Source organism: Nostoc sp. DedQUE05, from assembly GCF_034530955.1.
GTDB lineage: Bacteria > Cyanobacteriota > Cyanobacteriia > Cyanobacteriales > Nostocaceae > Nostoc.
Genome location: NZ_JAVRCB010000012.1, coordinates 124,764 through 182,434, shown reverse-complemented (window position 1 = coordinate 182,434; position 57,671 = coordinate 124,764). Strand labels below are relative to the sequence as shown.

General features: G+C 41.7%; 50 protein-coding genes (1 of these 50 only partly in view). 22 read left to right on the top strand and 28 right to left on the bottom strand.

Annotated features, from left to right (window positions below; translation table 11 throughout):
• From RMZ42_RS11495 to RMZ42_RS11485, 3 genes are all read right to left on the bottom strand, one after another.
• Window positions 1–60 carry the 5' portion of a hypothetical protein gene (locus tag RMZ42_RS11495; RefSeq protein WP_322671552.1) on the bottom strand. 714 nt of this gene lie to the left of the window's left edge, so the window shows 60 of its 774 coding nt (coding positions 1–60); its start codon is at window positions 58–60; its stop codon lies off the left edge, out of view.
• Between the two features lie 51 nt (window positions 61–111).
• The gene (locus tag RMZ42_RS11490) at window positions 112–1,503 is read right to left on the bottom strand and encodes a cytochrome P450 (RefSeq protein WP_322671551.1); all 1,392 of its coding nucleotides are present in this window, start codon (window positions 1,501–1,503) and stop codon (window positions 112–114) included.
• An 83-nt stretch (window positions 1,504–1,586) separates the two neighbouring features.
• Window positions 1,587–1,781, bottom strand: coding sequence for a hypothetical protein (locus RMZ42_RS11485; protein ID WP_322671550.1), 195 nt, complete (start codon window positions 1,779–1,781; stop codon window positions 1,587–1,589).
• Between RMZ42_RS11485 and RMZ42_RS11480 the strand changes: the two genes are divergently transcribed.
• From RMZ42_RS11480 to RMZ42_RS11470, 3 genes are read left to right on the top strand one after another with little or no spacing between them, the layout of a single operon-like run.
• On the top strand, window positions 1,768–2,400 hold the full coding sequence (locus RMZ42_RS11480; RefSeq protein ID WP_322671549.1) for a ParA family protein: 633 nt from the start codon (window positions 1,768–1,770) through the stop codon (window positions 2,398–2,400). The two genes, RMZ42_RS11485 and RMZ42_RS11480, sit on opposite strands and share 14 nt — an antisense overlap.
• Before the next feature lie 2 nt (window positions 2,401–2,402).
• Window positions 2,403–3,044: a hypothetical protein gene (locus RMZ42_RS11475; RefSeq protein ID WP_322671548.1), complete on the top strand. Its 642-nt coding sequence runs from the start codon at window positions 2,403–2,405 to the stop codon at window positions 3,042–3,044.
• A 28-nt stretch (window positions 3,045–3,072) separates the two neighbouring features.
• Complete coding sequence (locus RMZ42_RS11470; RefSeq protein ID WP_322671547.1) at window positions 3,073–3,462, top strand: tautomerase family protein; 390 nt, start codon at window positions 3,073–3,075, stop codon at window positions 3,460–3,462.
• 360 nt (window positions 3,463–3,822) lie between these two features.
• Here the strand turns inward: RMZ42_RS11470 and RMZ42_RS11465 are convergent, their stop codons facing one another.
• Window positions 3,823–4,716: an alpha/beta hydrolase gene (locus RMZ42_RS11465; protein ID WP_322671546.1), complete on the bottom strand. Its 894-nt coding sequence runs from the start codon at window positions 4,714–4,716 to the stop codon at window positions 3,823–3,825.
• A 377-nt stretch (window positions 4,717–5,093) separates the two neighbouring features.
• On the opposite strand from RMZ42_RS11465, the gene RMZ42_RS11460 reads away from it, so the two are divergent.
• The 6 genes from RMZ42_RS11460 to RMZ42_RS11435 all read left to right on the top strand — a co-directional run bounded on the left by RMZ42_RS11460 (window position 5,094) and on the right by RMZ42_RS11435 (window position 12,692).
• Window positions 5,094–5,405, top strand: coding sequence for a BMC domain-containing protein (locus RMZ42_RS11460; protein ID WP_322671545.1), 312 nt, complete (start codon window positions 5,094–5,096; stop codon window positions 5,403–5,405).
• Between the two features lie 81 nt (window positions 5,406–5,486).
• The gene (locus RMZ42_RS11455; RefSeq protein WP_012409276.1) at window positions 5,487–5,834 is read left to right on the top strand and encodes a carbon dioxide-concentrating mechanism protein CcmK; all 348 of its coding nucleotides are present in this window, start codon (window positions 5,487–5,489) and stop codon (window positions 5,832–5,834) included.
• A 1,111-nt stretch (window positions 5,835–6,945) separates the two neighbouring features.
• Window positions 6,946–8,133 carry a HetZ-related protein 2 gene (locus RMZ42_RS11450; RefSeq protein WP_322671544.1) on the top strand — a complete coding sequence of 396 codons (1,188 nt, stop codon included), beginning with the start codon at window positions 6,946–6,948 and terminating at the stop codon, window positions 8,131–8,133.
• 268 nt (window positions 8,134–8,401) lie between these two features.
• Window positions 8,402–9,670: a pilus assembly protein PilB gene (locus tag RMZ42_RS11445; protein WP_322671543.1), complete on the top strand. Its 1,269-nt coding sequence runs from the start codon at window positions 8,402–8,404 to the stop codon at window positions 9,668–9,670.
• A 189-nt stretch (window positions 9,671–9,859) separates the two neighbouring features.
• Window positions 9,860–10,543 carry a Crp/Fnr family transcriptional regulator gene (locus tag RMZ42_RS11440; protein ID WP_322671542.1) on the top strand — a complete coding sequence of 228 codons (684 nt, stop codon included), beginning with the start codon at window positions 9,860–9,862 and terminating at the stop codon, window positions 10,541–10,543.
• 109 nt (window positions 10,544–10,652) lie between these two features.
• Window positions 10,653–12,692: a hypothetical protein gene (locus RMZ42_RS11435; RefSeq protein ID WP_322671541.1), complete on the top strand. Its 2,040-nt coding sequence runs from the start codon at window positions 10,653–10,655 to the stop codon at window positions 12,690–12,692.
• A gap of 22 nt (window positions 12,693–12,714) precedes the next feature.
• On the opposite strand, the gene RMZ42_RS11430 is transcribed toward RMZ42_RS11435, so the two are convergent.
• Both RMZ42_RS11430 and RMZ42_RS11425 read right to left on the bottom strand, forming a co-directional pair.
• Window positions 12,715–13,437: a DUF2201 family putative metallopeptidase gene (locus tag RMZ42_RS11430; RefSeq protein WP_322671540.1), complete on the bottom strand. Its 723-nt coding sequence runs from the start codon at window positions 13,435–13,437 to the stop codon at window positions 12,715–12,717.
• Window positions 13,434–14,435, bottom strand: coding sequence for a MoxR family ATPase (locus RMZ42_RS11425; protein ID WP_322671539.1), 1,002 nt, complete (start codon window positions 14,433–14,435; stop codon window positions 13,434–13,436). Before RMZ42_RS11425 ends, RMZ42_RS11430 begins: the two co-directional genes overlap by 4 nt.
• A gap of 426 nt (window positions 14,436–14,861) precedes the next feature.
• Here RMZ42_RS11425 and RMZ42_RS11420 point away from each other — a divergent pair, with 426 nt between their 5' ends.
• Complete coding sequence (locus RMZ42_RS11420) at window positions 14,862–16,643, top strand: M61 family metallopeptidase (RefSeq protein WP_322671538.1); 1,782 nt, start codon at window positions 14,862–14,864, stop codon at window positions 16,641–16,643.
• A gap of 158 nt (window positions 16,644–16,801) precedes the next feature.
• On the opposite strand, the gene pyk is transcribed toward RMZ42_RS11420, so the two are convergent.
• Complete coding sequence (pyk, locus tag RMZ42_RS11415) at window positions 16,802–18,571, bottom strand: pyruvate kinase (RefSeq protein ID WP_322671537.1); 1,770 nt, start codon at window positions 18,569–18,571, stop codon at window positions 16,802–16,804.
• Between the two features lie 372 nt (window positions 18,572–18,943).
• Between pyk and crtR the strand changes: the two genes are divergently transcribed.
• The gene (gene crtR, locus RMZ42_RS11410) at window positions 18,944–19,843 is read left to right on the top strand and encodes a beta-carotene hydroxylase (RefSeq protein WP_322671536.1); all 900 of its coding nucleotides are present in this window, start codon (window positions 18,944–18,946) and stop codon (window positions 19,841–19,843) included.
• A 171-nt stretch (window positions 19,844–20,014) separates the two neighbouring features.
• On the opposite strand, the gene RMZ42_RS11405 is transcribed toward crtR, so the two are convergent.
• The 10 genes from RMZ42_RS11405 to RMZ42_RS11360 all read right to left on the bottom strand — a co-directional run bounded on the left by RMZ42_RS11405 (window position 20,015) and on the right by RMZ42_RS11360 (window position 30,965).
• Window positions 20,015–21,196, bottom strand: a complete 1,182-nt coding sequence (locus tag RMZ42_RS11405) for a serpin family protein (protein WP_322671535.1) — start codon at window positions 21,194–21,196, stop codon at window positions 20,015–20,017.
• A 100-nt stretch (window positions 21,197–21,296) separates the two neighbouring features.
• Window positions 21,297–21,848 (bottom strand): opioid growth factor receptor-related protein, encoded by a 552-nt coding sequence (locus tag RMZ42_RS11400; RefSeq protein ID WP_322671534.1) that lies wholly within the window; start codon window positions 21,846–21,848, stop codon window positions 21,297–21,299.
• A 231-nt stretch (window positions 21,849–22,079) separates the two neighbouring features.
• On the bottom strand, window positions 22,080–22,325 hold the full coding sequence (locus RMZ42_RS11395) for a DUF433 domain-containing protein (RefSeq protein ID WP_322671533.1): 246 nt from the start codon (window positions 22,323–22,325) through the stop codon (window positions 22,080–22,082).
• Window positions 22,326–22,522: 197 nt separating this feature from the next.
• Window positions 22,523–22,948, bottom strand: coding sequence for a hypothetical protein (locus tag RMZ42_RS11390; protein WP_322671532.1), 426 nt, complete (start codon window positions 22,946–22,948; stop codon window positions 22,523–22,525).
• Window positions 22,949–23,412: 464 nt separating this feature from the next.
• Window positions 23,413–24,906, bottom strand: a complete 1,494-nt coding sequence (locus RMZ42_RS11385; RefSeq protein WP_322671531.1) for a catalase — start codon at window positions 24,904–24,906, stop codon at window positions 23,413–23,415.
• A gap of 203 nt (window positions 24,907–25,109) precedes the next feature.
• Window positions 25,110–26,483: an alkaline phosphatase family protein gene (locus RMZ42_RS11380; protein WP_322671530.1), complete on the bottom strand. Its 1,374-nt coding sequence runs from the start codon at window positions 26,481–26,483 to the stop codon at window positions 25,110–25,112.
• A gap of 121 nt (window positions 26,484–26,604) precedes the next feature.
• Window positions 26,605–27,831 carry a metabolite traffic protein EboE gene (eboE, locus tag RMZ42_RS11375; protein WP_322671529.1) on the bottom strand — a complete coding sequence of 409 codons (1,227 nt, stop codon included), beginning with the start codon at window positions 27,829–27,831 and terminating at the stop codon, window positions 26,605–26,607.
• Between the two features lie 143 nt (window positions 27,832–27,974).
• Window positions 27,975–28,907, bottom strand: coding sequence for a UbiA-like protein EboC (gene eboC, locus RMZ42_RS11370; protein ID WP_416211808.1), 933 nt, complete (start codon window positions 28,905–28,907; stop codon window positions 27,975–27,977).
• Between the two features lie 92 nt (window positions 28,908–28,999).
• A complete protein-coding gene (locus RMZ42_RS11365; protein WP_322671528.1) occupies window positions 29,000–29,962 on the bottom strand; it encodes a TatD family hydrolase in 963 nt (320 codons plus the stop codon).
• Between the two features lie 139 nt (window positions 29,963–30,101).
• Window positions 30,102–30,965 carry an EboA family metabolite traffic protein gene (locus RMZ42_RS11360; protein WP_322671527.1) on the bottom strand — a complete coding sequence of 288 codons (864 nt, stop codon included), beginning with the start codon at window positions 30,963–30,965 and terminating at the stop codon, window positions 30,102–30,104.
• 474 nt (window positions 30,966–31,439) lie between these two features.
• Here RMZ42_RS11360 and RMZ42_RS11355 point away from each other — a divergent pair, with 474 nt between their 5' ends.
• On the top strand, window positions 31,440–32,642 hold the full coding sequence (locus RMZ42_RS11355; RefSeq protein ID WP_322671526.1) for a 3-dehydroquinate synthase: 1,203 nt from the start codon (window positions 31,440–31,442) through the stop codon (window positions 32,640–32,642).
• Window positions 32,643–32,773: 131 nt separating this feature from the next.
• Here RMZ42_RS11355 and RMZ42_RS11350 read toward each other — a convergent pair whose 3' ends face one another.
• On the bottom strand, window positions 32,774–33,079 hold the full coding sequence (locus RMZ42_RS11350; protein WP_322671525.1) for a HigA family addiction module antitoxin: 306 nt from the start codon (window positions 33,077–33,079) through the stop codon (window positions 32,774–32,776).
• A gap of 13 nt (window positions 33,080–33,092) precedes the next feature.
• Entirely contained in the window at window positions 33,093–33,386 is a 294-nt protein-coding gene (locus RMZ42_RS11345) for a type II toxin-antitoxin system RelE/ParE family toxin (protein WP_322671524.1), read from the bottom strand.
• Window positions 33,387–33,488: 102 nt separating this feature from the next.
• Between RMZ42_RS11345 and RMZ42_RS11340 the strand changes: the two genes are divergently transcribed.
• The gene (locus RMZ42_RS11340; RefSeq protein WP_416211810.1) at window positions 33,489–33,692 is read left to right on the top strand and encodes a type II toxin-antitoxin system Phd/YefM family antitoxin; all 204 of its coding nucleotides are present in this window, start codon (window positions 33,489–33,491) and stop codon (window positions 33,690–33,692) included.
• A gap of 198 nt (window positions 33,693–33,890) precedes the next feature.
• The gene (locus RMZ42_RS11335; RefSeq protein ID WP_322671560.1) at window positions 33,891–34,139 is read left to right on the top strand and encodes a Txe/YoeB family addiction module toxin; all 249 of its coding nucleotides are present in this window, start codon (window positions 33,891–33,893) and stop codon (window positions 34,137–34,139) included.
• Between the two features lies 1 nt (window position 34,140).
• Here RMZ42_RS11335 and RMZ42_RS11330 read toward each other — a convergent pair whose 3' ends face one another.
• Window positions 34,141–34,839: a YdcF family protein gene (locus RMZ42_RS11330; protein ID WP_322671522.1), complete on the bottom strand. Its 699-nt coding sequence runs from the start codon at window positions 34,837–34,839 to the stop codon at window positions 34,141–34,143.
• A gap of 312 nt (window positions 34,840–35,151) precedes the next feature.
• On the opposite strand from RMZ42_RS11330, the gene ctpB reads away from it, so the two are divergent.
• From ctpB to RMZ42_RS11310, 4 genes are all read left to right on the top strand, one after another.
• On the top strand, window positions 35,152–36,492 hold the full coding sequence (gene ctpB / locus RMZ42_RS11325) for a carboxyl-terminal processing protease CtpB (protein WP_322671521.1): 1,341 nt from the start codon (window positions 35,152–35,154) through the stop codon (window positions 36,490–36,492).
• Window positions 36,493–36,640: 148 nt separating this feature from the next.
• Window positions 36,641–37,630 (top strand): glycosyltransferase, encoded by a 990-nt coding sequence (locus RMZ42_RS11320; RefSeq protein WP_322671520.1) that lies wholly within the window; start codon window positions 36,641–36,643, stop codon window positions 37,628–37,630.
• Between the two features lie 657 nt (window positions 37,631–38,287).
• Complete coding sequence (locus tag RMZ42_RS11315) at window positions 38,288–40,174, top strand: putative bifunctional diguanylate cyclase/phosphodiesterase (protein WP_322671519.1); 1,887 nt, start codon at window positions 38,288–38,290, stop codon at window positions 40,172–40,174.
• 362 nt (window positions 40,175–40,536) lie between these two features.
• Window positions 40,537–41,232 carry a response regulator transcription factor gene (locus RMZ42_RS11310; protein ID WP_322671518.1) on the top strand — a complete coding sequence of 232 codons (696 nt, stop codon included), beginning with the start codon at window positions 40,537–40,539 and terminating at the stop codon, window positions 41,230–41,232.
• Between the two features lie 583 nt (window positions 41,233–41,815).
• Here the strand turns inward: RMZ42_RS11310 and RMZ42_RS11305 are convergent.
• The gene (locus RMZ42_RS11305) at window positions 41,816–42,100 is read right to left on the bottom strand and encodes an Npun_R1517 family heterocyst differentiation transcriptional regulator (RefSeq protein ID WP_094350942.1); all 285 of its coding nucleotides are present in this window, start codon (window positions 42,098–42,100) and stop codon (window positions 41,816–41,818) included.
• Between the two features lie 866 nt (window positions 42,101–42,966).
• On the opposite strand from RMZ42_RS11305, the gene RMZ42_RS11300 reads away from it, so the two are divergent.
• From RMZ42_RS11300 to RMZ42_RS11285, 4 genes are all read left to right on the top strand, one after another.
• The gene (locus RMZ42_RS11300) at window positions 42,967–43,326 is read left to right on the top strand and encodes an NAD(P)H-quinone oxidoreductase subunit M (RefSeq protein ID WP_322671517.1); all 360 of its coding nucleotides are present in this window, start codon (window positions 42,967–42,969) and stop codon (window positions 43,324–43,326) included.
• A 648-nt stretch (window positions 43,327–43,974) separates the two neighbouring features.
• Window positions 43,975–46,236, top strand: coding sequence for a protein phosphatase 2C domain-containing protein (locus RMZ42_RS11295; protein ID WP_322671516.1), 2,262 nt, complete (start codon window positions 43,975–43,977; stop codon window positions 46,234–46,236).
• Between the two features lie 351 nt (window positions 46,237–46,587).
• Window positions 46,588–48,162: a CHAT domain-containing protein gene (locus RMZ42_RS11290; RefSeq protein WP_322671515.1), complete on the top strand. Its 1,575-nt coding sequence runs from the start codon at window positions 46,588–46,590 to the stop codon at window positions 48,160–48,162.
• 146 nt (window positions 48,163–48,308) lie between these two features.
• On the top strand, window positions 48,309–48,956 hold the full coding sequence (locus RMZ42_RS11285; protein ID WP_322671514.1) for a hypothetical protein: 648 nt from the start codon (window positions 48,309–48,311) through the stop codon (window positions 48,954–48,956).
• Between the two features lie 317 nt (window positions 48,957–49,273).
• On the opposite strand, the gene RMZ42_RS11280 is transcribed toward RMZ42_RS11285, so the two are convergent.
• The 7 genes from RMZ42_RS11280 to RMZ42_RS11250 all read right to left on the bottom strand — a co-directional run bounded on the left by RMZ42_RS11280 (window position 49,274) and on the right by RMZ42_RS11250 (window position 57,465).
• On the bottom strand, window positions 49,274–50,656 hold the full coding sequence (locus RMZ42_RS11280) for a PrsW family glutamic-type intramembrane protease (protein ID WP_322671513.1): 1,383 nt from the start codon (window positions 50,654–50,656) through the stop codon (window positions 49,274–49,276).
• A 123-nt stretch (window positions 50,657–50,779) separates the two neighbouring features.
• A complete protein-coding gene (locus tag RMZ42_RS11275; protein WP_322671512.1) occupies window positions 50,780–50,905 on the bottom strand; it encodes a hypothetical protein in 126 nt (41 codons plus the stop codon).
• 187 nt (window positions 50,906–51,092) lie between these two features.
• Window positions 51,093–51,695, bottom strand: coding sequence for a DJ-1/PfpI family protein (locus RMZ42_RS11270; protein WP_322671511.1), 603 nt, complete (start codon window positions 51,693–51,695; stop codon window positions 51,093–51,095).
• 217 nt (window positions 51,696–51,912) lie between these two features.
• The gene (locus tag RMZ42_RS11265) at window positions 51,913–52,365 is read right to left on the bottom strand and encodes a nitrate reductase associated protein (protein ID WP_322671510.1); all 453 of its coding nucleotides are present in this window, start codon (window positions 52,363–52,365) and stop codon (window positions 51,913–51,915) included.
• Window positions 52,366–52,507: 142 nt separating this feature from the next.
• On the bottom strand, window positions 52,508–52,966 hold the full coding sequence (locus RMZ42_RS11260) for a phosphate-starvation-inducible PsiE family protein (protein ID WP_322671509.1): 459 nt from the start codon (window positions 52,964–52,966) through the stop codon (window positions 52,508–52,510).
• 405 nt (window positions 52,967–53,371) lie between these two features.
• Window positions 53,372–55,624, bottom strand: a complete 2,253-nt coding sequence (locus tag RMZ42_RS11255) for a nitrate reductase (protein ID WP_322671508.1) — start codon at window positions 55,622–55,624, stop codon at window positions 53,372–53,374.
• Between the two features lie 338 nt (window positions 55,625–55,962).
• The gene (locus tag RMZ42_RS11250) at window positions 55,963–57,465 is read right to left on the bottom strand and encodes a NarK family nitrate/nitrite MFS transporter (RefSeq protein ID WP_322671507.1); all 1,503 of its coding nucleotides are present in this window, start codon (window positions 57,463–57,465) and stop codon (window positions 55,963–55,965) included.
• Window positions 57,466–57,671: the final 206 nt, after the last annotated feature.

The following is a 57,671-nucleotide window of genomic DNA, read 5'->3' as shown; positions in this document are numbered from 1 at the left end:
TCCCCGTGCTGCTAAGTAACTTACACAATAGTCATCCCAGCTATTATTTCGTGTGTCCATATTGTTAGAGAATCAAAGCGATCGCTTTCAATATAGCTTCACTTAAGTAAATCAACTTAAACTAGAGGCAGCAATTGTATTCGCACGCTTAACTTGAGGTGTTGCAACCATCCGCATTCCGGCTGGTGCAGCTAAAGTTAACCCACGGCGCACAGGACGCACGGGACGTTTATTCACTAGCGAAACTTGAAATTCTGATAAAACAGTTGCCAAGACAATTTTCATTTCATACAGAGCAAATGCCATCCCAATACAGCGACGATTACCGCCACCAAAAGGTAAATATTCATAAGGTGAATATTGTCTTCCTAAAAAGCGTTCTGGTTTGAACTGCTTGGATTGTGGGTAAACTTCTTCCCGATGATGCGCTAAATAAATACTGGGGATTATTACCGTTCCCTCTCGCAGTTCGTAGCCCATAATTGTAATTGGGGTCTTCACTATCCGCGGGAAAGCAGTCATGACAATTGGGTAAAGTCTCAATGTCTCTTGGCAAACTGCTGACAAATAGGGCAATTTACCTACACTATTCAAATCGTGGTTAACTCCAATGGTGTTGAGTTCCTGTAACAACTTCTCACGCACCTCTGGTAAACGATCAATCCAGTAAAAAGCCCATGTCAATGCCGAAGCGGTAGTTTCATGTCCTGCAACTAGCAGCGTCATTAACTCGTCGTGTAATTCTTCATCTGACATCCCTTGACCATCGTCATAACGAGCCGCCATCATCAAACTTAGGATATCTTGGCGATTTTGATCGGCTTGCTCCCGACGTTCTCGAAGCAAAGCATAAATTAGTCGATCGATTTTTTGCCGTTGTTGCAGAACCCAACCCCACGGACTCCACACACCGAAATCTTTTTGCATGAACTGGAAAAAGAAGGCGCTGGACATTATGGGCGAAGTGATGAAGTCTAATAAGTCACTTAGCGATCGCCTCAGTTCCTCAAACAGTTCTCCATCATTCAAACCAAATACAACCCGTAAAATAACACGCAAGGTAATTTCTTGCATCGACTCACGGATCTTAAAAGGCTTGCCAATTTGCCATTCATTAGTCACCTGTCGGGTGATTTCCCGAATTTCCTCACCGTAAGCCCGCATTCTTTCGCCATGAAAGGGAGGAGCTAATAATTGCCGTTGCCTCTGGTGGCGATCGCCATCCGCTAACATAAAAGAGCGATCGCCAAGTAAAAATTTTAGTCCGATGTTCCCCCTGCCAACCTCAAAATGCCTAGAATCAGCAGTAAAAATCTGCTCAAGTGCTTGGGGTTGACTAAAATATACTAGATGGTTATCAGAGCGATTACTCTTGATCGTGAAAGTGTCACCGTAGATTTGGGCAAAATCATCCACATATTTCACTGGCTGAGTAATAAACTTGATCATCCTCAGCCAGCGCGGCATTTGAGGCCCATCGGGTAAATTGTAAGTTGTTGTCATAGAATTTTAGGGAGTTAATGGCTTCTGAATTTTATTGTTACGACTTTTCATGTTACTTAGGGTTACAGAAAGCGGTATATTCATCATTGGGGACTAGAAACTGGAAGCTGGGGACTGAAAAAGAAGACAAAGAGGATAATAATAACTCTTGTACAGACAAGGGTTAATCGCGTCTCTACTTCTAACTCAGCACTCAGCACTCCTAACTCAGCACGGGCTAAACGCCCCGCTACCGCTAACAAAAGGCAGCATCGGAAGTAAGCAGTGCCAAAAATCATCGCTATTCTCAACGGTAAAGGAGGAGTCGGTAAAACGACTACCGCAGTCAATCTGGCTGCAAACTTTGCGAAGAAAAAAAAGGTGCTGCTGATTGATGCAGATATTCAAGGTTCTGCCAGTTGGTGGTTTGGGCGCAGTCAGCAGGGAATGGGATTTGATTTATCTCAAGAAACAGATCCCGCACTTTTAGGTGATTTAGCAAAGATAACAGGTTACGATTTAGTAGTGGTGGATACACCTCCCGCGCTACGCTCTGAAGCATTAGTGGCGGTAGTTGCGATCGCAGATTATCTAGTTTTGCCGACACCCCCATCTGCAATGGATTTAGCAATCCTCGTGGAAACAGTCAAGGAAGCCGTCATCCCTGTGGGAACCCCCCATCGGGTATTGCTCACCAAAGTCGATACGCGCAGTCTGGGGGAAGCACAAGAAGCAAAAAACACTCTGACTCGCTTAGGTATTCCTACTTGTAATACCTTTATCCGTGCCTATAAAGCTCATGAACGAGCAGCACTTGAAGGTGTAGCGATTACTCAATGGCGAGGCGGAAATGCACGGGAGGCGGAATTAGACTACCGCCGTGCAGCTGATGAATTACAGCGTGATTGGAGAAAATAATAATGGCTAGGAAACAAAGTCTCTCTGACTTACTACAAGAAGAGGCGCAAAAATTTACACCCCCAGAAGGTGAATCTGCGATCGAGGTTACAGCCGAAAAAATAGCCGAAGAACAGGCTGCATCTGATGAGGAATCGTCAGCACAAACACTTGAGCCAACTTCTACTAAGCGCACAAGTCCCACTAAAGCTGATTTAGAAGCAAATGTCAAAGAGTTGACAAGTAATCTAGAAACAAGCCACAAAAAAGAAGCATCTCTTGAACAAGAAGTCGCTGATTTGCAATCAAAATTATCTAAACAAAAAACATTTGTATCAGAACAAAAATCATTACTAGAACAGCTAACAAAAGAACTTGATGAGACCAAAAAAACAGCACTGCAACTTGCAGAAGCAAATTCCCTGCTTATAGAAGAAATTAATTCTTTAAAACAAAAAGCAGAGCCAAAAGTAGAACAAAAAGTACAAGAGAAATCTAAACTTGTTGTCAAAGAAACTAGCGCGATCAGACCAGTAAAAGACCACTACAATCCACTTAACTACAAAAAATCACATCGGTCATCAGAAACACTCGCTCAAAATCAACCACAAAATCAGCCGAATGAGTATCCTGATAGTTCTAATGAGATGTGGTTACTTGACTAGAGTCAGTTCATCACTCAGTTAAAGGTTAATGGTACAAATCAAAATCTATGGCACTGCTTCATTTATCCGTCATTATCGCAGTGCCATTTCTGACGCAATTCATTCTTGTGTTGTTGAAGCTCTAGTATATCCTCAAGATAAGCGTGTCCATCGGTTCTTTCCTCTAGAAACCGATGATTTCATCTACCCTTTAGGACGTTCAGAGAAATACATCATCATTGAGATTAGTATGTTTGAGGGACGCACTATTGAAACGAAAAAGAAACTAATTAGGTTGTTGTTTTCTTGCTTATCTGAACAAGTTGCAATTGCACCTATAGATATAGAAATCACGATTACAGAAACCCCAAAACACAACTGGGGTATCCGGGGAACAACAGGAGATGAATTAAACCTAAATTACCAAGTGCAAGTATAAATCTTTTGAGCTTGTAAGGCATGTATTGTGATGCCCATACTAATCTGATTTACTCATATAAAAATCTCATGTCTACCTACTAAGTAATAAACTGCTATCTTTTTACAAAACAGGTTTGCGATCATAGCTACAGAGTTTCCTAAAATTCTGTAAAAGTAATACCAATTTGAAAAAAAATGCGACAAATAGATCGTCTGTAGAGAAGCGATTCATCGCGTCTTTCCCCAAGGATGTGTTGCAATCATTAATTGAATTGGTATAACACAATTAAAGATAAAAATAGTAGCTATGACAGAAGCCATTAGCAACAGATGAAAAACTTTCTAAATCGGCGTTAGAGAAAAATTATTGAAAGTTGGGCTATCTTTCAACTCGAAAATCTAAAATATGCTGGGCAGTTATTTGTGGTTGTTCCAAGTGTGGGAGATGACCACAATCTTGAATCCACTTAAGAGTACTGTGTGGAATTGCCCTTTTAAATCTCATGGCATCCTTAATACCCAAAATTTTATCAGAATCGCCCCACAAAATTAGTGTTTGTTGCACAATTTTTGATATGGCTGTGAATCTAAAAGCACTGTAACCACCACTTTTAGTGAAAGAAATCAAAGCTTGATGCCAACTCGGCATTTGTAAATGTAATGCTCCACAATATAACGCATCGATAGAGGCAAGAGTTTGATTTTTGTATCCAATGCGAGAAACGCGATCGCGCACCTTCATATTACTCAAAAACTGAGTTGCTAAATAATCTAATGGGGGAAACATGAATTTGCTCAATGGCGAACCACCCGCTAACCCCGCACTGTCAATTAACACCAGCTTTTTTACCGCTTCTGGGTAAGCCAATGTAAAATCAATCGCTGTGGCACCGCCCATCGAAGCGCCTACTAAAATTACAGGTTGGTTAATTAGGCTTTTCCAGAAATAATAAAGATGGGTTTTAATTGCAATTGGGCTATAGGCAATTCCTGAAAGTCTATCTGTAAACCCAAAACCCAACAAATCCACTGCCCAAGTTTCATTATCTTCAGAAAGTAGTGGCAAAAGCCGCCGAAATTCTAATACAGAACTGTCAAAGCCGTGAATTAATAAAATTGGAGTTCCACCACACCCTTGCTTGACAAATGTTGTGGTAACTGCTTGATTAGTTAAAGGAGTAGCGATCGCAGTTGTTTGAATACTCCGAGCTAGTGCGATCGAAGTAGGTTCTGTAAGTTGCCCAACTGCCGTAGGAAGAAAATTCGGAAACATAAATTTCAGTTTATCGTACTAGTACAACACGGTGGAAATAAACCACCCATTCCAAATCAATGAAATGCTTATGCTGTATTCATTTTTAATTTTTAATTTTTAATTCTGCCTTGCGGTACTAGTTTGCTTCCACCCATAACTAATTTTGTTAAACAATAAAGTTACACAACCTAAGATGCTGAAGTATTATTTGTAATATATATATAAAACATAAGGCAGGGACTATCAAAATATTCTAACTCCCAACAGACATGATTAATCGCGTCTCTACTCCCCCAAAAAATATGGCATCAAAGAAAGTTTCCCAAAATGTCAAAATTGGGACTAAAGCCACGTACAATTAAAATCGCTTATCCCTTAATCCAGGAGCTAATGCCATGCCAATGGCGGTTGGCGTAATTGAAACTTTAGGTTTTCCGAGTGTCTTAGCAGCAGCAGATGCAATGGTCAAAGCTGCCGCAGTTACAATTGTGTATTATGGTCAAGCGGAAAGCGCTCGCTTGTTAGTCGCCGTCCGGGGACAGGTTTCTGAAGTAAATAGAGCTATTGAAGCCGGAATCGTAGCGGGTGAGGAAGTAAAAGCTGGTACAGTAATTACCTACTACATCGTTCCCAATCCCCCAGAAAATGTCGAAACCATATTACCAATCCATTTCACCGAAGAATCAGAACCTTTCCGCATCTTCTAAGCAATTTTGCTATCAAAATCTGTAGCGAAGCTTCGTACAATTAACTTGTAGCCCCCAGTTTGTTCATACAGGAGATTAATAATGTCATTACAGGCAGTTGGAGCACTTGAAACTAAAGGTTTTCCTGCGGTGCTAGCAGCAGCAGATGCTATGGTAAAAGCTGGTCGAGTTACCCTTGTTGGTTATATCAGAGTAGGTAGCGCTCGTTTTACAGTTAATATTCGTGGTGATGTTTCTGAAGTAAAAGCCGCTATGGCTGCCGGTGTTGAAGCCGCAGAAAATGTTTACGGCGGTACACTTGAATCTTGGGTGATTATTCCTCGTCCCCATGAAAACGTTGAAGCTGTTCTACCAATTGCTTATACAGAACAAGTCCAAGGTTATCGAGAATCTGTAGAAAATCCCATTGTTAGATCGAACAATCGATAGATTTAACTTCCTGCGGGGGAATTCAAAACAAAAACTTCCCATAAATGAATTTAAAGAGAAGTTTTTTGTCAGGCTTCTGACTATCAAAACTTTAGAGGATTACATTCCTTCTGTTTTTAGATTTTGCATAAGTTGAATTTTGAAGCAGAAAGAAAGCAACAGTCAGAGTCAATAGTCAAAACCAATATTGACTGTTGACTGTTCATTTTTAGAAATATAAAAGCTTTAAGAATAACTTACCAATATGAAAGGTGTAGTTGTGACTGAAGCTAGTTTAAAAAAGATAAATTTACTTATAAATCCCTGCTATCATTTTATACAACAAATTTCCAAAAATCCTTTGAAGCGCTAATTACCGTATATACACTTAATTAAATCAACAAATTTTACAAAACATAACTTAATACGATTCAGTGAAAGCCCGATCCTCTTTCAAAAGTAGGGAATTCAGCCAATTTTTTCAGAGGGATTAGGGAATCTTCCAAGGCAAAATCTCATCAACACTAAGAGGATGTTTAAAAAGTATTTTTGGTAACATTTAAGTCTCAGAAACCTAACCCCCCTAGCCCCCCTTCCCTACAAGGGAATGCGGGTTTCAAAGCCTCTCTCCGCTTGCCTAACGGCAGGCTAACGCCAACGGGGAGAGGTTTGGAAGTGGGGTTTGTAGTATACTTTGCGACTTTTCAAACAACCTCTAAGTATATTGAGATTAAACTAAATATTATATGACGTAAGGGTTTGTACAGAGTCGAAACTTATACTAGTGGAATAACGTCCAACTTTGAGTTAAATTAGATTCGTTCCTCGGATCTGTTACAAAATGTCAGATTTACCCGATCCATTTTGTGAAAGGTGTATCCTCCACACTTTAAGCAGATTTCTGTTCTCAACTAAAAAAACATAACTTTACAAAAAATTTAAATTGGCAGAATGCCCCAAATGCTTGATACATAGTAGGTTTGGACTTTTTAAAGTAAAAGTAAAACATCAATGTAGAAATTTCTGCATAATTTTAGTGAATCTAGACGTAATAAAAGTAGAATCACTGAGCTATTTTCATGAAACTCATGAAATCTGGGGCAGCTGCCAGTTAAACAATTAGGTGGGACGAATGGGGGTTGTAATGCAAACTTCAAAATTGAGTTTCGAGGAATGCAATCTCATTATGACAATAGATGTGGAAAAACTGGCTCTAGATTGGCAAAAGCGCTTGGCTGTGGAATGTCCAGACCAAAATGAAGCCGCAAGGCAAAGCATTATTCTCTGGCTGCTGGGATCTGACTCAAAACGGTTCGATCTGTATAATCCTAAAGAACTAGATATCGCCAAGCAAGCGATGGAATATCGCTGGAGGATTTTACGTCAACGCTACTTGGGGTTGGGGCGAGAACGTGCTTATCGCAACTTGATAACCCGATTGGGGAGTTTAGTAACATTACGGAATAAAATTCAGACTTGGGTTTCCCTCAGCCGCGATCGCCAGCGTAGTGTAATGGATGTATTACAAGAAGTACTCCAAGAATTACTGCAAAACGACAGCCAGATGCAACAGCAAATGGCTGATATTGCCAAATATACAAGTGATAGACGATTGGGAGATGCTCTGCTATTTGCTAGTTTAGAAGAATATTGTTTGCGGCCAGTAAGGAATCAACCCCTATTAGCTTATCGATTTGTAAATTATTTGCGTCGCACTCAGCGCGGTGGTTTAACCCAAGTGCCAGGGCGTGATTTGGTTCGCCTAGTCTCAGAAGAAGTTCTTACAGACGACAGTGACAATCGAGTTAACTTAGTCGATAGTCAGGCGATCGCAGAATATATTGAAGCACAACAACTAGAGGAACAACAGGGACTGCGCCAGTCAGTACAAAAAGAATTTGAAAATTATTTACAAGAAAATCTTGGCACAGAAGCAGTGGAATGGCTACGGTTGTATCTACAAGGTAAGTCCCAAGAAGAGATCGCCAAAAAACTGAATAAGCAGACTAAAGAAGTCTACCGTTTGCGAGAAAAAATTAGTTACCATGCTGTACGTGTTTTTGCCCTCAAAGGCAATCCAGAACTCGTAGACAACTGGCTCTCAATTTCCTTGCAAGAACATAACTTGGGATTAACCCAAAACCAATGGCAGCAACTTGATGAAAAATTGACTCCTCTAGGGCGGCAAATCTTAGATTTGCGCAGAGCAGGTAATTCAATAGAAGCCATAGCCGAACAGTTAAAACTCAAAACCCATCAAGTGCTAGGCGAATGGACGAAAGTCTATCTTGCAGCCCAAGCTTTAAGAACCCAAGAGTAGCCTGTAGTGGAAAATGGAGCATAGGGAAGTGGGGAGTGGGAAGCAGGGAAAGAGGGGAGAATAATTAATACCCAATGCCCAATGCCCAATGCCCAATGCCCAATGCCCAATCTTCAGTATTATCCCCAGTCCCTAATCTAAAATTCATACTTTACTTACATTTACTTAAGTATATATAATTGGAATTTTAACAATTTAACAAAGTATCTTTATTAACTACCTATTGAATTAGAGGCAAAATATAAGTAAACACCAACGAATCAAATCTATGTTGTCTTCAAAGGGCGAACTAAATGATACCGTAGCAAATGGACAGCAAATGCCAACTGCCGCTCAAACTAGGTGGGAGCAAGAAGGCGATTGCGAACAAATGTTCCACCTAATCGATCATCTTTTGTCCTTTGAAGCTTGCCTCTACCACCAGATTTTACCCTTTAGATTAGAAGACAAAAACCTCTTGCTAGGTATGGTTTATCCAGAAGAGAGCGAAGCCCTAGATTATGTTGGTCGCATTTTGTCTTATATCAATTGCACAATGGTGATTGAGGCGATCGCAGCCGATGCTCACCGCAGAATACTATCAGCCTACCTCAATCATAAGAATATATCCCAGCTAGATGCCCAACAACTGCATCAGCCAACAGTGGACTTTCCCCCAACAAATAGCCCAGCTACGATTACTGACATACCCAGTCCTTCTCTAGATGCCGACTCAGAATCAAATCAACAACCAGTATTGACGGTGTTTCAGACACAAAAGCGCCAAAATTCTGGACAGCGGGTAGACTTGCCTCCTATCCCAGAGCTAGACCAATCATCTCAAACTACGACATTCTTCACCCCTATTTCTAGAACTCAATCGGGAGAGTATTCTGAACCCACATCATCAAACAATTTACCTATTTTTCCCACACAAGCTTCCCAACTACTGAATCCGATTGAGTTGCTAACAACACTGCCACCAAAAAAATTACTAGAAGAATTACTAGGGCGAATTTTTGCTGGGGGAATTGGTCGGCTGTACTTAGAAAGACAAGCTTACGAAGGCAGAATATTGTGGAGTGACAATGGAGTTTTGCAGTCTGTATTAGACAAACTGCCGCTCTCAGTTTTTCAAGGAGTATTGAATGAATTAAAGCGGTTTGCTTCCCTACCTGTAACCACGCTTGCAGAACCAAAACAGGTAGAAAAGGAATACGTGTATCAAAAAAACCGCTTATTATTACGCTTGCGAGTCATGCCGGGAATCTACGGCGAAGAGGCAACACTCCAAGTATTGCGGGGAGCAGCATTAAAATTCTATCAACAACAACAATTGACGCGTATAGGCCGCGATGCTTTAGGAATTTCTCAACAACTAAGCATTAAGTTACATGAACTACAAGAACAACTTTTACTGAATCCTAGCCTTGATTCTCAGCAATTAGAGGCTTTAGTTGCCCTGAATCAATTAGTGAAAAATTTAGACCAACAGATCAAAATACTGGCACTAGATAGCAATCTACCAACAAAGAGTAAATCATCAGTCAGTAGGTGAAAACGCTGATTTCGTTCGCATACATAATTGTTATGTTGTAATGGAATCCTAGACTGATAAAGCTTAGAGATTCATCTCTAAATAAATACAAATTTTGCGATCGTATTCTGAGTAAGATTACGGTTTAGACAAACTTAATAGTAGCAAAGTTAGTTACCCGCTCTTGAATCCTATTGTTGCAAATATTTCATGCTAACTGAGGTTTTTAGTGAACTTTTCCCCTTAATGAGTACAGCCAATCCACAGACATTGGAATGGCTACTTAACGTTGCAATTGAACATGAATATCCATCTGGGCGAGCCGTTGTGATGGAAGATGCCTGGGGTAACGCCGTTTACTTCGTGGTTTCTGGTTGGGTCAAAGTCCGGCGTACCGTCGGGGACGATTCAGTAGCTCTGGCAATTTTTGGTCGTGGCGATTTTTTTGGAGAAATGGCAATTTTGGATGAATCTCCACGCTCAACCGATGTCATTGCCCTTTCATCAGTGAAATTGCTTAGTATCTCCAGAGAGCGGTTTATTCAAATACTGTTTAAAGACCCGCAGTTACATCACCGGATGTTGCAACTGATGGTGCGGCGATTGCGACAAATTAACCTGCGCCTACAAATGCGGTCTTCACCACCAGCAGTCAAACTCGCCCATACCCTAGTGAGTTTAGGCGAAAGTTATGGTCAGGAATCAGACTTAGGAAAAGAAATTTTTAACATTCCCTTTAAAGATTTAGCAGAGGTGACAGAAATCGGCGTTGAAGAAACCACCAAAATCATGGAAAAGCTGCATGAAAAAGGGTGGATCAAAATTGATAGCGCCAACAACATCACTTATCTTGTGAACTTCAAACAGTTGATGAACTTGGCTGGCAAAGTGTAATTGTTTTATTTATTCAGCGATACAAATTTTGGTATTAAGTAAGTCAACCGATAAGATGCTTCGGTTGACTTACTTATTAGAGGTGTAGGTACTTCACGAAATTAGTCCAATGGATGACACCATTCCACCCCTGACAAAAAACGTCACACAGGCACAATTAGTAGCAGCAGAACCTAGTACTGACCCTGAACTGTTGCGCGAATTAGGATTATCTAGCGACCAACAAACCCGTCAGTTGGTTGCAGGTAATCCTAACACCCCAGTTGATGTCCTGTTGCGTTTGGGAGCAGAATTTCCGTCCCAATTGCTAGATAACCCCGTGTTCCCATTACTGCTTTTTGAAAATCTTAATCTAGTTGCAGAAATTCCCTTACCTACCTTACGAAGCATTCTTAGGCTAGAAAATGTTCCTGTGTCTATTCTAGAAAAATTAGCAGATAAGTCAGATTACAAAGTACAACTACTAGCGCTAGTTAACAACGTCCAAACTCAAAAAGTAGTTTTCAATCGGTTAAATCAAATCAACGATTCTTATATTGTCGAATCTGCTCGTTTACACATCAATTTAGCTGGTGAATTAACAGAGGGATACGAGCAAAAAGTTAAAGAGGTAATTCAAGGAGCCATCTCTTGCGATCGCAATGTTTTTGCTTACGATCTTGTTGTCCCCGCTCAAATTTGCTTTATCCCAGAATTTATTGTTGAATGTTGGGTAAGGGAGCCAATCTATGAGCATTATTTGTGTAGGAGGATTGCTTATTCTCCTGCTACCTCTGCCAGTATTCTCAAACATTTAGCCAATCATACTGATGGTTATACACGGAATGGAGTTGCCCAAAATCCCAATACTTCCGCAGAAGCTTTACGAAAATTGGCAAGCAAACAGGAAGCAGGAGAACCTCGAATCTTTCTTGCTCGCAATCTAAATACACCTAGTGATGTTTTGGAGAGTTTGAGCAAAGATCGAGATAAAAAAGTTCGTATTAGCGTCGCTGAAAATCCCAACACACCCCTAACTGTACTTCAATATCTAGGAAACGATACAGAGAGAAATGTTGCTGAGGCTGCTACTAGAGCAATAGGAGAACAACAAGGGGAATATACTGCTGAAACAGTCAGAAAAAACCCGAAAACTCCCCCCCATGTGTTGGAAAAGTTAGCAGAAAAAGACCCCCAGACTGTCTGCCAACACCCAAATACACCGTCCGAACTGCTTTTAGAATTCTCCAAAAGCGTTAACTCACAAGTTCGTGAATGGGTGGCTAAAAACCCCAACGCACCAGTGAATATTTTAGAACAGTTGGCTGATGATGACTCTTCTACAGTTCGGCAGGAGGTTGCCCAAAATCCGAATACACCATTAAGTCTTCTGTTTAAGCTATTTGCTAGAGACGCATCGTTAAGCGATACAATAGCTTATCAAATGTCAAGAGAACAATATCACTCCCCCCAGGTGAAGAGTATCTTAAATATCCTAAATGAAGAAAGTACCAGCCACCTAGAAACCATTTTGCAGAGATTAGTAAGCGAGGGAGGAGAGGCGACTCGTCTGTTTTTAGCTCGTCGCGTTGATTTACCTGCTCATATATTGGCACAACTTACTGAAGCAACAGAGGTTAAGGTGCGTCAGGCTGTAGCTCAAAACGCGAATACACCAACCAGCGCCTTGGAAAAATTAGCCAGAGACGAAGATAGTACAGTTCGGATGCATACCGCTTCAAAAATTAACCTGTCGCCTGAGACTTTAGAAGAACTAGCGGTTGAGAAATCATCTAGTGCAGTGCATGAAAAGGCAATGGTGAATCCCAGTTTACCAAAAGAAGCAGTGGAACGTACTCTTTGCGGGGAATATGCAACAGATTACTTGAAACTGAATCCTGATTTTCTATCTCGTCATCCTGATAGCAAGGCTAGGGTAATCAATTACTATGCCAAGTCCGAGTCTTTTTGGGTTCGTTTTATTGCCCTACTTCAACCCCAGATTTCTCAGGAATTACTACAGGAAAAAAGCCTTTCTATTTACTGGTTGGAACGATTAGCTGTGGCTCAAAATCCACAAGCTGCTCAAAAAATCCTCAATCAGCTGGCAAAAGACGGCAATCAGTTGGTTCGAGCAGCAGCAAAAGCTACATTGCAGGATCTCTCTTAATCCTATATTCGCAGCAGAAGATTTAGGGACTTCCAAATAAAAAAACATCCCAAAACTGAGGCAAAAATGTACGAGCAATAACAGCAGCTTGTTGCAAAGCATTGCGCCAGTGTGTCTCTAATGCTGCTTTTCTCGCTTCTGACAGACTATCGCTGTTTGTGGAAGAAGTTTCAGCAGCCGGACGGGCAAAGTTGTTAGGGTGTGCTGTCTTTCCTGTTTCCTGAGTCTCTCCTGCCTGATTTTTGGTGTCCTTGTTAGTCACATCTGAAAAGGATGAGGCATTAAAAGGGGCTTCATTGAGTAGATCGGGATGCAGTAGTTTTACGGACTCATTAGTATTCTTTAATAGTAATTCATAAATTTCTTCTACACTCAAATGCTCTAGTTTAGGTTCTCGCAATCTTCCCGGAGGCAGTTCAAATACACTCTGTTGGCTAATAATGCCATTGACTACAATATCTGCGGCAATATTCCACAATTCGGCTTCGCGCACACCCCGGCGCAGCACATGAAGCAGTGCAGCGTGTAACACTTCATGCAGTAGCAGCCCGTCCTGTTGAGGTGTGGGTAAAGAAAGCAAATACTCTGGATTAAAAAAGATATCTTTACCGTCAGTGGCAGCTATTGGTATTTGTGGTGAAGGAACAAAACGAGCAAACAAAGCCAAAGTAGCGAAAAATGGCGACTTCATCCGCAAACGCAGCACTGAAGCACTGATAATCCGGGAGCTATTTTCATTATTCATAAACCCATTAGCTGTTGAAAATCTTTTAGAAACTGCTGTAATTTTGGGTCTTTCTGGACTAATTGCGCCAAAACACCCAGATGTCCTTTACTCCGCATAACTCGAAATAAATCCACAGCAAACAACTGCACCCATTCGGCTGTTGCGACTTGACTTAGCCAAATAAAAGCGTTGTAAGCTTGATTTGCGTCAGCAGCACGCACTGTTAAACCAATTGCTGTGGCATACTTGGTACTTGGTTCTTGAGGCCAAGGAATGCGATCGCCTTTACCTTCTAAAATAGGTGTCAGATTCGGTAGTGTTTTGTAAAGCTGAATAAAAGCCTGAAACTCAGTCGCACTAGCAACCCCCACCGCCGGAGTGATATCTAATTCTGCGTGGTGTAGGACGCTTGCCATTTCCCAAGAACGAGGTGAAGGCCAAGCGGGTTGCGGGGGATCGATTTTGTGCAACAATGTAGGACGGAAGGAAAGAAAGGCTATTATTTGCTCGTGTACGCCTGTTTCTAAGGCATAAGCTTTGAAGCTATCAAAATCAGGTTGTGCCTCTAGATGTAAAAACCTGTTTGCTAAAGGCGTAGGCATATCAAATACAGCTGCACGGTCTTCTTTGCGGTTGCCAGCAGCCCAGACAAACCAACCTGATGGTACAACGTAAGAGCCGACTTTTCGATCTAAAATCAACTGTTGAGCGACTCCCTGCATTGCTGGCGGTGCCATATTTAGTTCATCTAAAAACAAGATGCCTTTACCGTCACGAGGGAGGAATTCTGGTGGATACCACTTGGAGATACCATCTTCAGCAACGGGTAAACCGCGCAAATCGGTGGGCGCAAGTTGACTGAGGCGCACATCCACAAAGTCGATATCATACTCTTGAGCTATCTGTCCGACAATGCTGGATTTGCCAATGCCAGGAGGCCCCCAAATCATCGTACTAATTTGCAAGTTTTTACGGATCAGGTTGTCTAAATATGCTTTTAGATCGGAAGGTGTCATGGATTTTCGCTTTTCGGTCAAAGCTCAGAAGATAGAACCTCGGCTTCTAACGAGAAGTAAAGGATACGGGTATTATATTTGAGCATTTCCAGGTATAACCTAGAAACTAGATTTTAAAAGTGTTTTATTACAAATGGGTTTTCTAATCAGAGAATCTCCGCCAGTAAGGATTTTTGGTGCGTTGGCGTAGCTCATTGTAGACATCGCAGACTGCTAAATATGGCTGAAATACTCAAATAGCCTGTAGTAATTATGTACAATGCATAAGTAGTATATTAGTTATGCAAAAGAAATAAAGTGTAATCTTTATTTGAGAACAAGCGGATTTATACGTGGAGTCAAAACTTACAATACTGTCTTTTCTACGAGATGCAGTGCGATCGCACTGCATCTCGTAGCCTATTAACAATTATCTCAGCAAACAAGATGACTGAAGCAACAGCAACTCGTCCCAATACCTACATCGAGGGAACTGGGCCAATGATTCATTACCTGGTGGCTATGCCTCAACCAGAAACCCATCTGTTTGAGGTGACTTTACACCTTGTCGATTATCCCTTACCGATTCTTGATTTAAAATTGCCCGTTTGGACACCAGGTTCCTATTTAGTCCGAGAATACGCCAAGAATTTACAAGATTTTGAGGCTTTTGCAGAGAATAAGCCTTTAACTTGGCGTAAGCTTGGTAAAAATCATTGGCAGATAGACAAAATAGATGTTTCAGAATTAACTGTACGTTACCGCATTTTTGCGAATGAGCTATCGGTACGAACAAATCACTTAGATATCACTCACGGTTATTTTAACGGTGCGGCACTATTTTTTAGAATACCTGGCTGGGATAAGCAACCCATTCGCGTCACTATCGTACCACCACAGCCAAAATGGCAGGTAACTACTGCCTTACCACCCGTTGCTGAGGAAACGAATACTTTCTTGGCTAGCGATTTTGATACTCTGGTGGATACTCCTTTTGAGATTGGTTCCCACCAATTGTATAAATTTGAGGTATTAGGAAAACCTCATGAATTGGCAATCTGGGGACAAGGTAATTACCAAGTTCAGCAAATGATTGCTGATATCCAAAAAATTATTCAAGTAGAAGCACAGATGTTCGGCGGTTTACCATATCAACGATATGTGTTTCTGCTACATTTATTTAGCCAAGCTTTTGGCGGTTTGGAGCATAAAGACTCTTGCTCCTTAATTTACCAGCGTTTTGGATTTCGCGCTCAGGAAAAATACGATCGCTTTATGCAATTGGTAGCACACGAATTTTTTCACTTGTGGAATGTGAAGCGTATTCGCCCAAAAGCATTAGAGGTTTTTGATTACGACCAAGAAAATTACACCCCATCATTATGGTTTTGTGAGGGTACTACTAGTTACTATGACTTGTTGATTCCTTTGCGGGCAGGAATTTTTGATGTTCAGTCGTATTTGAATAACTTGGGTAAGGAAATTACCAGATATGAAACTACACCGGGGCGGAAGGTACAACCCGTTTCCGAGTCGAGTTTTGATGCTTGGATAAAACTTTATCGCCCGGATGCCAATAGCGGTAATTCCCAAATTTCTTACTATTTAAAAGGAGAAATGGTATCGTTGCTGCTAGATTTGCTGATTCGCTCTACTCACAACAATCAGCGCTCCCTTGATGACGTGATGCTGAAAATGTGGCAGCAATTTGGGCAAGATGAAATCGGCTATACCCCAGAACAGTTGCAGGAAGTTATCGAATCTGTTGCCGGAATCGATTTGACTGATTTCTTTAAACGCTACATTGATAGTACTGAGGATTTGCCTTTCAATCAGTATTTAGAACCCTTTGGTTTGCAGTTAGTAGCCGAACAGCAAGAAGAACCTTACCTGGGCGTGAGAATAAATACAGAAAATGGGCGGGAGATCGTTAAGTTTGTAGAAATTGGTTCACCTGCACAAGTAGGGGGAATCGATGCAGGTGATGAGTTGTTAGCAATTGATGGGATTAAGGTAACGGCAGGTGGCTTAAGCGATCGCCTCAAAGATTACCAACCAAACGATACCATTCAAGTAGCAGTTTTCCACCAAGACGAACTGCGTACCTATTCCATCACCCTCGCATTACCACGCCCCATTCGATATCAGGTGAAGCCTGTTGATTATCCTAACTCCACCCAGCAACAAAACTTTGCTGGATGGCTTGGGGCTGCGATCGCAACTGTTTAATTAAGGGGCATGGGGCATGCATGGGGCATGGGGCATAGGGCATTGGCAGAAGAGGCAGAGGGGAAAAACTTACTGAACTTCTCCCCTGCTCCCCTGCTCCCCTGCTCCTCTGCTCCCCTGCTCCCCTGCTCCCCTGCTCCCCTGCTTCTTCGCCACTTCTAAGCCGTTCTCACCGCCCCAGAGTAAATCAAACCCCGTTGCAAATCTAGCGTTATAATCGCTCCATCCCGAATCGCCTGCGTTGCCTGCTTCACGCCGACAATGACTGGTACACCGAGACGCAAGCCAATCACTGCTGCGTGACTTGTAAGACTTTCATCTTCAGTAATAATCCCGGCAGCTTTCCGAATTGCCTCAACAAAATCGGCACTAGTGCGGGGTGCAACCAAAATATCTCCGGGATTAAAGTTACTCACATCCATACCAGTACTAGCTACCCGTGCGCGACCACTTACTGAACCTTGTCCCAGTCCAATTCCGTGACCTAGTACTGCCGTTACCACCTCTACCTTAATCAAATCTGTAGAGCCAGAAATCCCCTGGAGTGTACCAGCGGTCATCACTACTAAATCTCCTTGGGACAGTAACTGAAGTTCCTGAGCCACGTTAATCGCAGCTTGAAATGTCTGACCAGTAGAAGGTAATCCTAGTACCAACAACGGTTTGACTCCCCACACCATCTGTAGCTGCCGCGCCACATTTACATGGGGTGTCACTGCCAAAATTGGTGTGTGAGGACGAAACTTAGAGACATTGCGAGCTGTTGCCCCAGTTTGCGTTAGGGTCATAATTGCTGCTGCACCTAGTTGCTCGGCAATTTGACCAACAGCTTGACTAATCGCATTGGGAATGGAGCGGCGGGAATCTCTCAAAGAACGTAAGTTTAAGTGTTGGGCTTCTTCCTGCTCCATACGTTCGGCAATTCGTGCCATCGTCGCCACTGCTTCTACAGGGAAGCTACCCACAGCGGTTTCATTGGAGAGCATCACCGCGTCTGTGCCGTCTAAAATCGCGTTTGCCACATCCGAAACTTCAGCGCGAGTGGGACGGGGATTGCTCACCATGCTATCTAACATCTGAGTAGCAGTGATGATGGGAATCCCCAAGCGATTTGCTGTCGCAATTAGCCGCTTTTGGAGTACCGGAACATCTTCTGCTGGCAATTCCACCCCTAAGTCGCCTCTGGCAACCATCACGCCATCACACAAAGCCAGAACCGCTTCCATTTGTTCGATGGCTTCATGCTTTTCAATTTTGGCAACCACCGGCACTTGCTTGCCTGTACTAGAAATTAGTTCTTTAATTTCGATCATGTCCTGGGGATTGCGGACAAAGGAAAGTGCCACCCAATCGACACCCTGATCTAGACCAAACATTAGATCCTCTCGGTCTTTGTCGGTCATTGCCTTAATTGACAGGTAAACGCCGGGAAAGTTTACGCCTTTGTTGTTAGAAAGTTTACCAGGTACGGTGACGCGACAATGCAAATCACCTTTGTCCCGGTTTATTTCCTCCACCAGCATTTCTACTCGTCCATCGTCGAGGAGAATTTTTGCTCCAACCGGTACTTCTTCAGCTAAATAATCGTAGGTGACGCAACTAATTTCCTGCGTGCCTACTACTGGACGATTTGTCAAGGTGAAGCGATCGCCTTTTGCCAAAACTATAGATCCGTTATCAAACTTCCCCAAACGAATTTTTGGGCCCTGCAAGTCTTGGAGAATAGCCACTGGCTGATTTAGTTCAAAGGCAGTTTGCCGAATTAAGCGAATACTACGCTGATGGTCGGCATGAGTTCCGTGGGAGAAGTTTAGCCGCAGCGTCGTGGCTCCCGCTTCAATAATCGCCTTGAGTATTTCAGGACTGCTAGTGGCGGGCCCAATAGTAGCGACAATTTTTGTCCGGCGCAGAGAATCTCGTAATTGCATAAGGGCTGAAGTTAGGGAGCTATCTGGGAAGTCATCGTAACTTAAGTGGCATCTCCTTTTCAGTCACTGCTATATCAATTAGATATAAGCAGTTAGATGAGGGTTTATGGGAGAGTGGGGGCTGTGGGATAGACTAGATATAGTACATCAATCTTGTATCTATCCTCCCAACGAAGGAGTTTATTGCATCAACTTCTTGCCGATTGTCATACCCCACTTATCAGTAAAGACTAGGCTTCGTCTGGAATCATAGCGTTATTCATCTGCTGATATGCAAAGCTGTCGATAAATCTTGCTATACAAAAGTTTACAAAACTTTATTTGTCCCTAATATTTATCGTATATTCGTAATGTTTGATTAAGAAGGAGACAATGTTGGAGACGATCGCATCGGAGGCACAAAAGCCACTGACAATCCCGCCAAAGGAATTTTTAGCGCCTCCTGGTGATTTTAATCCCACGCTACTGTTGTTTTTAGTAGCTGTAGCAATGCTGGTGTTATCTAACTTTGGTTACTGGCTTTGGGAATGGCCGCACTGGCTGTGCTTTAGCGTTAATACTATTGCCTTGCATTGTGCTGGAACCGTAATTCATGATGCCTGTCACCAATCTGCCCATCGCAACCGGGTGATAAATGCGATGTTAGGGCATGGCAGCGCTCTGATGCTAGCTTTTGCTTTTCCTGTATTTACGCGAGTGCATTTACAGCATCATGGTCATGTCAATCATCCCAAAGACGACCCAGATCATTATGTCTCTACAGGCGGGCCGTTGTGGTTGATTGCAGTGCGGTTTTTGTATCACGAGGTGTTTTTCTTTCAACGGCGATTGTGGCGTAAGTATGAGTTATTAGAATGGTTCATTAGCCGCTTAATTGTCGGTGTGATTGTTTATATCTCAGTGCAATACCACTTTTTAGGTTACATTTTGAATTTTTGGTTTATACCAGCTTTTGTGGTCGGCATAGCACTAGGATTATTTTTTGACTATTTGCCCCATCGTCCTTTTGCGGAGCGCGATCGCTGGAAAAATGCTCGCGTCTACCCGAACCAAGTTCTCAATATCTTAATTATGGGACAGAATTACCACTTAATTCATCATTTGTGGCCTTCTATTCCTTGGTATAATTACCAACCTGCATACTATGTCATGAAGCCACTCTTAGATGAAAAAGGATGTTATCAAACTTCAGGATTGTTGCAGAAAAAGGACTTTTTTGAGTTTGTTTATGACATCTTTTTAGGAATTCGATTTCATCATCAAAAAGAATAGAGTTATTGCATAAAGCAATGCCTACGGCGGGCTGCACTTACGCAAACAAATGGCTAGCACTGGGAATTTGATATAAAGTACAAAGTATATCGTGAGCAAGGCTAGCCTTCATTGTCAACTGAGTGCGATCGCTAAGATAGATGGTTGATTTAAGGACTTCTAAATAAAAGGTTACAAACTCTTCTCAGGATTGACTATTTTCCCAAGAAACAGGATACTCGCTGTTATCCTCTCACGAATCAGAAAGATGAAGGGACGATCGACTTTAAAAACTGGTACTGGTAAAGGTTGCTCAGACAAGAACAAATCGAACATCCCCATAGCTGTTGCGGCTGCGGCTTCAGTACCCTCATCATTTACATCAACAAAAGCCTGATGGACAACTGCTCCAATGCAGAACCCATTTTCTCTGCCATCCATACCAGAGAAATTAGCTTTATTTTGATCGAACCCATCTCTCATCCCCATCGCAATCAGAGTCTCATTTAATTGAAACTGAGAACTGACTCTGAAACGTGGCAAAAATACACGAACCTCTCTCTCCTGAAGTCCTTCTACCCAATTCGCCAGATTTTCCAGGGTTAGATTGTCTTCAAGTTCCCTCAACCCGTTAATCTGTTTGGGTAACAGAACAAGCATTGATAGATCGTTGCCAACGTAGGGCAACTGAAGAACCTGTAAGTCCTCGGTTTCTTTGTACCCAAATGTCTCCTTCTGCTCCATCATAGGCACTTGAATCTTTTTGGCAGATGTTATCCAAAACGGAGCTGTTTCTGTAAGGGTATTGTCAAATTTATTTTTCCAGTCTCCTTGGAAATAAATGGCATTGACTAAGACCAGACGCGTCAATTCATTGAGAGAATTTGATGGAATCAGATTCTGAATCTTATCCTGAGTTTTTTCTGCAACCCAAGCATTAATAATGTTTTCTGCTGCTTCTGGATCTTTCTGATAATCGACGGCAGTAACTACCACCCCATAAGAATTGTTTACAAGGTTTAAAAACTCTTCAAGCAAAGGGTATCCTGTTTGGGGCCACAGTGAATTGGCAGTTCGCAACAGAATTCCTGACCAATCTTGTACTGCTTTTAATTCCATTTCTAGGCAAGCAAATGTTTGGTGAAGTTGTTCCTGCCCCGATGTGAAATGGAGAACTTGAGCTATCTGCCTTTCTGTATCTTTACGAGCACCAGCGTAAGCCATAGCTAATGCTAAAGATATACTGTATGGGGAAAAGAATAGGTTGTCTTCCCTTGGCTTAAGTCTTTCATACAAATCAAGAGCGAAGGCAGTGTTTCCCTTCACAATACTTTCGATGTCTGGATTAACTTCTTCTATAGGAGAATCTTTCATCTTCGGACTGGTTTAAACTTCTTTTCATACTAGCCTCAAAGTACATCAGGCTATGAGTCTCAGCAAAGCATCTCAATCCCAGCGGCATCTAACGAGATTATTACATTGTCGCATTGGGTTTAACTGCAATTGTCCAATACTGAAATGTTTTACCTCCAATCCGATCGCTATCCTCACGGTAGATTTGCCGCAAGCATTCATAAAACGCTTGGGCTTCATTCTCCAATCCAAATGTTATTAAACACTTTAAAATACGGGTGATGCGAAGATAATTGTGGTTAAAGATATACACCCATTCGCCTTTACGATTCAGATAGTCTTCTGACTGGCTGATAAGTATTTTTCCGTCATTACTCTCGTGGCGTTGCAACCCATAAAACTTAAGCATAACTGTGAAGGAACGCAGCAAATTTTGACGTAGGTGTGGGTTGCTTTGAAATGCTTGAATTACTTCCTCATCAACGATGGGTGCATTAGAATTGAATGCACTTCGCTCAGGCAAAGGGAACAACCACTGAATGTAATCATGGGTACACTCCAATTGTTCAAAATCCCAAGTCCACATCTCTTGAATTGTCCGACCTTCTGAATCGCGTTGCTCACCTAAGTAGAACGGAACAAGCATTGCAGTGAGTTGTTTTTGATGATTCATTGCAAATTCCCTTTACAACTCAATATCTTGATTTTGGGCGCGATCGCCTTACCAATGACCTTAGAATAAAAATTGTATCTTTTCAGTCATAGACTCAGAAGAAAGGTTTAGCGTTTTTATAGCTTCTTCAATATCTACTCTGAAATCTAAGCGTTGAGCCATAAAATTTACATCGCTCTAATACCAATATAATCAGTGAGTTCACGCCTCAAGGGTCGTGGAACACATTCATCAAGCAGAATTAGCATAGGCAGTCAGCATTTCCTTTGCTAATTCGAGAGCGGCGTAGGCGTAGCCCGTCGTAGACATCGCTTGCTCACGGCTGACACTGGAAAAACGATCTAAAAACTCATCTAGTGAGTCACCCGCTTCCAGATAATCAACTAAGGTTTTTATCGGCACACGAGTATCAACAAAAACAGGGGTTCCCCCCAATATATCAGAGTCGCTATGAACAACACGCGATGTAGATGTCATATAGTTAGTATGCGTGCGACAGATAACCTTCCGATCCTAGCTTTGATTCTCTCGTAAATCTCAGCATATATTCCATATTCTTGAAGCCTTATTTAGCGCAGCTTAATAAATAATTAGTATTACAATTAAACATAGGGTATGACAATGTATTATCAAATAAATATGCCATCGAATCTGTTCGCGCTTGTCAAGATTCTCTAGTACTTCCTAGTATTATTTATTTTTGTCCCAAGAATTGATTGCTCTTTATCTTTTATGAGAAATTTAGAGCTATTAATTCTAATAACCTCATACATTTCTGCCACAAACACTGAACCTAAAGTAGCTACCATATCTGCAATAGAAATCTTAAATACTAATGGAACCTTAAAATTAAAAAATGATTTTGGCATAGTTTTAACATTTAAATACAACTTTTTTTGACTAACGTACCATACTCCAGTAAATTTATTACCTGTTAGAAGTTCTTTAGGTTTAGATAAAAGTAATGTTTGAATCCTGGTTTGTTCATAAGTCATATCATCTTTGAATTCAATAGTTATTTTTTCCGAACCAGTATTAAAACGCCATTTACCCAAAAGTAAAATTTCTATTTCTAAATCGGAATGCTTACTAGTATTCATATCTTACCTATCCACAGAATAATTATTTAATTTTTCTCTCAACTTAGGTGAATAGTTGCGTGTAGCAAAAATGCTTTAATTTCCTACTATCCATATCTTTGGATGATTTTGTCTAAAAAATTTTTGAATATCATGAAAGCAAACTCTTACATTATTAAGATACTCTCACTTGGCAAAGTGCATAAGCATAAACTTTCGTAACGAGCGTCTGTTCATCCTCACGCTACAACTGAACTTCTGCATCCGGGTAGGTGACTTGGAGTGCTTCTACTTGTAAGTATCGCCTAATCCTTCCACGCCTGATTCGTTATTAATGCGTATTTAGATGCATCGCTACACGAATTCGTTTTAGGGCGTTGCATAATTGCGGGATGATTTTACTAGTTTTGTGGGATGGGCCGAAAAGCCCGTCCCTTGTATTTCTGGGCGGGCAGGATGCCCACCCCACAAAATTTTGGATAAGGCTACCAATTACCTACAGGTTGAGCAGTTGGAGAAAACATTGAGGGATCGATTGAAATGCCCAATCCTTCAGCTACACGACGACCATAAGAAATATCTGCCCGGAAGAAGTGGCAAAGTTGGCGCATTTGGATATCCTGTCTCGCTTGAGAGAGACTGCCGACGATATTATGAGCAAGACGCTCTTGCTGCTCAGGAGTTAGTAACCGATACAAATTACCTGCTTGGGTGTAATCGTCGTTTCCTTCACGATGACTGTAACGATCGACTGTGACATCGCCCAAATGACTAGGTGGCTCTGCATAAGCTGGATTTTCTTTAGGCGTACCCTCAGCACTATTCGGTTCATAGTTAGGAGCGCTACCGTGGTTGTTCCCCGATGCCATAAAGCCATCTCGCTGATAATGCATCACTGGACATTTGGGCTGGTTGACTGGTAGTTGCTGATAGTTACCACCCAAGCGATACCGTTGAGCATCTGGGTAAGAAAAAATTCGAGCTTGCAGCATTTTATCTGGAGAGAAACTAACGCCAGGAACCACTGCACTAGGGCTAAAAGCAGCTTGCTCTACTTCGGCAAAATAATTCTCAGGGTTACGATTTAGCTCTAATATCCCGACTTCAATTAAAGGATAATCTGAGTGCTTCCAAACTTTGGTCAAGTCAAAAGGATTATCAGGATGTTTGGCCGCTTGCTCCTCGGTCATCACCTGAATACACATCCGCCATTTGGGATAATCTTTGTTAGCGATCGCTTCAAACAAATCGTGAGTTGCATGATCTGGATCTTCACCCTTAATCTTAGCGGATTCTTCCTCTGTCAAGGTTTGATGCCCTTGCAGAGTCTTAAAGTGAAATTTACACCAAACGCGATCGCCATCAGCATTAATTAAACTAAAGGTATGGCTACCAAAGCCGTCCATGTGTCGATAAGTTTTGGGTATTCCCCGGTCTGAAAATAGGATCGTCACCTGGTGAAGCGATTCTGGACTGAGTGACCAAAAATCCCATCTTGCATTATGGTCTTTGCAATTGGTTTGAGGATTGCGCTTTTGGGTATGGATGAAATCAGGAAACTTCAGGGGGTCGCGGATGAAGAAAATCGGGGTATTGTTGCCTGTGATATCCCAGTTGCCCTCTTCAGTGTAAAACTTGATGGCAAAACCTCTAGGGTCACGCTCGGCATCTGCTGAACCTTTTTCTCCCCCGACTGTAGAAAAGCGCAGGAGAACTTCAGTTTTCTTGCCAATTTCAGAAAAAAGTTTGGCTTTACTGTAGCGGGTGATGTCATTGGTGACAGTAAAAGTACCGAAAGCAGCCGCACCTTTAGCGTGGACAACTCTTTCAGGAATACGTTCTCTGTTGAAATGAGCCAGCTTTTCTAAGAGATGAAAATCCTGGATTAATACAGGCCCACGCGATCCAGCCGTGAGTGAGTTCTGATTATCAGCAACAGGAATACCGTCAGCAGTTGTCAAGTTTTGGGGTTCAGTCATGGTTCAAGAAGCTCTCCATGTAAGTTACTCAGATTGCCCACAGTACATTTTAGTCAGTAGATATCTATCTACTGATAGAACAATCTAATTCATAGTCATAACGAGTTTATATATAAAGCATACTCGATATGATTATGAATTACAAGAAGTCTTTTTGTATTTTGGTAAGATGTAGAGACGATATATCGCCTCTATACTACCTTTCAAGTATTTAAATGTTTGAGAATCAACGAGCAAACATCTGTCGCTTCAATTTGATGTTCATTAACTAGGTGAGTTTGATGGGTGATAAATAGAGGCCCTTCAGCAACAGAACTGGTGATATTACCGTGAGAACCACGCACTAGGGAAGCATCGAGAGGGATCACATCCATTAAATAGCGAAAACCCAGTTGTTTTTTAAGTAACTTGAGAGCAATTTTTCCTTGAGGAAATTTTATTTGCGGATCGAGGAAAAGTTCCACAGGATCGTAACCAGGCTTGCGGTGGATATCTACGGTTCTAGCAAAATCAGGCGCTTTTGCATCATCGAGCCAATAATAATAGGTAAACCAAGCGTCAGACTCGGCGATCGCTACCAACTCTCCCGATCTAGGATGATCGAGATAGTACGTTTGTTTACCCTCTTCATCCAATACTTGCGCCACGCCTTCAGTCGCTTCTAGGAGCGATCGCACTTTCGGGATATACGCCGGATCGTTCACATATACATGAGCAACTTGATGATCGGCTACAGCAAAGGCAATGCTAGCCCCAAAATCGAGCAGTTCTCGCCCTAATTCTTCCCGCACAGCAATTAAACCATTTTCCCGTAGTACGCGGTTGATATCCACAGCTTTAGAGACTGGAGTAATGCCATACTCAGAAAGAATAATTACCTGAGTATTGCGTGCTTGATAATATTCAATTAAATCGCCACAAACAGCATCAATTTCTCGCAAATCTGCTTTAATCTCTGTTTGATTGTTACCAAACTTTTGCAGACAGTAATCTAAATGTGGTAAATAAACTAGTGATAATGTCGGGCTGTAACGTTCCTCAATCCATTTTGCTGAATTGGCAATCCATTGACTAGAACTAATGGTAGTTTTTGGGCCCCAAAAATCGAACAGAGGGAAGTTTCCTAAATCAGATTGAATTTGCGATCGCACATCACTAGGATGGGTATAAATATCAGGTAATTTTCTCCCATCTGCGGGATACATCGGGCGCGGCGTAATCGCATAATCTACTGAAGAATACATGTTGTACCACCAAAAAAGGTTGGCACAAGTGAAATTTGGATCGATTGATTTAGCTATTTCCCAAACTTTAGGAGCCTGGACTAGTTTATTAGATTGTCGCCAAAATTTCACTTCACATTCATCGCGGAAGTACCAACCATTAGCGACAATTCCATGTTCATCAGGCAATTTTCCTGTTAAATAAGTAGCCTGAACCGAACAAGTCACAGCAGGTAGCACTTTTTTGATGGGAACCATTTGCCCAATAGCCGCCCAAGAAGATAAAAACGGAGTATTTTCTCCTAGTAAACTAGGCGTTAATCCTACGACATTTAAAACAACTGTTTTCTGCATACATTCAATTCTCTCTTATACCAATTTGAAGAAATAACTAGAGATGCGCTATGGTATATCTCTACAGATTTCAACCAGAAAAACCAGTGAAAATCTTAATTTATTAATTACGAATTACGAATTAGAAATTACGAATTATTTTTAATACCCACTCATATTCACGCTGAATAGAAGTCAGCAAATCTATCTTCATTTCTGATGGCAATACATCCCAAGTGTAAGTCTCAATTTCTAGATGTGAGCAAGCATTATTTGTCTGAAGTAGCTGTAAAACAGTAGCAATATCATCTTGGGTAGATTGCAAAATTTGATAATCATGAATAAAAATTGGGACATGAAAGTGAGTGCGCCATTCTTCAGCTAGAGATTGCTCTAAATTTGGTAATGCAGTTATTAAATCAGGATAGTGGTGGAGTGTACCATCGCTACGACGTTCTATTACCTGGTGAAGATAGGTAGATTCTGCAAAAGGACGTAAGCGTTCAACTATCAAACTACGCTTTTCAACCTCAGCAGGGATTTTTACTTTAATTGCAGCGCTGATTTGAATTTTCCCAATTTTAATTCCTACCGATTGCAAACGTCCAAATACAGAGTTTGGCTGCTCATATTCAACGGAAAAATGGCAGGTGTCATAGCAAATTCGAACGTGTTCTAGCAATTTAGTCTCTGCTAAATCCTGCTCAATATTTAACTTGTCTGATAAATAACTACCACCTATTGGCAATAACCAATTTTGATAGAAGTCAATTACTTCCGAAGTATTTTCAATTAAACCATCAGGCTCAGGTTCTAAATCAATATGAAGGATCTTGCCTGTTTCTTCATGGATGCGAATCATTTCTATAACAACTGATGCTATATTCAAACAACTCTTTTTTATAACTGTCTCAAAAGTTGCTTGGTCTTTTATCCACCAAGGTTTATAGGATAATGGTAGTGTAGAAATTCCGCCATCAAGTCCTTGGGGTAATAGACTAGCTAAAATGTGTGCCAAATTTAATGTATAATTAACCCGTTCTTGTGTAGACCAATCTGGTGCATAAACTTGGTCTTTTACCACCTGTCGATGAAATCCACCATAAGGGAATCCGTTTAAGGTGAAAACATATAAATCTTCTTGAGTCAGCCAATCTTGAAATTGAGCTAAGTTATTATTTTCTAAAAGTTGTTTTGCTGCAACATCTGCTAACCTCAAGCCAATACCAAAAGGTTCTGTAGGCGATAAACGTGATTTGAGTTCGGGAATATACTTCTCTAAATTGGCGCAAACCTCTAGCCAACTTTCACCAGGATGAATATTGCTGCAATAAGTTAAGTGAAAATTATTGTTTTTTGTAACTTTCATTTTATAGCTCTATCCTTTGTACATCTGTTTTTTTTTGGCTTAAACTATTCCACAAAATACTTGCTACATATTCATGGGTAGGGGCGCATAGATGTGCGCCCCTACAGCCGATTAATGGTATTACTGGGTGTATACATTAAAATTTAAGTAACAGCAAATACCTTTGCTAACTTCATAGAAAATGGTAGCAAAATTAGAACAAATAAACCGTAATACAAACCAGCAAAACCAGATGCAACGGTTGCATCTAATACTATTAGAGATAAAACGCCAATTCTCACAGCATTTCTGATATTTTCAGCTATCGGTTCGCGCGCTGCTTTGATAAAGTTAGGCAAGATTCTGATAGCTAAGAAAATAGCGAATGGTAGGGCTGCGATCGCTCTATACTCTTCTAATAATCCTAAAGCTAAAACTGCTGTCAAAACTATTGCAATTAGAAGTAGCGCGAGTACTCCCGTAATCTTCTTTCCTCCGTGAACTTCACCCTGACTAATTGCGGTAATAGCAGCAATATAAAGAACAGGAATCAGTGCTAAATACCAACGTTCACCGATTATTTCTGGTACAGCACTTACGCCTAATAATAAGTTACTGCCACGGCACAAACCCATATTTAAAGGGCCGAAAAAAGGATGATGTTTGGCGAGTGAGTTATAAAGGAGGCATGAAAGAGTAATAAATGTTGCGATCGCAGCACTCAACAACGATACTTGAAAAGCAGCTATAATCCCAATTGCAAACAGTATACTCCCCAAGAAAGTAGCATTTTGACGAGATACGCGACCACTAGGAATTGCTCTATTTGGTCGCTCTTTGGCATCTAATTCGGCATCGAAAACATCGTTAAAAACTATCCCGCCACCGTATAAACCAGTTGTCGCCAATAACAACCAAGCTAATGGAATTAAGATGGCAAAAGTTGCTTCGCCATTAATTAATTTGGTAAAAATAATTCCAGAACCAGAAGCAGCAAAGCCTAGAAGAATATCCGCCCAAGCAGTAACAATATTAGCAGGACGCATCAATTCCAGATAACCCCGCCAGCTTTGAAAATTTAAGCTTGCAACATTCACTTATCTGTCCCCCTGCCTAGTAATTTTTGAAAATAAACTGCATATTAAGATGAAAATATCTCTTGCAATGCCCAATCCCCCCTCACAATTTTCTACTCAATCAACACAAAATCTGAAACTGATTTGATTCCTGGTTCTTGTCCCCGTAGCACAGAATTACCACTGAACAGCTGACGCTGATCGATAGATTGGGGATTGAGCCAATCTGAAGCTTTCATTTGTCCAGTTTGACTGTAAGCAGCTAGGGCATTTTCATAACAAACTGCTCGCACATGTTCTTCAGGAATGCCCCTATCTAACATCAACTGAGCCGTTTTTGGGACTGCTAAAGGATCGCTAATACCCCAATCAGCACTACTATCTACAATGATGCGATCGCATCCATACTTACGGACAACTTCTACCATCCGGGCGTTACCCATCTTCGTCTGTGGGTAAATCGTGAAAGCCGCCCAAAAACCTCGTCCTAATACTTCTTCAACGGTTTCTTCGTTGTTGTGATCGATAACTACTTGTGAAGGATCTAAGCCATATTCAATACAACGATCCATACTCCGACTAGCACCCGCCTTCTTATTACGGTGAGGAGTATGAATTAGTACCAAACTATCGAGTTCTTTGGCTAATTCTAACTGTTGACAAAAGTACTTATCTTCTGCTTCCGTCATATCGTCATAGCCAATTTCACCAATGGCAACAACTCCTTCTTTACAGGCATAAAGTGGTAGCAGTTCCATAACTTCAGCTGCTAGCGCTTCATTGTTAGCTTCTTTCGGATTTAGGCCGATTGTGCAGTAGTGTTGGATGCCAAACTGACTAGCACGAAACCGTTCCCAGCCCACAAGACTACTGAAGTAGTCTTTAAATGAGCCAGCATTAGTTCGGGGTTGTCCTAACCAAAAGGCTGGTTCAATAACGGCAACAATTCCATATTCCCGCATTACTAAGTAATCGTAAGTAGTACGGGAACACATGTGAATGTGAGGATCGATAAACATCATAGTTTTAATAATTGGGGATTGGGGATTGGGGATTGGGAATTGGGCATTGGGCATTGGGCATTGGGCATTGGGAAAGACGAGGCAGGAGGCAGAAGTTCTACAATGTTTGAATTTTGAATTTTGAATTTTGAATTGATTTCTCCCCTGCTCCCTTGCTTCTTCCCCAGTCCCCAGTCCCCAGTCCCCACTCCCTTCATTTGCGGCTAAAACTGCTCCAAGTCAGATTACCTTGTTGAATGGATGACTGTAAATCTGGGTAATGAGAAAGTAATGCTTGCGCTTGCGGTAAAGGAGACTCAGCACAAGCTAAGGCTGCCGCTTCTTGCTCGTGTATATCCCCATTAGCCAGTACTTTTTCCAAATCTGTAATGATGGCGCTATCGGCAAACCGCCCTACAGGTCGCCAAAGTTCTGGCGTAACTGAGCGTTTAGCTGCCCAACGTTCATGGGCATAATCTGCTAACATCCTCGCCAATTCTGGATTAGCACGCCGATCTAGACCCCAAATTAGATGTAAAGGACTGCCGACAAACACAGCCTTCAGTACCATCTGATTCCAAGCAGCATTATCTAAGTAATTTGCTGGATAAGGGTTACGCAGTGCTATAGCTTGAAATACATTACTCATATTGCTGCGAATTCCCTCAGCAGTACGATGGCGATGTAACTCTGGATGTGGTAGTAGCGGCAAACTTTGATAAAGGGCAACTAACTCCCCCATATCGGCAGTGGAGAAGACTCGATCGAGCGATCGCACATAGACCTCAGCATCATCGTGGGGCAAAGCTAAAAGCAAAAGTGTGCGACCCGCTTGATCTACACTCCAATTACCAAGATACCAGCCGGGAATCAGATCCTCTGCTGCTTCCAAGTCCTGGAATGTTAGCTGCAAATCCTGTTTACCTAGATAACGCGGCACAGCACTAAAAGCCGTAAAAAACACTTGTTCAGCAGTGCCACTAGCAATCTGTGCTTGCTTCTGTTCCAACCAAGTAAAAGCTTTCTCTGAAACAGACTTTAACAGCCAGTGATGCAGTAATTTGTTTACTTTACTCATGATAAATTCAGGATAAGTTGCCCAACTTCTTTGTGACAACCAAGTATAAAATATAGCACTAAACTTGATATTTTGGGTTTAAAGCAGTTAGGTAATATACTACTGGGATCATAACTTCACTGAATCTATAAAAATCTCCTGACTTTAAAGAAGATACTGTAAAGATACCATTTTGATTAGATAAATCCTCAAATTATCTTACGGAAAAAAATTAGAATTTTATGTAATAATGATCTCCATTACTAACCTCATATATAAAGGATAGGCATTAATATAAATTGTAAATTCATGTTATTTTAAACTTTATCTATTAGGTGAAATCCTTCAAAAGTATGATTAATTTAGTAAATAGATTCGTTTAGTAGTTCATTTAAATTTTGAATTACGTGATGGATTTATTCTGTTTATATTGCTGTTAATTTTAATTGCAATAGTGTATTTATTTATAGCTACTTAAAAAGTAATAATATTCAAATGGCTATTCAACAAAAAACCGCTCTTAATCTCCAACCAATTAACCAATGTGTCCGCGTTACCTTCAATTATGATGTTCACTTCACTAGAGGTTTGTTTGAGTTAGATAATCCTTTACTTGCGCAAGCGATCGCCGCAGATGGGGAGACAACCCCAAAACAAGTACTAGCAGTGGTAGATGGAGGATTTTTACAGTATCAAGATGGGCTGTTAAAAAAATTATCAGCCTATGCCCAATGTTATGAAGATGTATTAACACTGAGCGGTGAGCCGATAGTAGTTCCAGGTGGAGAAGCAGTCAAGAACGATTCTAGATTTATAGAGCAAATTCATCAGCGGATCAATGCAGCTGGATTATGCCGTCACTCCTACGTTTTAGCAATTGGAGGTGGAGCTGTCCTAGACATGGCAGGATACGCAGCAACAACAGCTCACCGAGGAATTCGGCTACTACGAGTACCGACAACAGTATTAGGGCAAAATGATTCGGGTGTAGGAGTAAAAAATGGAATCAATGCCTTTGGTAAGAAAAACTTTTTGGGTACATTCATGCCACCTTATGCTGTCTTGAATGACTTTGATTTTCTTACTAGCCTCGACGATCGAGATTGGCGATCGGGTATTGCAGAAGCGGTAAAAGTAGCGTTGATTAAAGATGCAGATTTCTTCGATTTCATTATGACTAATGCCGATAAATTGGCTAATCGAGACATGGATATAATGGAAACACTGATCTATCGTTGTTCTCAGTTGCACTTAGAGCATATTGCTGGTAGTGGCGATCCCTTTGAAATGGGTTCATCGCGTCCTTTAGACTTTGGACACTGGGCTGCTCACAAACTGGAGCATTTAACTAATTACAGCTTACGTCACGGTGAAGCTGTTGCGATCGGCATCGCTTTAGATACAACCTATTCATATTTAACAGGGCAACTCTTACAATCAGAGTGGCAAAGGGTTCTAACTACACTCAAAAAATTAGGCTTTACTTTGTACGTATCGGCATTGACAGAGCAATTAGATCGACTAGACCATCCGCATTGTCTATTTAGGGGGCTTACGGAATTCCGCGAACATTTGGGAGGAAAATTGACAATTACCCTTCTACAAGGAATCGGAGAGGGAATAGAAGTTAACCAGGTAGATTTGTCTTTGTATAGAGATGCTATTTTGATGCTGCAAGATTGGGAACTTTTGCATTGATTCTCTATTGGATGCAATCAGCAGAAGCGATGTCTATGAACAAGCCCAGAGGTGGAGAGTAAGATTTTCTTCACCTTTGCCTAATTGTGGTTATTTTATGCAAATATACCGCTTAGTTTTTAAAGCGATCGCTACTTCGTGGTTCCAAATTGCAAAATACTTTTTAGTTCCTCTTCTTCTTCCTTGAGAACGTGGTAAAGTTCCCAATTTTGTTGGAGGTTTAACCAAAACTCTGAGCTATTTCCGAAAAATTTTGATAACCTTATTGCCGTACTAGGTGTAATACCTCGCTTTTGATTTACAAGCTCATTTATTCGCTGATAAGGAACGTGAAGTGCATCTGCAAGTTCTCTTTGGGTGATTCCCATTGGGTCTATAAAATCTTTAAGTAATATTTCACCTGGATGTGATGGAGGTCTATACTTTGGAACTCTCATCTGTTGTTACCTCCTAATGGTAATCGACTATTTCAACTTCTGATGCACCCTGGAGTGTCCATATAAAGCAAATTCGATATTGGTCATTAATCCGAATGCTATGCTGACCTCTACGAGCGCCTTTTAGTACTTTTAACCTGTTACCCGGTGGAACTTTCATGTCATCTAGAGATAACGCTGCATTGATTTGATCTAATTTTCTCCGTGCAACTTCCCAACAGTCTATAGGACATTGCTTACGAGCTTCCTTTGAGTCATTGCCATCAAAAATATCTTCCGTTCCTCGATCTTTAAATGATATTATCATAATTAGCATGATGACACGGTTATCATGCTATCAAAAAAACAAAGTGATTTTTTGTAGGATGAGTAAACTAAATTAAAGTTATCGTGAGTTAAAAAAGTTATGATGTCTTCGCTTCCTGTCAACGACGCTCAAAATAATTTGCAAGAGATCATCGACCAAGTTGCAGAGCAGGGTAAACCTGTGATCATTCGAGGCGATCGTGGTAATGCAATTCTGCTAGCGGAAAAAGATTGGTCTGCAATTCAAGAGACTCTTTACTTATTATCTGTCCCTGGAATGCGAAAATCTATAAAAGAAGGACTATAGCAATCCTAAATCATTCGTGAGAGAGAAAATCGCTGAAAGGCTTTAAAACACCCACTTTTAATCTCAGTGTTTTCTCACGTTTCAATTCGGATTGCTATAGCAACCCCGATCCAAGAATGTGATGGGGAGTTGGATTGGTGAGCCAGCAAGCTTCTGAAGAGCTACTTGCAAACCCAGAAGGAGCGAGTTGGAGGTTGAATTTATACAAAACAAGCGCAAAAAGACGCAAAGAAATTAGCTTCTAGTAACTTAAAGGAAAAGGCCGAGGAATTACTCGCAGTCCTTAAAGAAAATCCTTTTCAAAATCCTCCACCTTATGAAAAGCTGGTTGGTGACTTATCAGGTGCTTATTCTCGTAGGATAAATATACAGCATCGATTGGTATATGAGGTCATTGAATCCGAGCAAGTAGTCAAGATAATTCGGATGTGGACGCATTACGAGTAAGTTACCTCCTCAACCCTCCTTGGTGTTCACAATGAAAACCTCGATGCTCCCAAGCTTGCATATCTACATCAGTAAGTTTTGTCACATTTGAGCATTGCGGTTGAATAATTTGACTTAAAATCGCCCAAAATAAGCTGCGCGTTACATCTAATCCAGTTTTTGTCCAAGATTCCCGATTACCAGGAATACCCGACTCCTGAACAATTTCTGGCTCAACCCAAATACCATGAGCGCCAAAAAGAACCTGTGCCATCCATTTAGCTCTGGGTAAATGACTTGACGAGGTAATCAACATGACTTTATGCACTCCCCAACGGCGCAAAATTGGAATACCATAATAAAAATTTTCAAAGGTAGAATTCGCGCATTTTTCTAACCAAACGTTTTGTAACTCTGCTAATTCTGCCTCAAAAATTAACCGTATACAGGGATCTGGGGAACCATGAGAAATTAAAATTGGGGTTTGCGGGTATTGTTTTGCTAGTTGGGCAACATAAGTTTCTCGACGAATACTGCCACCAAGCACAAAGAACGCATCTACTGGCTGCGAAGACGCAAAAACTAAGGTTATAGTAGTAAAAATCAGCCAAACACCCAGGACAACATACAATCCACCACTGAGTTTTTGTAACAATTGCCACAGATTAGCAGATTTTTTTTTAATAGAAATTAATGATTTGTTGGTAAATTTGCGTTTCATGACTTAAGTAAGAAAAACTGATTTTATTGCTGTATAACAGTACTGCAATTCAGTGAGCAAAGTGCTATCTTATAAAAGTAATCTAGAATGCAAAGATGACGCTAATTAAAGTGTCACACGCTCAGTATAGCCTTCCGGAGTAGACTAACAAACTGAGAAATGATTGTTAATAACTAATGCGGCATTTTTGGCATCATTTAAGGATAAAAATGATGAAGGAACATAGTTGATTCTGGGGTATAAAAACTTAAAAATTTCTGGAAAGCCTGATTGCTAAACTGTCAACAACACAATTATTCCAGCTAAGTATACATGAACCAATCTGCGAAAAGTTACTCACCGCTCCAAGTAGCCTTGATTGGTGGAGCGATCGCCACAACTGCTACCATGTCTGTATTCGGCCCCGCTTGGACTCGTGGTGTCCGTGCTGCTCTAGCCCTCCAAGACAGCCCAAAAGTGATAGTTGACCAAGTTTGGCAACTGGTAAATCATGAATATGTTGATGGCAAATTTAATCAACAAGATTGGCAAGCAACCAGGCAAAGCTTGTTGAGCAAAGACTACTCTTCTAAGGAAGAAGCATACACTGCCATCCGCGAAGCTTTACAAAAGTTAGGAGATCCTTACACTCGGTTCATGGACCCCCAACAATTTGAAGCTCTAACTAGCCAAACATCTGGGGAAGTCTCTGGTATCGGCATTCGGATGGAAGTGAACGAAAAAACTCAGCAGCTCACCGTTGTCGAAGCCATAGAAAACTCTCCGGCGCTGAAAGCTGGAATCAAAGCAGGCGATCAAATTTTGGCAATTGACGGCAAATCCACTCTCAAAATGAAAGTGGATGATGCTTCTAAGCTCATCCGTGGCAAAGCGGGTACTCCGATTAAGCTAAGATTAGGACGCGCAGGCCAAAATGCCTTTGATTTGAAGCTGACAAGGGCAAGTATTGAAGTCCCAACGGTACGCTATACCCTCAGACAAGAAGGGAATCGCCGCGTTGGCTATATCCGTTTGCGGGAATTTAGCGCCCACGCCGCAGACCAAATGCAACGAGCCATCCGCGATTTGAACACTAAGAAAGTTGATTCTTATGTCTTGGATTTGCGGGGAAATCCTGGCGGTTTGTTACAGGCAAGCATTGAAATTGCTCGGATGTGGTATGACAACGGCGGAATTGTCAAGACAATAGACCGTGTAGGCAGCAGCGAAGAAACTAAAGCCAATCGCACTGCTTTGACAAATCGTCCTTTGGCAGTCTTAGTGGATGGCAATTCAGCTAGTGCTAGTGAAATCCTTACAGGGGCACTCAAGGATAATAAACGGGCGGTAGTCGTGGGGGGTCAAACCTTTGGCAAAGCCTTAGTCCAGTCAGTTCATGAACTCGCAGATGGTTCCGGCTTGGCTGTCACCATTGCCCATTACTACACCCCAGCAGGAACGGATATTAACCACAAAGGAATTACACCTGATATCAAGCTAGACTTGACAGAGGCACAAGAGCGTCAATTGGCTTCTAATCCCAATTTAATTGGAACTAAGAGCGATCCCCAATATGCTCGAGCGATCGCAATTCTATCAAATAATAACTTTGCCCAGCCACCAGCAAATCAACCGACTCGACCCATGAGCCGTGCCGATAACCTGAAATTTTAAATTGACGCGAATGATTTGTTACCAGGTGTTTATATAGTAGTATTCCCAAATCCAGATTTTTGGAGTTATGAAAACTGCTTGATATGCCGTTCCAGGATTTTGATTTGGGAATACTAACTACTAATCCCATCTCCAAAATCTCAGATTTATGAATCATCAACCAGTTGATGCAACCACCGCCACCAGCTTTTTACCAATGGTATCGGTGGTTGTTCCTATTTATAACGGTGAGGCAGATTTACCAGAGTTAATCAATTGTCTGTTGTCTCAAACTTACCCAAAAGACCGGGTAGAATACTTGTTGGTGGACAACAACAGTAGCGATCGCACTCTCACCATCCTGAAAACATCTGCCGAAAATTCCCCAATTACAATTCGCCCCTTAAGCGAAACCCAAATTCAAAGCTCTTACGCTGCTCGTAATACCGGGATTCGCGCCGCTACGGGTGAAATTATGGTTTTTACCGATGCAGATTGTCGCCCACAACCGCAATGGTTAGACACACTAATTCAGCCTTTTGTTAACGCAGAAGTAGTAATTGTTGCTGGTGAAATTTTGGCACTACCAGGCACAACTTTGTTAGAACAACACGCAGACCGTCAAGAAACTTTATCGCAAAAACATACCCTTAACCATTCCTTTCGTCCCTATGGTCAAACAGCTAATTTGGCGATTCGACGCATTGCTTTTGAAAAAGTGGGTTTATTTCGTCCCTATCTAACTACTGGTGGTGATGCTGATATTTGTTGGCGGATTTTGGCAGAAAACATCGGGCGTTTAGAATTTGCTCCAAGTGCGATCGTTCAGCACCGCCACCGCGCTACACTTCAAGAACTGCAAAGTCAATGGCGGCGTTATGGACGTTCAAATCGCTATCTGCACGAACTGTACGGTGTAGATTTAATGCGAGAGATGACACCCAGAGAATACGGCTATCGCTTGGCACGTTGGTTATTGAAGGAAGTACCAAGAGATATTAAAAAGGCTTTGGCGAAGCCCGTCGCAGCCATTGCTAGTCAAGCCACGCTTGTAGATTTATTAAATACCCCCATTGGTTTATTCACAGCTAGGGCGCGTACTGCTGGACAAAGAGAGGCCAAGCTACCAGAGAATGCCAAGATAATTGCTCGACTGTAATTAAGAAAAAGGGCGTTGCTGATTTAGATGTGTAAATTTTGGTATAAAGACGTTGCAATTGCTAGTCTCTACAAAGGTTTTGAAATTACGCAAAATCATTTTCATAGCTGAATTCAGTAACACCTGAGCAAAAACGTTCTTGTCAGTCTAGAAGCATTGACTGAGAACCTTATGCTTTCTTTAGCTCACAAAAGCGAATGTATCTTAAGAAGTATTTTCAAAAGTAGGTAAAGCAAATATGCTGTTATTAATCTTTGAACTTTAGTACCTTGTATTTAATAAAATAAAAATTTCACTATGTAGGGCTGGTTGGCACTAAATAAGGCTAAAAGTTGATTGAGGCTGCACAAATTTGATTGCTTCGTGATTATTGAAAGATAAATTAGTAAATCAAAAAACCAACTTCTTTAATATTTATTTATAGAGTGTCCGCTCTTTCAAGTAACCTTCTCTCCTTGCCTGCTCAATAGCGTCTGAAGTCTTGAAGAAAGCATGGAGTTTGCTTTCACTGCTTTCTTCATTCACACTTACGCTTTATAGTTTTGTGAGTTGAGCAACATGAAAGTGGATGGATTTAATCAACAGATAGATAAATTGTGCTCACAGATACAGGAACTATTAAAATGCTATGGAACTAAGCTGAACTCACAACCGGAGATGATAACAGAAGCTTTCGAGGAACTTAACACCGCAATGGAAGAACTATTGACAGCTTCCGAGGAGTTAAAGGTAACACGAGCGGCAGTAGAGAAAGAGCGCCAGCGTTACCAAGATTTGTTCGAGTTTGCTCCAGATGGTTACTTGGTAACTGATACTGACGGAATAATCCAAGAGGCTAACCACATAGCAGCAACTTTGCTCGGTGTCCAACAAAAATATTTAGTAGGTAAACCATTAATTCTTTTTATTGCTCAACAAGACCGCCAGTCCTTTAACTATCAAATAAACAATTTGCAAGAGATACTGAACTGGGAAATTCACTTACAGCCACGGAAAGGAAAGCCTTTCCCTGCTAATGTGAAAGCGTCTGTAGTATACGATCTTGAGTTTAATTACCTTGGGTGGCGTTGGCTGTTGTGCAACATCAGTGAACGCAAACAAGCTGAAGAAATGTTGTACCGAGCTTACAGTGAGTTAGAAATACGGGTAGCGGAACGGACAGCGGAACTGGTAAAAGCAAATCAGAAATTGCTAAATGAAATTACAGAACGTAAAAGAGTCGAGTCACAACTACTGCACCTTGCTTTTCACGATACACTGACGGGTCTGGCAAACCGCGTTGCATTTATGAACCGCCTAAAACATGCGATAAATTATTCAAAACGGCATTCAGATTATCTATATGCTGTACTATTTATCGACCTAGATCGGTTTAAGGTGATCAATGACAGCCTTGGACACCTAAATGGAGACCAATTGCTGCTTGCTGTTGCAAGTAGACTACAAATATGTGTACGCTCCATAGATACAGCAGCACGGCTTGGGGGAGACGAATTTACAATCCTGCTTGAAGGAATCCAGGATATGTCAGATGCTATCAAAGTCGCTGAACGGATTCAGAAGGAACTGGCATTACCCTTTGAACTTGACGGACAAGAAGTCTTCATCACGGCAAGTATTGGCATTGCGTTGAGTTCGACAGTAGACTATCAACACCCAGAAGAACTGTTGAGGGATGCAGATACAGCAATGTATCGAGCCAAGATGATAGGCAGAGCGCGTTATGAGCTATTCAACTCAGATATGTATGCTGATGCTCTAGCGAGATTGCAGTTAGAGACTGATTTGCGGCGAGCAATTGAACGCGAAGAATTTCGGGTTTATTATCAACCGATTGTTTCGCTCGCTAATGGCTCTATTTTAGGTTTTGAGGCTCTATTGCGCTGGCAGCACCCAGAGCGTGGTCTACTTAATCCAGCAGATTTTATTTCCCTAGCAGAGGAAACTGGACTAATTTTCTCCATTGGCAAATGGGCTTTGCATGAAGCTTGCCGCCAGATGCAAGTTTGGCGGGAATGTCATCGTTCTAAATTACTAAAGAAAATTAGTGTTAATCTCTCCGTCAAGCAATTTTCTCAGCCGGACTTGATAGAGCAGATTGGGCAAATTTTGCACTCAACTGGCCTGGATGCTGGTACTCTAATCCTAGAGATTACTGAAAAGGCAATTGTGGAAAATGGCGATAAGGTAACTGCCGCTATTTTACAACTTCGAGAGATGGGCATTGAGTTATCAATTGATGACTTTGGTACAGGCTACTCTTCATTAGGTGGTCTTTATAACTTTCCGATTAGTGTGTTGAAAATTGACCGTTCTTTCATCAGCATGATGGGCACTAATAGTAAGAATTTAGAAATTATTGAGATAATTGTCACTTTGGCACACAAGCTAGGTGTGGATGTGCTTGCCGAAGGGGTAGAGACAAAAGAGCAACTATTAGTTCTAAGAAAGTTAAACTGTCAATATGTCCAAGGACATTTTTTCTCAGTTCCATTAAATAGCTCGGCAGCAGAAGCATTAATTATGGAAAATCCTCAATGGTAAGGGTTATTAAAAAATTCGTAATTGATAAGAACGCTTTTTTTATTCTCATAGCAATCATGAATCATAGCTACTAGAGACTGCCTTACTACATGGTGGCTTAGTTTGATTCAAGACAAGCCAACTTTCCTTAGCGGTAGCCAACATGAAACCATCAACTGTTGGGATCTTGCTATAGGGGAATGTTGAAAAACTTTGCGGACACCCCGTCCTTATGAAGGCACAATCGTTAATGCAGCAGCAGAGTTGATGGAGGCACAGCTGTGAACTTTAAAAGCTTTTGAGGCGGTAGAGGTGAATTCAAGTTGCTCAATGCTTACCAACTTTCGCTAAATTGGAAAAAGGAAAACTCAAGGGAATTTTAAATGTCAGCACAATTGTTACTGGTGGATGATGAACCAGGGATACGGGAAGCCGTGAAAGACTATTTGCAAGAGAGCGGTTTCAGCGTTCAAGTCGCCAGTAACGCCCTTGAAGGTTGGGAATGGATGCAGCTGAATACACCTGATTTAGTGATTTCTGATGTGATGATGCCTCAAGTAGATGGCTATCAATTCCTGAAGCAACTACGGGAAGACCCCCGTTTCCAAGCACTCCCAGTAGTATTTTTAACTGCTAAAGGTATGACAGGCGATCGCATTCAAGGCTATCACGCTGGTGTTGATGCCTATCTACCCAAACCCTTCGATCCAGACGAGTTAGTGGCTATAGTCGAAAATTTGCTAGCCCGTCGCGCCGCTAAGGCTGCGAGTACGGGAGATGACGCTGAAACCCCCGATCTTGCTGAACTAGCCAATCAGATTTCCCAAATTAAAGCATTGTTAACTCAAAGAAATGCTATTTCCCAATCGCCAGCCCCTTTTAAAATTGATTTGACTCCCAGAGAACAAAGTGTTTTAAATTTGGTCGCAGAAGGGTTAATGAACAAAGAAATCGCCCGTCGCTTAGAAACCAGCGTCCGCAATGTAGAAAAATACGTCAGCCGTTTATTTAGTAAAACCGGTACCAATAGCCGTACAGAGTTAGTTCGCTTTGCTCTAGAACACGGTCTTGCTAAATAGGGATTGGGCATGGGGCATTGGGCATTGGGCATGGGGCATTGGGCATGGGGCATGGGGCATTGGGCATTAGTAATTGGTTATTAATTCTTCTCCCTCACTTTCCTGCTCCCCTACTCCTGGGTAATCGGTAATAGGTAACTGGCTGCTAAACCGTGACCTATTACCAGTAATAGATAAAACATAAGTCTTTTAGCAAATCAGGCACTTAGCTTAAGCAAAAAGCTAAAAGAAAGGTTATTATTTTTACTTTTATCTTTTAGGTTTTCATTTGATTTGCGCCTGTTGTCCAATTCCCCATCTGTAAAGACACAAGGTTTTATTATTCTGCAATGTTTTGATAAAAACTCGGTAAAATGCACCCGGCTGAATTTGCTTTCAGATTCTACCAGTATTCTTTGCTACAAAGTTTTTAATAGCGGAAACTGTTCCTGGGACTTTCTGTTGCTAAATAAGACTTTCACAAGGTAGAAATCAAAATATTTTATGAAATCTACTGACTGCTCAGTTTTTATGGCAACGGGGGTATGGGATCAACATTTGATTTGATGCCCAATTCACGTTTTTTACTACTGAAATTACACCTTTAGGTTGGAGAATTTTCCGCGACATTACGCAAGCGCATTAGCTGACGTCGCATTTGAGGCGAGGCTTTAAACTCCGATACTTCCTGGGCTTTAACGGACGCTTGTAGCGTTTCTAGAAAGTCATCAGAACCTTCGGTTAAAGCATCAAGTAGCACCTGTAAGAGTTGCTCGCGATCGCTCAATAGACTCTTTTCCTCAATCAACCGGAATTTGAGATGTATTTCACACTCATAAACACCTACTTCGAGATTATTTATCTGGCGTGGTAATGCTTTGGAGTTCATAACTATTGAGATTCCTTTACTTGGTTGTCATGAGGGTAAGGAGGTAGATGTCCAGCAAAATTCTTTATATCTCTTTTGAATCCAAAGTGCTTGAATTAAGAATTTTTCTTCATCAATCACCTTTGTATTCCATTTCACTCTCCTGTGGTGTATTTTCAAGCTAGATTTTCAGTGTCTAGATTTTCAGGTTTCTGTGCCAGATGTAGCTTATGGTAAGCCATAACTATTATTCAGTTTTTAAGATTCTACACAATAAAGTTTCTGTAAGAAGTTGTTCAACCTTTTTAAAGGTTTTTACATCAACTTTATGTGAACGTCAATAACAGTTTGACTTGTTACTCAAATTTTAGTGTTTATACGTAAGTAAAACCGCTGAAATTTTTGGAGTTTATTACAGCCAGCGGTCGATGTAGCGCTATTGCGTGAAATTACTTGATGTACGTTTTTTGCAATAGAAAATTCCGGAGAAATTGCTCGGCATAATTATTAATGTCAAAACTTTTGTTCTTCATAAAAAAAGTACACAGATCGAGTTATTCCTGCTGAGTACCTTGTTTTACCGCCATTTGGGATTAATTGAGTCTAAAAATCTTAGCAGTAAGTCAGATTTAGAGACTAAATGAAAATATTCTACCAATTAATTTTTACAGAAAAATAATTCGACTACTGTCAGTACTAGCAGTTAAATATATCTTCAACTCATAACAGTAGTAGCAAACTCATTAGGAAAGATGATATTTTTACTTATGACCATTCAATGTACCCTTTGAAAACAGCATTCAAAGCTTTTAAATTGAGAGCATTCAAGCTCGGATATAACGTCTACAATAATTTCAGTGTAATTCACGCAAATCTTACACCTTTTTATGGATAACCCGATGCTGCTCAAGTCCACAACCCGGCATATCCGCATTTTTGCAGGTGAAATTGACCGGGATGGCGATCTAGTTCCTAGTCAACAAGTCTTAACCTTAGATGTTGACCCAGATAACGAATTTAATTGGAATGAAGATGCACTACAAAAAATTTATCGAAAATTTGATGAACTAGTAGAAGCATCTAGTGGCGCAGACCTCACAGACTATAACTTGCGCCGTGTAGGATCAGATTTAGAGCATTATCTGCGATCGCTTCTGCAACTCGGCGAAGTCAGCTACAATCTTTCTGCCCGTGTTACTAATTACAGCATGGGAATCCCTCAAGTTGCCATTGACGACAAGCAATAAGCCAAGAAGTTGGTAGCGGGCTGCCTGAACCCTTCTTTACAAAGAGTGCTGAGTTAAAAGTGTCTCGGCTGAAAGCGGAAAAATTTATCCAGCGTATTTCAGGTAAATGAAGTACATGGTTAGGGGCACAACATGTTGTGCCCCTACGATTATCTGTATTGCTTAACTCAGCACTGGCTACCTCCCCCTGCCACTAACAGCAGTCCGAAAGAAATATTTAAAGTCACTGCATCGATCGGGTACTTTTGCCAAAATTAATATTTGCTATTCTTAATTATTAAATTAAAGTTAAATCTTGCTATCCTACTTATAAACTAAATAAATACCAACATTATCTGCCTGTTGATGATGGGGTAATTTACCAAAAGCAAATCGTGCAGTTATGCTTGGGTTATGCTGTGGTGACAGGGTTGGAGTTAGTTGCTTTGGCGATGGAGAGTCACAGGGCAATAGAAGCTATGATTAGGCTGTAGGGTTGAGTTAGGAGCGTATTTTTTGGATAAGTTTTGTATTAGCACCTGCTGATATCCGCCAGCTAAAATCATCATCTAAAGTCTTGGTATGTCAAGTTTAAGAAAGATGAGCGGTCTAGATTGTCCCTACTAATGCTATTAAAGAAATTGCCAATCGCTGATCGGTGCGAAAACTATGGAAAATGACGCGGCAACGCTCTACTGTCCAAACGAAAATTGTCAGGCTGCCAACCCCCTGACTCATAAGTTTTGCCAGCGATGTTCGACGCCTCTACCCAAAAATTATCTCTGGGCTGTGGTAGATAGCCCAAGTGTGGGTAGCCCTGGAGAAATATTAGCCGATCGCTATTTAATCGTTGATAAATTTGTTCTTTTAGATACGAAGCCTGGTTTATTAGCGCTAACGCCTGAGTTAGATAATTTGCAGCCTCTAAAAGCGTACCTGAGACTGATTCCCTACCGTTTACACGTACCGCAGGTATATGGAGTGCTTTTTGTTGCTGACGGGTCTTTCCACCGAGAAATATTACTCTTAGAAAAACCGCCACTATTAGTAGATGACACTATCCAACAAGTTCATTTGGGCAGCGAGTTAACCACCGCTTGGCGTGATGCAACATCAATGCGCCAACTAAATTGGTTGTGGCAAATAGCTCATCTGTGGCAACCTTTAGTAAGTGAAGGTGTCGCCTCTAGCTTACTTGACTCTAATGTATTACGGGTAGAAGGATCGTTAGTCCGGTTATTGGAATTGCGTTTTGACAGCGCCACATCACCAGAATTGCCGCAATTAGGTGAATTTTGGCAGCAGTTGGTCAGGACTGCCAAACCAGCGATCGCAGAATTTGTCGATCGCGTTAGCCTGGCTTTAATTCAGGGAGAGATTAATTCAACCGATCAATTAATCGGAGTTTTAGATCGGGGACTGGCTGGGTTAGGGCGATCGCAAACACCCACGATCCAAATTATCACCAAAACCGACACCGGGCCAAGTCGCCAACGTAACGAAGATGCCTGTAGTCCTCCCAGTGGAACTCCAGTGAGCAAACCACCCCAGCCAACAGCCTTAGCAATTGTCTGTGATGGCATCGGCGGACACGAAGGTGGCAATGTCGCTTCAAATTTAGCCATTGAAACAATCCAGCAGCAGGTACAGCAACTAACAAAGGTTCCCTACGACCACATAGACCCTGCAATGCTGCTGAATGACCTAGATAAGGCAGTGGCAATGGCCAATGACAAAATCAGTCAACGCAATGACAGCGAAAATCGCCAAGGGCGTCAACGCATGGGCACGACTTTAGTCATGGCATTGCCTGTTGCTCATGAAATGTACATTACCCACGTCGGTGATAGTCGTGCCTACTGGATTACACGCCACGGTTGTTATCAAGTTACTCTCGATGATGATGTCGCCTCCCGCGAAGTGCGGCTAGGTTATGCCATTTACCGCGAGGCAGTACAACAGAGTGCCGCTGGATCTCTGGTTCAAGCTTTGGGGATGGGTTCTAGCACTTCATTGCATCCCACATCGGGACGGTTTATGCTCGATGAAGATGCCGTTTTTCTGCTCACATCCGATGGTTTGAGTGACTTCGATCGCGTAGAGGAGTACTGGGAAACAGAAATTTTGCCGATTTTAGCTGGGGAAGCCAATATAGCAACTGTTGCCGATAGATTAGTCGAAATTGCTAATACTAAAAATGGACACGATAATGTCACCGTCGCTTTAGTTCACTATCAAGTCCAATATTGGGAACCAGAAATCACCATCCAAGCAGTGATTCCCCAGAGCTATTCTGCCAAAACTGTTGATTTAGCATCCAAGGCGACAGATGCGACACTTTTAGGCAGCCCAAACCACAAAACTCAGGTGATTCCAGACACTGAACAGGCTAAACCTCGTCAATTTCCCCTACAGTGGATAGTTCCATTAATATTTGTGGTAGCAGCAGGTTTTTTAGGATTGTTCGTCAAGCAACTGCGAGGAACCTCTCCAATTTTTTCCAATCCCTTACAAACTCAAAACCCTGGCATTGAAACGACACCCGCACCGCCGCGATCGCTAGCTAATCTTTCTTCTGGTTGGGTAATTAAAACCAATAATGACATATCCTTGGGAAACAACCAATCACTCCCCCGTGGGACTTTTTTAGAAGTTATTGAGAAAAAATCAAATCCAAATCCTGCTTCTGGCAGTTTTTTGGTGTCTATGCGAGTCTGTGTCAATAAAAGTACCCAAACTCCAGCTAATCCTAAAAACCCAGATGTAACTACCTCAGTTCCCCCAAATTCAAAACCTTTGCCAGCAACAGTATTGCTAAACTCCTCCCAAGTCAACCGTTTTGGCGTTGTTTTACAATCAGACGCACCAAATCCATGTAGAACTGTGACGCAACCGCCAGTTACCGAACCATCTGACACCAGCCCAAGTTAATCAAATACTCGATAAACTGGTAAAAACCTGGAATAATAACAGGTAACAATCAGAGTAAAAAACTTACAAGGTCAAAAAAATAGAAAATTTTCACCTTGGAGAATTGTTATCAAAACAGAATTCAGGAGTCAGGAGTCAGGAGTCAGGAGTCAGGAGTCAGAATTCAGAATGAATTATGTACTACTGGTGGATGAATAACCGAGTTCAAAACCTCTACCATCTCTCTAATTTGGTGCAACACAATTAATGTCGGGTTTAAATCCCTCACTCATTTATTCTGAATTCTGAATTCTGGCGTATCTGTTTTCTTCTCTTGAAATTATTTGTTTTAGCTTTTAGTTTAATGAATCCATGCCATCCCTGAATTTGGCGATCGCCCGTCTCGTAAATACTGGCACTGACAACTTCGCCATTTGGGTGGTCAAGGCTCCATATCCCAGTGGCTACGTTTTACACGACTGTGTATGGCCTGTTGAACTCACCCAAGTCTGGCAAGAATGGCAGCAAATGTTTGCTGGTCATGGTCGCCTAGATATTTCCCCAAACTCAACATCTCAAAAGAGCAACCCATTCCCCATAGATTGGATTTCACCTCCTTCAGGTCAACCTACTGGCCCCTACAGCAGTCGTCTGATGCAATACTTGGGAATGAATTTATGGCGCTGGGTATTCGACGGGCAAATTCTTGGTAGTCTAGAACGCAGTCGCGGTATTGCGATGGGTCAGCATACACGTTTGCGCTTTCGACTAGAAATTCGCGACCCGGATCTGATCGCTTTCCCTTGGGAAATTATGCAGCGTGAGCCTGGTCAATCGGCCATGTCTCTCTCACAAGATTTGCTATTTAGTCGCACCAGCACTGAAGTTGACGCTTTACCGTATTTGCGAACTGACCAAGCTTTAAGTATTTTGCTGGTTTTAGGTCATGATGACAAGCTGCAACTAGAACAAGAAGCCGCTATCTTACAGCAAGCTCTTGCAGATACGCCTGGTAATTCCCAAAGATATGCGCCTTGTGTAGTGAATAAACTCATTCAACCAACTCCACAACAGTTGATTGATGAATTAGAAACTAAAGAATACAATGTTTTCTTTTACGCTGGACATGGTTTGCCAGACCCAGACGGAGGATTACTGTTTTTGCGACCAGATATGCCCCTCAATGGCATAGAATTGGCGCAAGTATTGACCCGTACAGGTGTGAAACTAGCAGTTTTCAACGCCTGTTGGGGCGCACAACCAGCTGCTGTCGATCGTCAAGCTATCCCTGCCAGCAGTTTAGCAGAAGTATTGATTCGTCATGGTGTACCTGCGGTTTTGGGGATGCGCGATGAAATCGCTGACCATGAAAGCCACAGTTTTATTCAAGCTTTTACCGAAGCTTTGCGATCGCACAAGCCAATTGATGAAGCCGTAGCACAGGCTAGGCAAGAGTTGTTAACACTGTATAAATTTAATCAACCTGCTTGGACTTTGCCTGTTCTCTACCTGCATCCAGATTTTAATGGCGAACTTATTAAGAATCTGGATGAAGGTATTACCGAACTTCCAGATACAGCCATTCCTGAGGTCGGTTCCTCGCTTCCGACTGCAAGTTTACGATCGCTGACTCCAAAAGGTAAAACCTGGTTACTGCGTTATGGAGTTACCCGCATCGGCCGCACGAAAGATAATGATATTGTCATCCCCGAACCATCTGTATCCAAACGCCACGCCGAAATCTTCTGCCGCAATACTCTTACAGATGCTACACTGATGCGAACTTATTACTTGCAAGATTTTTCCACCTATGGGACAACCTGGTTTTTAGGCCCTAATGGCTGGCAACAAATCCTCCGAGAGGAAGTCCCTTTGAAATCGGGGATGCAGTTAAAGTTTGGAAGTGCCAGAGGTGAAACCTGGGAGTTTGTAATTGAAGACTCCTAGCAGAGCTATTGCATAAATGAATTTGAGTCTTTAGCATTAGCTTTTAAAATCTGTTTTTTTGGAGAAAAAATCAACATTTTTTGCGGAAATCTCCTCTGAGAACTTGTAGCTGTCAATACCACCAAATAATCATGAGGGAAGAAAATATGGCTCACAAAATTAATGGCTCAGACACTTTCTCATCTTTGCCATCTCAAGTAGATTTAGAGTTATTAGAAGCGTTACTAGAACCAGAGGATGCTAACTATCCCTGGAATCCAAGTGATGAAGATTCCGAAGCTTATTTTCAAGAACTAGAACAACAGTTCGGAATGGAAGATTTGCAGGGTGTTGAACTAATGAGGCGATCGCAAGATTTTTACGGACATCTAGATACACTTTGGTCTAGTATTACTCCGACACCTGACCACAATTATAACCGACAACAGGCAGTAGTGCTTAACCTTCAAGAAACATTACGTACAAATTTTTCTGCCTGTGTCCCCCAAATATTGCTCAACACCATCGCCACCAAAGCTGCTGAGATATTTGCTGCTCGCCAATTAATCAGCGAGCAACTGGTTGAGTGCGTTCAGACAGTACTACCAGCTTGGGGAACAGAGGATCTGATCGTTTTAGCTCGTCCTTTTGCTTACGCTATGCGAAGTAGCGAATCGCAAAATGCGGCATCTGCACTTAGTAATCTTCAAAATAGCGAGTGGACATCTTTATCAGAAGTAGATAAAGCAAAGGTTAGTTTAGCGATCGCTTCTTATGCTTTTACTGAACTTAACAAGTCTCAGCCAGAACTATGAATGGGGAATGGGGAGTAGGGAGTAGGGAGTAGGGAATAAGAAAAATTTTCATTACACGTTGTGTTCGTCTAACCCGCGCTTTGCGTTCACCTTATTAAGAGGTCTCTTTTGCAAAGATGTTGGTTTCCCTTACGCAAAGATGTAGAGTCGAAAATCAACACTTTTGCAAGAAAAAGTTTAATGATTTTTATTTTTGTAAGTATATTTACCCCATAATAAGTTAAAAGTACGCTGATTTTTAAATTAGGACATCTATCCTAAGAGGTAAATACTCAAATTGCTTATTCTCCCCCCTGCTCCCTGCTCCCCTGCTTCTTCTATTTTGGGCCAAGAAATCGGGTAGCAAAATTTTGCGATCGCGTTGGTGACAGCGCCCGTGCCTTGAGAATTGCCGCCATCAAAAAGGCGTAAGATAACACTCCAACAACTACCAACAGCAAGGCATTGATTGACCCTGTAGCATTCCAGAGAGCGTGGAGCGCAGAGGCACTCAGATAACCAATAGACAGAATTTGCCAACTTCTACTAGGTTTGAGGACAGCCAACCCGATAAAATAACCCAAGTAGCCACTATAAGCCATGTGTCCGGCTACAGAGCCTAAAATTCGCGGAATTAGCAGTTGTAAACCTGCAAGTTGACCAGCAGCCCCTATACCCACCTGTTGCGTGACATTTTGAGTGATATCAGGCACATATTGACCGAGGGTTTCCAAGAGAGTGAAACCAACGGCAGAAGCCGTACCCAGGAGAATACCATCTAGAGGTTCCCAGATGCCGATGCGTTCTCGCCAAGGTGAAGACAACATTCTACCGATGGCAAAAGCCCCTAGTACAGGTAATGCCTTGAGTAATTCCTCCATCAACCCCGCGCCAAAAAACATCCGCACCAGTAACTCTGTGAAGGTGATAGATTCTTGGGGTGTGGGCAAGCTTCCAGGCAGGATGCCGCGAAATACGAAAATAAATAGATCCAACAGGGGACTGAGCAAAATCAGGATTGTCCCCAATGACGTAGCCATTAGCACCCACCAAGGCTTCTGTTTTCCGCAAAGTTGGTAAACAAAATAGTAGGCAGCGAAGGCGATGTAACTTGCGACAATCACTTGATTAGCTTGAGGGCGACCGACTGTAGCGAACATCAGCACCACAAAAATTACGGTCAGTATTCCCGGTACGAGGTAAGCTTTACTAGTTAAATCTTTACCAGTGGAAATAATTGGAAAAAGCTGGGTGAAGCTAACAGAATCTGGCTGCTTTAATTGCGTGTGGTTGTGGTAGTCCGTCGCTGAAGGCAGTGGTGTAACTTGGTTGACTGTCGTCGCCGGAGTCAGTGAGGTATACTCGCATTCAAAAATGTATTGCGGCCCATCAGCACCTAGAGAAATGCGATCGCCTGGGTGCAATTCCTGACATTCATATAAACGTTGTCCATTCAAATAAGTGCCATTAGCACTATTCAAGTCACAAAGCACCCAGCTAAATTTGCTATCTGGGGATAGAGAGAGGGGACGAACCACTGCATGACGACGAGATACCATTCGGTACATCATGGCATCCAAGACAACTTGGCAGCTGGGGTCGCGTCCAATTACCATCTCTTTACTGGGGGGCAGCGAGTAGCGAGATTCTGCTCCCAAAGCTGCCCCATTACCAGACACTAGCCGCAGAAATGCATTATGTCTTGCGTTTTTGCCTGTCATCGATAAGAAGTACGTTTCTAAACTAATTCTTCACATAATTTGGCAGCAGGACTAACCTTAGCCACATTAGCAGCAGCATTGCTAAATCCACTATAGCTTCACTTACTGCTAAGAAATTTAAAATTATTGGTGCAAAATTTCAAATTGTTTCATCTCATGTAAAGAAGTATTCCATCTGCTGAGAGTTTGCCCGAAAACTGGCTTGTTTGGCGGCTCAATCAGATTGTCTCGATGCTGTACTTTTGACATCGTAGCTGCAAATTAAACCCACTGCAATTTATTAAAAAATAGTATTTTTTACTGCATTTAGTTCCATTTCAAAAATATATAATTATTAGTCGTCTGTTGTCAGTTGTTTTTGGCAAAGCTCTTTTGGAGTAAGGAGTAGGGGAAGAAACTGTTATGAAGTGAACCAAAAGATTTCTAGTATCTTGTCTCAAACAACTGTAGTCAATTCTAGGTGTTCAATCTTAGTTCCAAGTACTATGAGGAATTCTGCTAGCCAATGTGGGTGAGCAGGCCAAGCTGGTGCTGTCACTAAGTTACCATCAACTATTGCCCGATCGACAGGGATATCAACATAGATTCCTCCAGCACTCTTGATATCTGGGCTACAAGCAGGGTAGCCAGTACATCTCTTGCCTTGCAATACATCAGCAGCTGCTAATAACTGCAAGCCGTGGCAAATGGCAGCAATCGGTTTATTCGCTTGGGCAAAGTGACGAGTGATTTCTAGCACCTGCTGATTGAGGCGGAGATATTCTGGTGCCCTTCCTCCAGGAATGACTAAGGCATCATAGGTTGTGGCTTCTACTTCTGCAAACGTTGCATTTAAAGTAAAATTGTGTCCGGGTTTTTCGCTGTAAGTCTGGTCTCCTTCAAAGTCATGAACTGCTGTCCGCACCTTATCGCCAGCTTTTTTGTCGGGGCAAACTGCATGGACAGTGTGTCCCACCACTTGCAATGTCTGGAAAGGAACCATCACTTCATAGTCTTCTACATAGTCGCCAACAAGCATCAAAAGTTTCTTTGCAGCCATATATTTGTTACCCTCACCTATTAGTCATCAATAGTTGTTTCTAAAGTAAATATTAATTTAGAGTCAGCTTTTTTCGGCGTTAGTTTATGTACAAGTTTTTGATACATAACATCAATCACTGTGCTGTCATGTATCATTTCAGAATGACAAATTAACAAAAATTAATACATCTTCTAGGAACACGACGATAATTCAACGATCGCGATCGAATGGGAAATTAAAGCAGATTAAATTCTGCGATCGCTCTCGGAAAATTTTTGTTTTCATGTCCTGGCTGGCTGAGTTTAATCAAAGCAAAACGCTGTAAGGGTGTTAAAGCTGCCCAACGTTGCTGTGTTAGGGTTACACCTATTTCTTGAGCTTTTCCCTGAAGGCTAGCTGGTATAGTGGCAGAATCTAGCCATGCAGGATGAGGCTCGATAAGCAATTTTTTAGCTGGTACACCTGTGCGTTGTATGATTAATTGCTCGATATATTCGCGGTAAGAGTGAATTTCTGTTTCTGTAGTGCAAGGTAATTCCACTAAAGCTTGACGCTCATCTGTCGTCATTTGATTCCAATCAGGCAATTTTAGCTTGATGCCACAAGTATCTAATTTACAACGCACCTGCATGGGGATGCAACGCAGAGAATCAACAAAGTCTGCTTCAAATTGAAAGAAATCTGTCACGTCGCTTCGCTCCGAATCAAAATTCACGCATTCAAAATTAATAATTTATATTGTTGCTTAACAAACCCAAAATTGCTGTACCTTTAAAAGTGGTTTGTATTCCACGCAATTGAGAACCGCTATAGTTTATTAGGCATTTTATTTAACTTGCATCTTTAGAATTACTGAGACGAATTATTAAATAACTAATTGATAAAGCAAGAATAGCTATACCTAAGCCAATTATATCAATTCCGGGAACTTTTTCTAAGTCAAGAATAATAATTTTTCTGGCGACAGCTATTAAAGAAGTAACAATAACTAATTCAACCTGAAAAACATGTCGTCGGAGATAGGCAGTAATATTTTCTAAGATTTCTAAAGCAATTAAAATATTTAAAAATAAACCGAAAATTTTATACAAGGTTGAGTTAAATCTCCCATAAGGAACTGTAAATAACTCTTTAAAAATAAAAATTCCTAAATCTCCGATCGTTACCAAAATTACGACCACCATAAAAATAGATAGAACTTTAGAAACTAGCACTTCTATATTTTCAATGATGTGCATGAAGTTCTCATCTGTGGTAGCTCTTAGAATTCGCTTCATTAGCTTTTTCATCTGCTGCACCCAATTCTCAAATAAAAGAAAATCCCATAGATAAATCTAAAGGATTGGAAATAATTGACAATTTTTTGTAAATATCTCTGCTTTTTTATTCTTTATCCATAGCGAAAATAAACTTTAGTAAAATCCCTTGTTACTAAAAATTTAGCTCTTTAAATATAGTAATTGGTAACAGTCAAAATTAGAGAGTTAGAAAAAATGATAATAACTATTGACTATTGATTATTGACGAAATTACCTGTTGCTGGTTATAAATTACCACTTCCGAGCTACACTTTGCAGCTTATCTATAGGACTCATATTTGATTGCGTGAAAAAAACTCAGTACACCTTTATTCCTTCTTCCCAGTCCCCAGTCCCTAGTCCCTAGTCCCCGGCCTTTACGAGTAATTCTCCGAATCAAATCGGATTGCTATATTGTGAAGACTGGAGTTGATAATCTTTGATGGGAACTTCCACCGAAATTGGTATCAGCTGCACAGCACAGGCTTTTAATTCTGGTTGCAGCGAATCGGGGCAAGATTCTGGATGGGTGAGGGCGTTGGCTTCGGCATTATCTGCCCACAGCGAACCCCAGTGCATAGGGACAAAAACTGTACCAGGTGCGATCGCTTTTGTGACTTTAGCAGGAAACTTCGCTTTACCACGACGCGATCGCACTTCTATAAACATACTATCGGCAATACCTAACCGAGCAGCATCACGCGGATGAATTTCGATAAACGGTTCGGGATGCATTTTGGAAATTTTTTCAATTCGACCGGTGCGTGTCTGCGTATGCCAATGTCCGTAAAGTCTTCCATTAGTTAACACAAACGGATAATTTGGGTCTGGTGGTTCTGCCAATCCCTTGGAGTAATACGCCCCAAATCGAGCGCGTCCATCAGGGGTGTGAAAGCGGAGATTGGTGTAGAGGCGTTTGGAGTTAGGAGTTTGGAGTGAGGAGTTTGGAGTTGAAGATTCTAATTCATAACTCCCAACTCTTAACTCATAACTTTTTTCTGGGTGAGGCCATTGCGTCGGGCCTTCTGCTTGTAATTGCGCGTGACTAAGACCTGTCATATCGCAGGGGCGATTTTTAGTTAGTTTGACAAACTCAGCGTAAACTTCCGCAGAGTTAGCAAAGGCAAACTCTTTTTCAAAACCTAATCTACGTCCAACTTCGGCAAAAATTTCCCAATCGGCTTTCGCTTCTCTTGGTGGTTGGCGAAATGCTGAACACAGAGTTACCATCCGTTCGGAGTTTGTCATCACGCCAGTTTTTTCACCCCACTGGGCTGCTGGTAGTAGAACGTGAGCGTAAGCAGAAGTTTCTGTGGGATAATATGCGTCTTGGTAAATAGTGAAAGGCGATCGCAACAATGCTTTTTTAGTCCGCTCTAAATCTGGCATACTCACAGCGGGATTAGTAGCTGCAATCCACAGTAACCCTACAGCATCATTTTCTAACCCAGTAATCATGTCCCAAGCAGTCAAACCGGGATTGGGCGAAATTTGTCCTGGCTTGAGTCCCCAAAACTCCTCAACTTCTGCGCGGTGCTGGGGATTTTTCACCACCCGATAACCCGGTAATAAATGCGCCAAACCTCCGGCTTCCCGTCCTCCCATCGCGTTCGGTTGACCTGTGAGAGAAAAAGGGCCAGCCCCAGGTTTGCCAATCTGTCCAGTCATCAGGTGCAGGTTAATAATCGTTCTAACCTTAGCTGTCCCTTCTGAAGATTGATTTACACCCATTGACCACAAAGACAGTACTCGCTCAGATTTACCCCAGTAACGTGCTGCTGTTTCTAAATCTTCAATACTGATTCCACATTGACGAGCTACCACTTCTGGGGGATAGTGGCGAATAACCTCAGCATAAGCGGGAAAGTTGCTGGTGCAGTCCTCCATGAACATCGTATCAATGTAGTTCCAGCGCATCAACAAATGGGCGATGCCGTTCAACAAGTCGATATCTGTACCGGGACGAATGGCTAAATGTAAATCAGCGGCTTCTGCGGTTGGTGTGCGACGGGGATCGACCACAATCATTTTGACTTTGCGGTTCTTTTTGTGATATTTCTCCAGTCGATTGAAAACGATGGGGTGACATTCAGCTGTATTAGTACCAATTAGAAATGCACAGTCGGTTAACTCCAAGTCATCGTAACAGCAGGGCGGCCCATCTGCGCCAAAGCTTTGAATGTACCCAGCCACAGCACTAGACATACATAAACGAGAGTTGGCATCAAAATTATTAGTACCCAGACAGCCTTTCATGAGTTTCTGGGCGATGTAATAATCCTCGGTTTGAAACTGACCGGAACCATACATACATAAAGCTTCTGGCCCTTGGGTGAAACGCACGGTTTGAATGCGTTTGGCGATCAGATCGAAAGCTTCATCCCAGCTAACGCGGCGAAACTCTCGATCTAAGGAGTCTCGCACCATTGGGTAATGTAATCTATTTTTATCTAAAGATTCTGCGATCGTTGCACCTTTGACACAAACCATTCCCTGGCTGGATGGATGGGCTTTATCACCGCGCACCCGCCAAGTCGGATTTCCTTGACTATCTCGATTAGTTGCTTTGCCAAGTTGAGCTGGGGGTGAAACTTCTAAACCGCAGCCAACACCACAGTAGGGACAGAGAGTTTTGGTAAATTCACTCATGGCTGTTGTACCATTTTGTTATTTTGATTTTGCAACCTCAGATGTAGCGCCAGGTTGAGAAATTTGTATGTTAGGCAAACTCTTTGAAACGAATGGCACGCTTGTAAAGCTCAAAGGGTTTTGTCGTCTTGTTCCCAGCCTGGAGGCTGGGAATATATTTAAAGTGGGCTTCTGCCTCTTATCAAGCTACTGGAGGCGGAGCCTCCCAGAATGGGTTAAGAGCCTAGAGGCTGGGAACTCGTCATGTATCTTTTCTTAGTGCCATTCGACTAAAGTCCTTAGTACGAACTATGAGAATTTATTTGCTTTATTGCCTACTTTCTATTTTCAAGACAGGTCTATTCTTCAGTTAAGAAGATAGGGTTTTTCGTTGCAGTTTCTGGTAATTCACCTTCAAATGCAGGGGCAAAGGAACCTTTTGGTTCTTTGAGGAAAAAGGCACACATAAAAGCACAGACTAGTGCAGCTAAACCCATTGTGGAAAATAGTATGGGAGCGTCGGTTAAGCTGAAAATTGTCAGGTAAACTACACCGCCAAAATTACCGTAAGCTCCCACATTGCCGGCAATTTGTCCAGTGGCTTCTTTCTTGATTAGGGGAACGATGCTGTAGGTTGCACCGCAGCCAGCTTGGGCAAAGTAAGCGGCAACCATTGTCACTGCGATCGCTACTGGAATCGGCCAGCTACTACTAATAAAATGTGCTATCAAATAACTAACACCAATGCCAGCGCTGATAATTGTCATTGTCCATTTTCGGGAGTTAAATTTATCAGAAATTAAGCCACCACTGGGACGAGAAACCAAATTTAAGAATGGATAGGTAGCGGCAATCATTCCAGCGACAACATGTTCTAAAGCAAAGGTTTTTTCAAAGAATGCTGGAAGCATAGAAACGACTGCCAGTTCGCTACCAAAGTTAGTTATATAAGTGAATTCGAGTATGGCTACTTGACCAAATTGAAAGCGTTCGGATGGAGCATAAGTTTTCTTGCCAATTAAAAGTTCTCGGTTTACTTGCCAAGCTTTGTAACTTTGGTAAGCAAATAATCCTGCTAATAGTAACCAAATCAAATACATTTGGCTCAAAGTTAGGAAGTGAATGTTCTTTTGTTCCAAACGCCAAGCCAATAAACCCAAGGCGAAAATTAAACCAAAATTCGAGACAATCATCGCCCAGAAGCTTTTAACACTGGTTACTTCTAGAGAACCATTTTTCTTAGGTTTCTTGTAAACTTTACCTGTGGGCGTATCTTGGACGTTGTTGTAATAAATTACGCCGTAGATAGCTGCAATAATCCCTGTAAATGCGATCGCAAATCGCCAGTTAGAAGCACCACCAGCGAAAAAGCTCGTGGAAACTGCAAGTATCGGTAAGGCAAACTCTGCGCCAAAAGCCCCAAAGTTACCCCAACCGCCATAAATACCTTGAGCAATTCCCATCTCCTTCGGCTGGAACCATTCGGACACCATACGGATACCCACAACGAATCCAGATCCGACAATTCCCATCAGCAAACGGCTGATGACTAGTTGATTAAAGTCTTGCGCTAGCGCCGTCGCTAAACAAGGAACAACCGCAAACATTAGCAGCATTGAGTAGGTGATTCTGGGGCCAAAACGATCCAGAAGCATCCCAATAATTAGTCGTGCGGGAATTGTGAGGGCAAGGTTACAAATGCCTAAAGTTTTGATTTGTTCTGGTGCTAGATGTAGTTCTCTGCCAATGGTTGTAGCGAAGGGGGCAAAGTTAAACCAACAAACAAAGGTGAGGAAGAAAGCAAACCAAGTCTGATGTAAGATGCGGTAGCGATCGCTAAATGAAAATAAGTTTTTAAGCATTCCAATCTTTCTAATTGAATAAAATACGGTAAAGAGGTAGCCGAAGTTGAGCCTTTAAAGTCGAAGGTTAAGCCTTAAAGGTCGAAGGTTAAGCCTTAAGGTTTGAAGGTTAAGTCTTAAGGTTTGAACATTAAGCCTTAAGGTTTGAAGGTTAAGCCTTAAAGGTCGAACATTAAGCCTTAAAGTTTGAACATTAAGCCTTAAAG

Coding starts and splice junctions, on each gene's coding strand:
- pyk (WP_322671537.1), bottom strand. CDS start 18,571: ATGCAATTACGAGATTCTCTGCGCCGGACAAAAATTGTCGCTACTATT.
- RMZ42_RS11250 (WP_322671507.1), bottom strand. CDS start 57,465: ATGCTTAAAAACTTATTTTCATTTAGCGATCGCTACCGCATCTTACAT.
- RMZ42_RS11425 (WP_322671539.1), bottom strand. CDS start 14,435: ATGACACCTTCCGATCTAAAAGCATATTTAGACAACCTGATCCGTAAA.
- RMZ42_RS11290 (WP_322671515.1), top strand. CDS start 46,588: ATGCCATCCCTGAATTTGGCGATCGCCCGTCTCGTAAATACTGGCACT.
- RMZ42_RS11295 (WP_322671516.1), top strand. CDS start 43,975: ATGGAAAATGACGCGGCAACGCTCTACTGTCCAAACGAAAATTGTCAG.
- RMZ42_RS11345 (WP_322671524.1), bottom strand. CDS start 33,386: ATGATAATATCATTTAAAGATCGAGGAACGGAAGATATTTTTGATGGC.
- RMZ42_RS11270 (WP_322671511.1), bottom strand. CDS start 51,695: ATGGCTGCAAAGAAACTTTTGATGCTTGTTGGCGACTATGTAGAAGAC.
- RMZ42_RS11320 (WP_322671520.1), top strand. CDS start 36,641: ATGAATCATCAACCAGTTGATGCAACCACCGCCACCAGCTTTTTACCA.
- RMZ42_RS11360 (WP_322671527.1), bottom strand. CDS start 30,965: ATGAGTAAAGTAAACAAATTACTGCATCACTGGCTGTTAAAGTCTGTT.
- RMZ42_RS11285 (WP_322671514.1), top strand. CDS start 48,309: ATGGCTCACAAAATTAATGGCTCAGACACTTTCTCATCTTTGCCATCT.
- ctpB (WP_322671521.1), top strand. CDS start 35,152: ATGAACCAATCTGCGAAAAGTTACTCACCGCTCCAAGTAGCCTTGATT.
- RMZ42_RS11395 (WP_322671533.1), bottom strand. CDS start 22,325: ATGACATCTACATCGCGTGTTGTTCATAGCGACTCTGATATATTGGGG.
- RMZ42_RS11455 (WP_012409276.1), top strand. CDS start 5,487: ATGTCATTACAGGCAGTTGGAGCACTTGAAACTAAAGGTTTTCCTGCG.
- RMZ42_RS11280 (WP_322671513.1), bottom strand. CDS start 50,656: ATGACAGGCAAAAACGCAAGACATAATGCATTTCTGCGGCTAGTGTCT.
- RMZ42_RS11380 (WP_322671530.1), bottom strand. CDS start 26,483: ATGCAGAAAACAGTTGTTTTAAATGTCGTAGGATTAACGCCTAGTTTA.
- RMZ42_RS11350 (WP_322671525.1), bottom strand. CDS start 33,079: ATGAGAGTTCCAAAGTATAGACCTCCATCACATCCAGGTGAAATATTA.
- RMZ42_RS11310 (WP_322671518.1), top strand. CDS start 40,537: ATGTCAGCACAATTGTTACTGGTGGATGATGAACCAGGGATACGGGAA.
- RMZ42_RS11330 (WP_322671522.1), bottom strand. CDS start 34,839: ATGAAACGCAAATTTACCAACAAATCATTAATTTCTATTAAAAAAAAA.
- RMZ42_RS11450 (WP_322671544.1), top strand. CDS start 6,946: ATGGGGGTTGTAATGCAAACTTCAAAATTGAGTTTCGAGGAATGCAAT.
- RMZ42_RS11485 (WP_322671550.1), bottom strand. CDS start 1,781: ATGATTTTTGGCACTGCTTACTTCCGATGCTGCCTTTTGTTAGCGGTA.
- RMZ42_RS11255 (WP_322671508.1), bottom strand. CDS start 55,624: ATGAGTGAATTTACCAAAACTCTCTGTCCCTACTGTGGTGTTGGCTGC.
- RMZ42_RS11470 (WP_322671547.1), top strand. CDS start 3,073: ATGGTACAAATCAAAATCTATGGCACTGCTTCATTTATCCGTCATTAT.
- RMZ42_RS11445 (WP_322671543.1), top strand. CDS start 8,402: ATGTTGTCTTCAAAGGGCGAACTAAATGATACCGTAGCAAATGGACAG.
- RMZ42_RS11465 (WP_322671546.1), bottom strand. CDS start 4,716: ATGTTTCCGAATTTTCTTCCTACGGCAGTTGGGCAACTTACAGAACCT.
- RMZ42_RS11260 (WP_322671509.1), bottom strand. CDS start 52,966: ATGAAAAAGCTAATGAAGCGAATTCTAAGAGCTACCACAGATGAGAAC.
- RMZ42_RS11385 (WP_322671531.1), bottom strand. CDS start 24,906: ATGACTGAACCCCAAAACTTGACAACTGCTGACGGTATTCCTGTTGCT.
- RMZ42_RS11420 (WP_322671538.1), top strand. CDS start 14,862: ATGACTGAAGCAACAGCAACTCGTCCCAATACCTACATCGAGGGAACT.
- RMZ42_RS11475 (WP_322671548.1), top strand. CDS start 2,403: ATGGCTAGGAAACAAAGTCTCTCTGACTTACTACAAGAAGAGGCGCAA.
- RMZ42_RS11340 (WP_416211810.1), top strand. CDS start 33,489: ATGTCTTCGCTTCCTGTCAACGACGCTCAAAATAATTTGCAAGAGATC.
- RMZ42_RS11300 (WP_322671517.1), top strand. CDS start 42,967: ATGGATAACCCGATGCTGCTCAAGTCCACAACCCGGCATATCCGCATT.
- crtR (WP_322671536.1), top strand. CDS start 18,944: ATGTTGGAGACGATCGCATCGGAGGCACAAAAGCCACTGACAATCCCG.
- RMZ42_RS11400 (WP_322671534.1), bottom strand. CDS start 21,848: ATGAATCATCAAAAACAACTCACTGCAATGCTTGTTCCGTTCTACTTA.
- RMZ42_RS11275 (WP_322671512.1), bottom strand. CDS start 50,905: ATGTCAAAAGTACAGCATCGAGACAATCTGATTGAGCCGCCAAACAAG.
- RMZ42_RS11365 (WP_322671528.1), bottom strand. CDS start 29,962: ATGCCCAATGCCCAATTCCCAATCCCCAATCCCCAATCCCCAATTATT.
- RMZ42_RS11355 (WP_322671526.1), top strand. CDS start 31,440: ATGGCTATTCAACAAAAAACCGCTCTTAATCTCCAACCAATTAACCAA.
- RMZ42_RS11430 (WP_322671540.1), bottom strand. CDS start 13,437: ATGAATAATGAAAATAGCTCCCGGATTATCAGTGCTTCAGTGCTGCGT.
- RMZ42_RS11305 (WP_094350942.1), bottom strand. CDS start 42,100: ATGAACTCCAAAGCATTACCACGCCAGATAAATAATCTCGAAGTAGGT.
- RMZ42_RS11490 (WP_322671551.1), bottom strand. CDS start 1,503: ATGACAACAACTTACAATTTACCCGATGGGCCTCAAATGCCGCGCTGG.
- RMZ42_RS11440 (WP_322671542.1), top strand. CDS start 9,860: ATGCTAACTGAGGTTTTTAGTGAACTTTTCCCCTTAATGAGTACAGCC.
- RMZ42_RS11460 (WP_322671545.1), top strand. CDS start 5,094: ATGCCAATGGCGGTTGGCGTAATTGAAACTTTAGGTTTTCCGAGTGTC.
- RMZ42_RS11405 (WP_322671535.1), bottom strand. CDS start 21,196: ATGAAAGATTCTCCTATAGAAGAAGTTAATCCAGACATCGAAAGTATT.
- RMZ42_RS11435 (WP_322671541.1), top strand. CDS start 10,653: ATGGATGACACCATTCCACCCCTGACAAAAAACGTCACACAGGCACAA.
- eboE (WP_322671529.1), bottom strand. CDS start 27,831: ATGAAAGTTACAAAAAACAATAATTTTCACTTAACTTATTGCAGCAAT.
- RMZ42_RS11315 (WP_322671519.1), top strand. CDS start 38,288: ATGATAACAGAAGCTTTCGAGGAACTTAACACCGCAATGGAAGAACTA.
- RMZ42_RS11390 (WP_322671532.1), bottom strand. CDS start 22,948: ATGAATACTAGTAAGCATTCCGATTTAGAAATAGAAATTTTACTTTTG.